The sequence below is a fragment of the Nonomuraea sp. NPDC001699 genome (genome assembly GCF_053596455.1).
The window spans coordinates 277689-332410 of record NZ_JBSFGF010000009.1 but is presented as its reverse complement, the minus strand read 5'-3'; the positions used below and the strand labels follow the sequence as shown (position 1 = coordinate 332410).

56 protein-coding genes (2 of these 56 cut by a window edge) are annotated in these 54722 nt (G+C 73.5%); 23 read left to right on the top strand and 33 right to left on the bottom strand.

Features of this window, described 5'->3' with window-relative positions:
- Positions 1-34: the beginning of a VOC family protein gene (locus ACWCSU_RS28015; protein WP_357695442.1), read on the bottom strand. 428 nt of this gene lie to the left of the window's left edge; only the first 34 of its 462 coding nucleotides appear in the window; its start codon is at positions 32-34; the stop codon falls past the left edge of the window.
- 77 nt (positions 35-111) lie between these two features.
- Complete coding sequence (locus ACWCSU_RS28010; protein WP_449938804.1) at positions 112-1014, bottom strand: LysR family transcriptional regulator; 903 nt, start codon at positions 1012-1014, stop codon at positions 112-114.
- A gap of 72 nt (positions 1015-1086) precedes the next feature.
- On the opposite strand from ACWCSU_RS28010, the gene ACWCSU_RS28005 reads away from it, so the two are divergent.
- The 4 genes from ACWCSU_RS28005 (at position 1087) to ACWCSU_RS27990 (ending at position 4864) form a co-directional block, all read left to right on the top strand.
- Positions 1087-2043 (top strand): NAD-dependent epimerase/dehydratase family protein, encoded by a 957-nt coding sequence (locus ACWCSU_RS28005; RefSeq protein WP_449938801.1) that lies wholly within the window; start codon positions 1087-1089, stop codon positions 2041-2043.
- Between the two features lie 31 nt (positions 2044-2074).
- On the top strand, positions 2075-2965 hold the full coding sequence (locus ACWCSU_RS28000) for an aldo/keto reductase (protein WP_449938800.1): 891 nt from the start codon (positions 2075-2077) through the stop codon (positions 2963-2965).
- Between the two features lie 55 nt (positions 2966-3020).
- Entirely contained in the window at positions 3021-4064 is a 1044-nt protein-coding gene (locus tag ACWCSU_RS27995; RefSeq protein ID WP_449938798.1) for a helix-turn-helix transcriptional regulator, read from the top strand.
- Positions 4065-4150: 86 nt separating this feature from the next.
- Positions 4151-4864 (top strand): hypothetical protein, encoded by a 714-nt coding sequence (locus ACWCSU_RS27990; RefSeq protein ID WP_357695452.1) that lies wholly within the window; start codon positions 4151-4153, stop codon positions 4862-4864.
- A 93-nt stretch (positions 4865-4957) separates the two neighbouring features.
- Here the strand turns inward: ACWCSU_RS27990 and ACWCSU_RS27985 are convergent, their stop codons facing one another.
- Entirely contained in the window at positions 4958-6304 is a 1347-nt protein-coding gene (locus ACWCSU_RS27985) for a S8 family peptidase (protein WP_449938796.1), read from the bottom strand.
- 91 nt (positions 6305-6395) lie between these two features.
- Positions 6396-7355, bottom strand: a complete 960-nt coding sequence (locus ACWCSU_RS27980; protein WP_449938793.1) for an EamA family transporter — start codon at positions 7353-7355, stop codon at positions 6396-6398.
- A gap of 110 nt (positions 7356-7465) precedes the next feature.
- Here ACWCSU_RS27980 and lexA point away from each other — a divergent pair, with 110 nt between their 5' ends.
- Positions 7466-8125: a transcriptional repressor LexA gene (lexA, locus tag ACWCSU_RS27975; RefSeq protein WP_449938790.1), complete on the top strand. Its 660-nt coding sequence runs from the start codon at positions 7466-7468 to the stop codon at positions 8123-8125.
- Positions 8126-8140: 15 nt separating this feature from the next.
- Here the strand turns inward: lexA and ACWCSU_RS27970 are convergent, their stop codons facing one another.
- Positions 8141-8749: a peptide deformylase gene (locus ACWCSU_RS27970; protein ID WP_357695460.1), complete on the bottom strand. Its 609-nt coding sequence runs from the start codon at positions 8747-8749 to the stop codon at positions 8141-8143.
- A 171-nt stretch (positions 8750-8920) separates the two neighbouring features.
- Between ACWCSU_RS27970 and ACWCSU_RS27965 the strand changes: the two genes are divergently transcribed.
- The 4 genes from ACWCSU_RS27965 to ACWCSU_RS27950 all read left to right on the top strand — a co-directional run bounded on the left by ACWCSU_RS27965 (position 8921) and on the right by ACWCSU_RS27950 (position 12726).
- The gene (locus ACWCSU_RS27965) at positions 8921-9874 is read left to right on the top strand and encodes a hypothetical protein (RefSeq protein ID WP_449938788.1); all 954 of its coding nucleotides are present in this window, start codon (positions 8921-8923) and stop codon (positions 9872-9874) included.
- 165 nt (positions 9875-10039) lie between these two features.
- Positions 10040-11086: a methyltransferase gene (locus ACWCSU_RS27960; protein ID WP_449938786.1), complete on the top strand. Its 1047-nt coding sequence runs from the start codon at positions 10040-10042 to the stop codon at positions 11084-11086.
- A 74-nt stretch (positions 11087-11160) separates the two neighbouring features.
- Positions 11161-12003: a GNAT family N-acetyltransferase gene (locus tag ACWCSU_RS27955; protein ID WP_449938783.1), complete on the top strand. Its 843-nt coding sequence runs from the start codon at positions 11161-11163 to the stop codon at positions 12001-12003.
- 144 nt (positions 12004-12147) lie between these two features.
- Entirely contained in the window at positions 12148-12726 is a 579-nt protein-coding gene (locus ACWCSU_RS27950) for a PepSY domain-containing protein (RefSeq protein ID WP_449938781.1), read from the top strand.
- Between the two features lie 260 nt (positions 12727-12986).
- On the opposite strand, the gene ACWCSU_RS27945 is transcribed toward ACWCSU_RS27950, so the two are convergent.
- Positions 12987-13319 (bottom strand): YnfA family protein, encoded by a 333-nt coding sequence (locus tag ACWCSU_RS27945; RefSeq protein WP_357695470.1) that lies wholly within the window; start codon positions 13317-13319, stop codon positions 12987-12989.
- A gap of 5 nt (positions 13320-13324) precedes the next feature.
- Positions 13325-13756, bottom strand: a complete 432-nt coding sequence (locus tag ACWCSU_RS27940) for a MerR family transcriptional regulator (protein ID WP_449938779.1) — start codon at positions 13754-13756, stop codon at positions 13325-13327.
- 209 nt (positions 13757-13965) lie between these two features.
- On the opposite strand from ACWCSU_RS27940, the gene ACWCSU_RS27935 reads away from it, so the two are divergent.
- Positions 13966-14112 carry a hypothetical protein gene (locus tag ACWCSU_RS27935; RefSeq protein ID WP_357695474.1) on the top strand — a complete coding sequence of 49 codons (147 nt, stop codon included), beginning with the start codon at positions 13966-13968 and terminating at the stop codon, positions 14110-14112.
- A 240-nt stretch (positions 14113-14352) separates the two neighbouring features.
- Entirely contained in the window at positions 14353-15588 is a 1236-nt protein-coding gene (gene nhaA / locus ACWCSU_RS27930; protein ID WP_449938777.1) for a Na+/H+ antiporter NhaA, read from the top strand.
- Positions 15589-15624: 36 nt separating this feature from the next.
- On the opposite strand, the gene ACWCSU_RS27925 is transcribed toward nhaA, so the two are convergent.
- Positions 15625-16590: a helix-turn-helix transcriptional regulator gene (locus tag ACWCSU_RS27925; RefSeq protein ID WP_449938774.1), complete on the bottom strand. Its 966-nt coding sequence runs from the start codon at positions 16588-16590 to the stop codon at positions 15625-15627.
- Between the two features lie 72 nt (positions 16591-16662).
- On the opposite strand from ACWCSU_RS27925, the gene ACWCSU_RS27920 reads away from it, so the two are divergent.
- Together ACWCSU_RS27920 and ACWCSU_RS27915 are read left to right on the top strand one after the other, a co-directional pair.
- Positions 16663-17421: a DinB family protein gene (locus tag ACWCSU_RS27920; protein WP_449938772.1), complete on the top strand. Its 759-nt coding sequence runs from the start codon at positions 16663-16665 to the stop codon at positions 17419-17421.
- A 1-nt stretch (position 17422) separates the two neighbouring features.
- The gene (locus tag ACWCSU_RS27915) at positions 17423-18103 is read left to right on the top strand and encodes an alpha/beta fold hydrolase (protein WP_449938769.1); all 681 of its coding nucleotides are present in this window, start codon (positions 17423-17425) and stop codon (positions 18101-18103) included.
- Positions 18104-18117: 14 nt separating this feature from the next.
- Here ACWCSU_RS27915 and ACWCSU_RS27910 read toward each other — a convergent pair whose 3' ends face one another.
- Entirely contained in the window at positions 18118-19389 is a 1272-nt protein-coding gene (locus ACWCSU_RS27910) for an alkaline phosphatase (protein ID WP_449938767.1), read from the bottom strand.
- Between the two features lie 219 nt (positions 19390-19608).
- On the opposite strand from ACWCSU_RS27910, the gene pstS reads away from it, so the two are divergent.
- Both pstS and ppk2 read left to right on the top strand, forming a co-directional pair.
- On the top strand, positions 19609-20685 hold the full coding sequence (gene pstS, locus ACWCSU_RS27905) for a phosphate ABC transporter substrate-binding protein PstS (protein WP_449938765.1): 1077 nt from the start codon (positions 19609-19611) through the stop codon (positions 20683-20685).
- Positions 20686-20798: 113 nt separating this feature from the next.
- Positions 20799-21758, top strand: coding sequence for a polyphosphate kinase 2 (gene ppk2, locus ACWCSU_RS27900; RefSeq protein ID WP_357695488.1), 960 nt, complete (start codon positions 20799-20801; stop codon positions 21756-21758).
- Positions 21759-21835: 77 nt separating this feature from the next.
- On the opposite strand, the gene ACWCSU_RS27895 is transcribed toward ppk2, so the two are convergent.
- Positions 21836-22333 (bottom strand): CAP family protein, encoded by a 498-nt coding sequence (locus ACWCSU_RS27895; protein ID WP_357695490.1) that lies wholly within the window; start codon positions 22331-22333, stop codon positions 21836-21838.
- Positions 22334-22549: 216 nt separating this feature from the next.
- Between ACWCSU_RS27895 and ACWCSU_RS27890 the strand changes: the two genes are divergently transcribed.
- Positions 22550-23698: a mandelate racemase/muconate lactonizing enzyme family protein gene (locus ACWCSU_RS27890; RefSeq protein ID WP_449938763.1), complete on the top strand. Its 1149-nt coding sequence runs from the start codon at positions 22550-22552 to the stop codon at positions 23696-23698.
- Between the two features lie 48 nt (positions 23699-23746).
- On the opposite strand, the gene ACWCSU_RS27885 is transcribed toward ACWCSU_RS27890, so the two are convergent.
- From ACWCSU_RS27885 to ACWCSU_RS27840, 10 genes are all read right to left on the bottom strand, one after another.
- On the bottom strand, positions 23747-24751 hold the full coding sequence (locus tag ACWCSU_RS27885) for a dihydrodipicolinate synthase family protein (RefSeq protein WP_449938762.1): 1005 nt from the start codon (positions 24749-24751) through the stop codon (positions 23747-23749).
- A 1-nt stretch (position 24752) separates the two neighbouring features.
- Positions 24753-25778, bottom strand: coding sequence for an NAD-dependent epimerase/dehydratase family protein (locus ACWCSU_RS27880; protein WP_397044482.1), 1026 nt, complete (start codon positions 25776-25778; stop codon positions 24753-24755).
- Positions 25765-27204, bottom strand: a complete 1440-nt coding sequence (locus ACWCSU_RS27875) for a beta-N-acetylhexosaminidase (RefSeq protein ID WP_449938760.1) — start codon at positions 27202-27204, stop codon at positions 25765-25767. The genes ACWCSU_RS27880 and ACWCSU_RS27875 overlap by 14 nt, the downstream gene beginning before the upstream one ends.
- Complete coding sequence (locus tag ACWCSU_RS27870) at positions 27201-27971, bottom strand: sugar phosphate isomerase/epimerase family protein (protein ID WP_357695500.1); 771 nt, start codon at positions 27969-27971, stop codon at positions 27201-27203. The genes ACWCSU_RS27875 and ACWCSU_RS27870 overlap by 4 nt, the downstream gene beginning before the upstream one ends.
- Positions 27968-28975: a Gfo/Idh/MocA family protein gene (locus ACWCSU_RS27865; RefSeq protein ID WP_357695502.1), complete on the bottom strand. Its 1008-nt coding sequence runs from the start codon at positions 28973-28975 to the stop codon at positions 27968-27970. The genes ACWCSU_RS27870 and ACWCSU_RS27865 overlap by 4 nt, the downstream gene beginning before the upstream one ends.
- A 34-nt stretch (positions 28976-29009) precedes the next feature.
- Positions 29010-29822 (bottom strand): carbohydrate ABC transporter permease, encoded by an 813-nt coding sequence (locus tag ACWCSU_RS27860; protein ID WP_357695505.1) that lies wholly within the window; start codon positions 29820-29822, stop codon positions 29010-29012.
- Positions 29815-30747, bottom strand: a complete 933-nt coding sequence (locus ACWCSU_RS27855; protein WP_357695507.1) for a carbohydrate ABC transporter permease — start codon at positions 30745-30747, stop codon at positions 29815-29817. The genes ACWCSU_RS27860 and ACWCSU_RS27855 overlap by 8 nt, the downstream gene beginning before the upstream one ends.
- Positions 30744-32036, bottom strand: coding sequence for an ABC transporter substrate-binding protein (locus ACWCSU_RS27850; RefSeq protein ID WP_449938758.1), 1293 nt, complete (start codon positions 32034-32036; stop codon positions 30744-30746). Before ACWCSU_RS27850 ends, ACWCSU_RS27855 begins: the two co-directional genes overlap by 4 nt.
- Before the next feature lie 55 nt (positions 32037-32091).
- Positions 32092-33207, bottom strand: a complete 1116-nt coding sequence (locus ACWCSU_RS27845) for a GntR family transcriptional regulator (RefSeq protein WP_357695511.1) — start codon at positions 33205-33207, stop codon at positions 32092-32094.
- Between the two features lie 112 nt (positions 33208-33319).
- Complete coding sequence (locus tag ACWCSU_RS27840) at positions 33320-35527, bottom strand: hypothetical protein (RefSeq protein WP_449938757.1); 2208 nt, start codon at positions 35525-35527, stop codon at positions 33320-33322.
- Between the two features lie 260 nt (positions 35528-35787).
- Here ACWCSU_RS27840 and ACWCSU_RS27835 point away from each other — a divergent pair, with 260 nt between their 5' ends.
- The gene (locus tag ACWCSU_RS27835) at positions 35788-36240 is read left to right on the top strand and encodes a hypothetical protein (RefSeq protein WP_449938756.1); all 453 of its coding nucleotides are present in this window, start codon (positions 35788-35790) and stop codon (positions 36238-36240) included.
- Between the two features lie 14 nt (positions 36241-36254).
- Here ACWCSU_RS27835 and ACWCSU_RS27830 read toward each other — a convergent pair whose 3' ends face one another.
- The 4 genes from ACWCSU_RS27830 to ACWCSU_RS27815 form a co-directional block, all read right to left on the bottom strand.
- Positions 36255-36878, bottom strand: a complete 624-nt coding sequence (locus ACWCSU_RS27830) for a cysteine hydrolase (RefSeq protein ID WP_357695517.1) — start codon at positions 36876-36878, stop codon at positions 36255-36257.
- 13 nt (positions 36879-36891) lie between these two features.
- Positions 36892-37920: an alcohol dehydrogenase catalytic domain-containing protein gene (locus tag ACWCSU_RS27825; protein ID WP_449938755.1), complete on the bottom strand. Its 1029-nt coding sequence runs from the start codon at positions 37918-37920 to the stop codon at positions 36892-36894.
- Positions 37921-38067: 147 nt separating this feature from the next.
- Entirely contained in the window at positions 38068-39759 is a 1692-nt protein-coding gene (locus ACWCSU_RS27820; RefSeq protein WP_449938753.1) for an RICIN domain-containing protein, read from the bottom strand.
- A 204-nt stretch (positions 39760-39963) separates the two neighbouring features.
- Positions 39964-41118, bottom strand: coding sequence for an ROK family transcriptional regulator (locus ACWCSU_RS27815; protein WP_357695524.1), 1155 nt, complete (start codon positions 41116-41118; stop codon positions 39964-39966).
- A gap of 172 nt (positions 41119-41290) precedes the next feature.
- On the opposite strand from ACWCSU_RS27815, the gene ACWCSU_RS27810 reads away from it, so the two are divergent.
- Together ACWCSU_RS27810 and ACWCSU_RS27805 are read left to right on the top strand one after the other, a co-directional pair.
- A complete protein-coding gene (locus tag ACWCSU_RS27810) occupies positions 41291-42907 on the top strand; it encodes a beta-N-acetylhexosaminidase (protein WP_449938750.1) in 1617 nt (538 codons plus the stop codon).
- Positions 42904-43626, top strand: coding sequence for a tyrosine-protein phosphatase (locus ACWCSU_RS27805; RefSeq protein ID WP_449938749.1), 723 nt, complete (start codon positions 42904-42906; stop codon positions 43624-43626). The genes ACWCSU_RS27810 and ACWCSU_RS27805 overlap by 4 nt, the downstream gene beginning before the upstream one ends.
- Before the next feature lie 3 nt (positions 43627-43629).
- On the opposite strand, the gene ACWCSU_RS27800 is transcribed toward ACWCSU_RS27805, so the two are convergent.
- Positions 43630-44472 carry a PHP domain-containing protein gene (locus ACWCSU_RS27800; RefSeq protein WP_357695528.1) on the bottom strand — a complete coding sequence of 281 codons (843 nt, stop codon included), beginning with the start codon at positions 44470-44472 and terminating at the stop codon, positions 43630-43632.
- 120 nt (positions 44473-44592) lie between these two features.
- Here ACWCSU_RS27800 and ACWCSU_RS27795 point away from each other — a divergent pair, with 120 nt between their 5' ends.
- Positions 44593-45222: a TetR/AcrR family transcriptional regulator gene (locus tag ACWCSU_RS27795; protein ID WP_357695531.1), complete on the top strand. Its 630-nt coding sequence runs from the start codon at positions 44593-44595 to the stop codon at positions 45220-45222.
- A 7-nt stretch (positions 45223-45229) separates the two neighbouring features.
- On the opposite strand, the gene ACWCSU_RS27790 is transcribed toward ACWCSU_RS27795, so the two are convergent.
- The 7 genes from ACWCSU_RS27790 to paaA form a co-directional block, all read right to left on the bottom strand.
- Positions 45230-46084, bottom strand: a complete 855-nt coding sequence (locus ACWCSU_RS27790; RefSeq protein ID WP_357695533.1) for a 3-hydroxyacyl-CoA dehydrogenase family protein — start codon at positions 46082-46084, stop codon at positions 45230-45232.
- Positions 46081-46821: an enoyl-CoA hydratase/isomerase family protein gene (locus tag ACWCSU_RS27785; protein ID WP_449938748.1), complete on the bottom strand. Its 741-nt coding sequence runs from the start codon at positions 46819-46821 to the stop codon at positions 46081-46083. Before ACWCSU_RS27785 ends, ACWCSU_RS27790 begins: the two co-directional genes overlap by 4 nt.
- Before the next feature lie 57 nt (positions 46822-46878).
- The gene (paaE, locus tag ACWCSU_RS27780; protein WP_449938745.1) at positions 46879-47964 is read right to left on the bottom strand and encodes a 1,2-phenylacetyl-CoA epoxidase subunit PaaE; all 1086 of its coding nucleotides are present in this window, start codon (positions 47962-47964) and stop codon (positions 46879-46881) included.
- 1 nt (position 47965) lies between these two features.
- The gene (gene paaD, locus ACWCSU_RS27775; RefSeq protein WP_449938894.1) at positions 47966-48436 is read right to left on the bottom strand and encodes a 1,2-phenylacetyl-CoA epoxidase subunit PaaD; all 471 of its coding nucleotides are present in this window, start codon (positions 48434-48436) and stop codon (positions 47966-47968) included.
- Positions 48437-48537: 101 nt separating this feature from the next.
- Positions 48538-49443 (bottom strand): 1,2-phenylacetyl-CoA epoxidase subunit PaaC, encoded by a 906-nt coding sequence (gene paaC, locus ACWCSU_RS27770; RefSeq protein WP_449938743.1) that lies wholly within the window; start codon positions 49441-49443, stop codon positions 48538-48540.
- Positions 49444-49456: 13 nt separating this feature from the next.
- The gene (paaB, locus tag ACWCSU_RS27765; RefSeq protein WP_357695543.1) at positions 49457-49750 is read right to left on the bottom strand and encodes a 1,2-phenylacetyl-CoA epoxidase subunit PaaB; all 294 of its coding nucleotides are present in this window, start codon (positions 49748-49750) and stop codon (positions 49457-49459) included.
- Entirely contained in the window at positions 49747-50712 is a 966-nt protein-coding gene (gene paaA / locus ACWCSU_RS27760) for a 1,2-phenylacetyl-CoA epoxidase subunit PaaA (protein ID WP_449938740.1), read from the bottom strand. The genes paaB and paaA overlap by 4 nt, the downstream gene beginning before the upstream one ends.
- 91 nt (positions 50713-50803) lie before the next feature.
- Between paaA and paaZ the strand changes: the two genes are divergently transcribed.
- Both paaZ and ACWCSU_RS27750 read left to right on the top strand, forming a co-directional pair.
- A complete protein-coding gene (paaZ, locus tag ACWCSU_RS27755; protein WP_357695547.1) occupies positions 50804-52843 on the top strand; it encodes a phenylacetic acid degradation bifunctional protein PaaZ in 2040 nt (679 codons plus the stop codon).
- A gap of 1 nt (position 52844) precedes the next feature.
- The gene (locus ACWCSU_RS27750; protein WP_364096681.1) at positions 52845-53636 is read left to right on the top strand and encodes an enoyl-CoA hydratase/isomerase family protein; all 792 of its coding nucleotides are present in this window, start codon (positions 52845-52847) and stop codon (positions 53634-53636) included.
- An 82-nt stretch (positions 53637-53718) separates the two neighbouring features.
- Here ACWCSU_RS27750 and ACWCSU_RS27745 read toward each other — a convergent pair whose 3' ends face one another.
- Positions 53719-54228, bottom strand: a complete 510-nt coding sequence (locus tag ACWCSU_RS27745) for an Lrp/AsnC family transcriptional regulator (protein ID WP_364096678.1) — start codon at positions 54226-54228, stop codon at positions 53719-53721.
- A gap of 120 nt (positions 54229-54348) precedes the next feature.
- Between ACWCSU_RS27745 and pdhA the strand changes: the two genes are divergently transcribed.
- Positions 54349-54722: the 5' end (the start) of a pyruvate dehydrogenase (acetyl-transferring) E1 component subunit alpha gene (gene pdhA / locus ACWCSU_RS27740; protein WP_449938738.1), read on the top strand. Its footprint extends 733 nt past the window's final position; the window shows 374 of its 1107 coding nt (coding positions 1-374); it begins with the start codon at positions 54349-54351; its stop codon lies beyond the right edge, outside the window.

The following is a 54722-nucleotide window of genomic DNA, read 5'->3' as shown; positions in this document are numbered from 1 at the left end:
GGGCGTCGAAGGTGACCTGGACGTGGCGGCTCATGTGACATCACTCCGTTCGGTGCGGCGATCTTTCCCGGGAACACTGTGCCAGCACCGACCGACAGAACCGGTCCGCTGTCAGCCCAGCGTCGCGGCCTCTTCGCGCAGCCACTCGACCAGGGTCGGCACCAGCGGGTGGTCGCGCCGCCGGGCGGTGGCGACCCCGATGTAGCGCACGGGACGCGGCGGGTTCAGCGGCACGACGGCCAGGCCGGGCGTCCCGCGCGCCAGGCAGATGGACGGCACCAGGCTGACGCCGAGCCCGGCCGCCGTGAGCGCCTGCGCCAGGTGGTAGTCGCTGGTGGAGCCGCTGACCCGCAGCTCGAACCCGGCCCCCGCCGCGTAGCCGCGCAGGAACGCCTCCGTCTTGGAGCAGCCGATCACCCACGGCTGCTCGGCCAGCTCGGTCAGGTCCAGCGACGCCCGCCCGGCCAGCGGATGGGCGGCCGGCAGCGCGACCGACAGCGGGTCCTCGGCCAGCGGCGTCCAGCTCAGCCCCGTACGGTCGCCGGGCAGCACCGGCAGCGGCCCGGCGAAGTGGTAGGCGACGGCCAGGTCCGCCTCGCCCCGCCGGACCAGCGGCAGGCTGTCCTCCGGCTCCCGCTCGACCACGTTCGTCTCGACCTGCGGATGGGCGGCGACGAACCGCGCCAGCACGCCGGGCAGCAGCGCGCGGCCCCCGCTGGTGAACGTGGCCACGGTCAGCCGTCCGCGCCCGGAGGCCAGCTCGTCGATCCGCTCCCGGGCGTGCCGCAGCTCGGCCGCGATCGTCTCGGCCGTCTCCACCAGCAGCCGGCCCGGCTCGGTGAGGGCCACGCCACGGGTGCTGCGGGTGACGACGGCGGTGCCGAGCTGCCGTTCCAGCGCGGCGATCTGCTGCGAGACGGCGGACGGCGTGAGCAGCAGCGCGGCCGCCGCCCGGTTGAAGCTGCCGTGCGCGGCCACCTCCCGCAGCACCCTGAGCCGATGGGCGTCGATCAACAGTTCTCCTTAACACGAGGCCGGAAAGTCACCACTACCACTGCTGACCCCGTCCGGGCCAGTCTTGGCGGCATGCGACAGATCTGCGTCATCGGCGGCAACCGCTACTTCGGCCGCCGCCTGATCCGCCTGCTGCTCGACGGCGGCGACCACGTGACCGTGGTCAACCGGGGCTCGGCCGCGCCGCCGTCCGGCGCCGAGCACGTCGTCGCCGACCGGGCGGACGCGGCGGCCCTCACCCGCGCCCTGGCCGGGCGGACCTTCGACGCCGTCGTGGACCAGGTCTGCTACACGCCGCTGCACGCCGACGTCGCCCGCCGCGTGTTCGCCGGGCGGGCCGCCCGGTACGTGATGACCTCCACCATGGAGGTCTACGACCCGGCCACCTCGCCGTCCCTCCGGCCGCCGGCCGTGGCGCCGGTCGGCGAGGCGGTCGTCGAGGCCGCGTCCTGGCCGGTGGACCCGGGCCTGCCGTGGGGGTCGCCGGACGAGCTGTCCCGGCTGCTCGGCGAGGCGGGCGCGTACGCGGAGGGCAAGCGGCAGGCCGAGGCGGTGTTCGCCCGGGACGCGGCCTTCCCGTTCGTCGCCGTGCGCAGCGCCCACGTCCTGGGCGGCGGGGACGCCGACTTCACCGGGCGCCTGCGCCACTACGTGGACCGCGTACGCGCCGGGCTGCCGGTCGCCGTGCACCGCGACCCGGCGCCGACGTCGTTCGTCCACCACACGGAGATCGCCGCGTTCCTGCGCTGGACGGCCACGGGGACCGACGTCACCGGCGCGCTCAACGCCGCCTCCCACGGTTCGCCGACCGTCACCGGCCTGTGCGCGGAGATCGCCGCCGTCAGCGGCTCGCCGGTCCCCGCCTACCGCGTCGTGGACGGAGGCGAACCGGCCTCGCCGTTCTCCTTCGACCGCTCCTACGCCCTCGACAACGGCCGGGCCGCCGCGCTCGGCTTCCCGTTCACCGACGTCACGACGTGGCTGCCGGACGCCGTCACCGCCCTCCTCCCGCTACCGACCTCCTCCTGAAGCCGCCCTCCTCCCGGAAAGCCGAACAACCATGATCACCCGCCGCATCGGAACCGCCGAGGTCAGCGCCGTCGGCCTCGGCGCCATGCCGCTGTCCGTCGAGGACCGCCCCGACCGCGCCCGCGCGATCGCCACCGTGCACGCCGCCCTGGACGCGGGCGTCACCCTGATCGACACGGCCGACTCCTACCACTGGCACGCCGGCGAACGCGGCCACAACGAGGAGCTCATCGCCGAGGCCCTGGCCGCCCGGCCCGGCGACGCCTCCGGCGTCCTGGTCGCCACCAAGGGCGGGCGCGGCCGTCCCGGCGACGGCGCCTGGACGGTCGACGGCCGTCCCGACCACCTCAGGGCCGCCTGCGAGGGCTCCCTGCGCCGCCTGGGCGTCGAGGCGATCGGCCTCTACCAGCTGCACAAGCCGGACCCGGCCGTCCCGTGGGCGGAGTCGGTGGGCGCGCTGCGCGACCTCCTCGACGCGGGGCTCATCCGCGCGGCCGGCGTCTCCAACGTGACCTGCGAGCAGATCCACGAGGCCAGGGCCGTCCTCGGCGACTCCCTCGTCTCGGTCCAGAACCGCTACAGCCCCCGGCACCGCGACAGCCTCCCCGAACTGCGGCTGTGCGACCGCCTCGGCATCGCCTTCCTGCCGTGGAGCCCCCTCGGCGGCATCGCCCGCAGCTCCCTGGACGGCCCCGGCGCCGCCCCGCCGCGCACCCCCTTCCACGAGGTGGCCGAGGAACGCGGCGTCACCCCGCAACAGGTCTGCCTGGCCTGGCACCTGGCCCACTCCGAGCACGTCGTCCCCATTCCGGGCGCCAGCCGTCCGGAGTCGGTCCGGGCGTCGGCGCGGGCGGCGGCCCTGACCCTGACGCGGGACGAACTGCGACGGCTCGGACCGTCCGGCGATGTGACGGATGCGTAGTCGCCTGACTACCCTGCGCTTGTGCGGCGGCGCCGTGGTGTGCTGACCTGGCCGCGTGAGCTCATGCCAGGACCGCGTGGTCCACGAGGTGCGCACCCTGATGGACCGCGGCATCGCCGCCGAGCACCTCGGCGCCGCCGTGTCCGCCGCCATCGCCCCGCTGCTCCGGCACGACGCGCTGCGCCTGGTCGGCACCAGCCCGGCGACCGGGCTCGGGCAGGGCTCGTTCAGCTTCTGGCATCAATACGAACGCGAGCTCGCCGTCTCCCTGCTCGCCCACCGCCGCGTCCACGGCGACCCCTGCCGGCCCGCGTCCCTGGCCCGGCTGCGGGTGCCGGTCGCGGTGGCAGGGGCCGAGGAGGGAACGCGGCGGGCGTTCGCGGCCTGCGGCGCCTCCTGCGAGCTGCGGCTGCTGCTGCGTGACGCGCGCGGCGGCGTCTGGGGCCTGCTCGGGCTGGTACGCGCCTGCGACGCCCCGCCGTTCACCGAGGACGACCAGCGCCGGGCGACGCTGCTCGCCCCCGCCCTGATGGCCGTGCTGCGCGGGTACGTCACCGCCGCCCCGCTCGCCCCCACCGTGCCCGCCCTGCCCGCCGGGGTGATCGTCGTCGGCCCCGACCGCGCGATCCGCGCCGTGACGCCGCAGGCCCAGGTGTGGCTCGACCGGCTGCGCCGCCCCGACCGGCACGGCGTGCACGCGTGGCTCGCCGACACGTTCGTCACCGCCCTGGCCGCCGACGCCGCCGAGCACGCGCGCGGCGCGGACGCCGCCCGGCCGATCATCTGCGCCCCCGCCGCCCGCTACGGTCGCTGGCTCGCGGTCGAGGCCCAGGCCCTGGACGCGGAGGGCGCGGGCGACGTGGCCGTGGTGATCCAGTCGGCCGTGGGCGGGTTGATGCTGCCCTCGTTCTGCGACTGGTACGCCCTCACCCCACGCGAGCGCGGCGTCCTGGACCTGCTGTGCGGGGGAGCGGCGCCGAAGCAGATCGCCCGGCTGCTCGACCTGTCCGGACACACCGTGCACGACCACCTCAAAGCGGTCTTCCGCAAGACCGGTGCGAGCGGCCGCGACGAGCTCATGGCCGCCTTCACCACCTGAACGCCATCCCCAACACTGGGGGGCTGTCCGGGCCGCCGCCCCACCCGACCATGAAGGAGTACGCAGCACTACCAGGGGAGGCACCCGTGACCCAGATCTCAACCCCCGCCCGCCGCCAGGTCGAGCGCTTCCTGGAGTTCTCCGACCACGTCGGAGGCCTGGAGGAGGCCGACGTGCTGGCGCTCCTCCGCGACCACGGCATCACCACGCTGGAGGCGCTCGTCGCCAAGGCGGTCAGGGCGCCGCGCTCGGCCCAGCCCGTGCCGATGGACCCGGCCCGGGCACTGACCCGGCCCAAGCCCGCGCCCGCGCGGCCCGTCACCCACCCCGCGCCCGCCATGGCGGTGGTCGTGGACGGCGTCGAGCACGACCCGGCCGACCTGACGCGCTTCGACGGCCGCCCGCTGACCTACCTCTACCACCCCGAGCGCCTGACCGCGCTCACCGACGACACCGCGCTCAACGGCGCCCTGTGGGCCTCGGCGCAACTGCGGGACCCGCGCCCGGCCACGCAGGGCGAGGTGCAGATGTTCGAGCACGTGGAGTACGCCGGCGACTGGCTCTGGTGCCCCGCCCGCCGGGGCCTGAACGACCTGACCGACGTCTACCACGGCCCGCTGCACCTGCACGACTGGAACGACGTCATCAGCTCCATGGGCGGCACGAACTGCACGGTCCGCTACTACGAGCACATCAACTTCGGCGGCAGCTCCATCCTCGTCGCCCCCTTCTCCGACATCCCGACCCTCGTCCCCAGCGGCTGGAACGACCGGATCTCCTCGGTCTGGAACCACGGCTGACCTCTTCCTCCACCGGTTCGTCCACCGGCCCTCCCCGGCGGACGGCGACGCCGCGCACCCGTCCCGTCGGCGGGTGCGCGGCGCCGTCGCGGGTCAGGCGGCCCGGGTGCGGTGCGAGCGGAGCGCGGCCAGGACGCCGGCGGGGTTGACGATGCCGTAGCCGTAGTCATGGTCGAAGCCGACCGTGCTGCGGTCCTCGGCGGTGCGGTTGAGCAGCGTGCGAAGCTGCGCGGGCGAGATCTTGGTCGACGGGTGGCGGGTGCGCAGGGCGGCGATGACGCCGGCGACGACTGGGCAGGAGGTGGACGTGCCGGTGTCGGGGGTGCCGGGCCCACTGGCCTCGGAGCCGGTGTAGTGGGTGTAGGCGGCCAGGTCGGGCTTGTGGTCGCCGAGCCGGGCCGGCCCCTGCGAGGAGTAGCCGACGCGCTCGCCGTGGGTGTCGACCCCGGCCACCGTGACCACCTTCGGATGGCCGTTGCCGCCCACGATGTCGGTGTATCCGCAGCTCGCCGCCGGGCAGTCGCGTCCGCAGTTGCCCGCTGCGAACACGATGTCGGCCCCGGCGTGCTCCAGGCTGGAGATCATGACGTTGAACGGGTGCGACGGGTTGTCGGAGTAGTTGCCGGGGTGGCCGGGCGGGAAGTCCTGCTCCGGGTTGTACAGGCCCCAGCTGTTGCTGACGACCAGCGAGCGCGACTCGGCCGGCATCGCCTCCAGGAGCCCGCGCAGATGGGTGTAGGCGGCCACGGCGTCGGACAGCATGCCCTCGACCGTGCCCTTCCTGCTCTGCAGGACGGCGACGTCGAGCAGCGTCGAGCGCGGGGCGGCGATCTGGGTGTTGAACGCGCACAGGCTGCCGTGCTCCACCGGGTAGCGCCCCGGCGTGGGCGTGACGCCCGGCGGGGCCCAGCTGCGCCCGGCGTCGAGGGTGACCTGACGGCCGAGCTTGGTGCTCACGTGGTCGGCGTTGACGCCGCCGTCCACGACCGCCAGGGTGACGCCGTGGCCGTCGTAGCCGGCCGCGCGCAGGTCGGAGGCGTGCAGCAGCCGTTCGACGTCGTGCCAGTCGCCGACCGGGCCGGTGTCGGCGCAGGTGAGGTTGGGATGGATGGCGGGGTCGGCGAACACGCCGACGATCTCGCGTACGGACGACGACAGCAGCGCCAGCCTGGACGTGAGGTCGTCGTCGGAGAGCTCGCCGCGCACGAGCACGCTGGCGTGCTCGGCCGACAGGGAGAAGCCCAGCGGCCGGCTGAGCGACGACAGGCCGCCTGAGGGCGAGGCGGGCAGCGGACGCGGCAGGGCCAGCGGGGCGAACGCCTGGTCCAGGACGATTCCCGGCAGGTCACCTGCCACGTCGGCGACCGTGGCGGTGACGCCGGGGTCGAGGACGGCTTCGACGGTTTCACGGGCGGGGCGGAGCTGGATCAGGACACGCAACGCTCCACCTCCTTTCCGGGGACGGGGATGGGACACTCGTTGCTTCCCCTCGTAAATACCCGCTGTAGTAGATTAACTACTTACAGTAGTGTCAGCACTTCATTGCCCCGGAGGTCACCTCTTTGTCGCCGTCCTGGGCCGTCGTCGGGGGCCGGCGGGTCGCGGTCTGGGCGAGGAGCGCGCCGGACAGCACGATCACGCCGCCGGCGATCTGGAAACCGTCCAGGCCCTCGCCGAGCAGCCCCCAGGCCGCCACCGCCCCGCCGATGACCTCCAGCGACGCCACCGTGGCGCCCACCGCGGCCGACAGCCGCCGCACCGCGTTCACTCCCAGGATGTAGGCGACCACGCTGGCGACCACCACCATCCACAGGAAGGCCAGCGGCACGGGCAGCGTCAGGGCCCCGGGCGCGGGCGTGGCCGACTCCGTGAACGCCGCCCATCGCAGGTCCCACGGGCGGGCGACCGGGACCAGCACCAGGGCCGCGCCCGCCATGCCCCAGGCGACGAGCCCGAGCGGATCGACGTCGTCCCCGAAGCTGTCGTTCATCAGGAAATATCCGGCGGAGCACGCCGCGGCCAGCAGGCCCAGGGCCAGGCCGAGCGCGTCCAGCCGGAGGTCGTGCCACACCTCGGCGACGATCCCGAGGCCGGCCAGGGCGACGAGCGCCCCGGCGTAGGCCGCCCGTGGGAGCCGGATCTTGCGTACCAGCCGCACCCAGGCCGCCACCATCACCGGGGCCACGTAGACCAGGAGCAGGGCGACCCCCACCGGCAGACGGGTGATCGCGGCGAAGTACAGCGACTGCACCCCGGCCACCGCCATGACCGCGTACAGGGCGAAGAACGGCCACCTGGACCGCGGGATGCGCAACGCGCCCGGCCTGACCACGGCCAGCACGGCCAGCAGCAGGAGCCCCGCCGCCGTCATCCGCGCCCACACGGCCTCGATCGGCGTCAGCCCCGCCGCGACGAGGTACCTGGCCATCGGCCCCGAGAACGCGAAGCACGCCGAGGACCCGAACGCGAGGGTCGGCCCCGCATATCTCATGCCGCACCACCAAGATCGTCACGACTGCCGGGAAGTCACGACCCTGACACGTCCCGCGGCGCGGGGGCAACGCGATTACCCGCCCCCCGGACGCCCTCTAGCATTCCCCTGTGACCACCTACGACGACCACGACGCGTTCGAGTACCTGAACTTCTCGGCCCTGCCGCAACGCCAGCAGCGCATCCTGGCCACGATCCGCGACTGGGTGGTCAGGCACGGATACCCGCCGAGCACCCGCGAGCTCGGCCAGGCGGTCGGGCTGCGCTCGCCCTCGTCGGTGTCCAGACACCTGAGGAGCCTGGAGGAGAAGGGCTTCCTCAGCCGCGGCACGACGATGACCCGCCCGATCGACGTGCGGCTGTTCCTGCGGCCGCCGTCGCCGGAGCCGTCCGGCGAGCTGGTGAGCGTCCCCGTGGTCGGCGACATCGCCGCGGGCGCCCCCACCCTCGCCGACGAGCACCTCGACGACACCCTGACCCTGCCCCGCGACCTCACCGGCCGCGGCACCGTGTTCGGCCTGCGGGTGCGGGGCGACTCGATGGTCGACGCGGCCATCTGCGACGGCGACATCGTCGTGGTCCGGCAGCAGCCCGAGGCGCACTCCGGGCAGATCGTCGCTGCGATGATCGACGGCGAGGCCACCGTGAAGGTCTACCGGCGGCGCGGCGGGCACGTCCGGCTCGAACCGCGCAACCCCCGCTACGACGTCATCGACGGCGACCGGGCCGTGGTGCTGGGGATCGTGGTCTCGGTGATCCGCAGCGTGTGACCCCCGCCTCGGGCGTCAGGGCCTGGGGGCCCAGAAACGCTCGTGGTTGGCGGTGGTGGAGATCGTGCGGGTGTCGGCGCGGTCGAGGTAGAGGGCGCCGTTCAGGTGGTCGGTCTCGTGCTGGGCGATGCGCGCCGGCCAGCCGGACAGCTCCGTCTCGTACGGGCGGCCGTCCCCGTCCAGGGCCGACAGCCGCACCCGCGCGTGCCGGGGGACGACGGCGGTCAGCCCCTCCACGCTGAGGCACCCCTCGTGGAACGCCCGGTAACCGGATCCGACGGGCGTGACGACCGGGTTGACCAGCTCCAGAGGCGGCTGCGGGACACGCTCGCGCTCGGCGGCGAGGTCGGGCGGCAGCTCGGCGGGGTCCTCGATGACCGCCAGCGCGAGCGGGATGCCGACCTGCGGCGCGGCCAGGCCCACGCCGACGCCCGGCAGGTGCCGGAACATCGCGTCCAGCAGCTCGCGCAGGAGGGCGTCGGAGAGCTGGCCGTCGTACGGCTCGGCCGTCCGGCGCAGCACGGGGTCGCCGACCTGGGTGACCGACCAGGGCCTGGGGGCGGCGAGGAGGGCGTGCACCCGCTCGGTCAGCTCCTCGGCGCCCACGCCGTTCAGGTGTCTCATGGGGGTCCTTCCGCTCGACGGTCGTTCGCTCAGCAGACGGTAGAGCATGGGCGGTGACCCGGTTTCGGCGGGTAAAGAGGGCTAGAAGCAATCATAGAGTAGTTGATCCACTGCTATGGGTAATGATCGTTGCGGATGATCACGTAACGTCGCCGGGAGGCACCCATGTGCATGAGAACGATCGCCGTCTTCGGCCTGACCACGGTGGGGCTGCTGACGGCGGTGGCACCGGCGACGGCCGAGGACGGCAGCGCCGCCGCCGCGCCGTGCGTCGCCGCCCGGATCGAGGTCGCCAGTGGCTCCCCGGCCGGGGCGAGCGCCCTGCTCGACACCTCGGCGGTGCGGACGTTCCTGCAAGGGCTCGTCCGTCCGGCGGACCGGCCGGGGGCGCAGCCGCTCCCGGAGGACACGTCGTTCGCCGCGGCCGCCGAGTTCCCGGGCCTCCTCGACGCGCTCCTGCTGGACGTGGACGACTACGTGTTCCTGCTGGACGCGCAGGAGGACGTCCAACCGGCCAGGACGGGCGGCGACCCGGGCGACGTCGGCCCGGCGGGGACGGGCGGCGACCCGGGCGACGTCGCGCCGGCCACGAGCGGCGCGGACAGTGACGCGCTGGCCAGGCGGATCCTGGAGGCGCTCGTCGCCGACGCCCTGAGGTGCACCCCGCCCGCCGCCCCGCCGGCCACCGACCCCGCAGCCACCTCCGCAGCCACTTCCTCGGTCGCCACCTCCTCTGCCGCGGACTCCGCCGACGTCGGCTCGTCGGACGTCGGCTTCTCGGACGTCGGCTGGTCGGCCGATCCGGAGGCGACGTCCCTCATGGACTCCGAGGGAGCCACGGCGGTGCTCGAAGCGCTGATGAACCGGCCCGAGTCCTGCGTCACCGACGGCACCTCGACCATCCGCTCCTCCGACACCGGCATGCCGATCGCGGCCGACTCGTCCCAGGTGTCGCTGCTCGATGCGCTCGGCGTCCGAAGGATGCTGGACGTCCTGGTGGGCAGGCCGTCGGCGTGCGCCACCGAGGACGTTCCCCTGTCGGCGGCGACCACCGAGCAGGACCGGCCGAAGTCGCTCCTGGACGGCTTCGGCCTCGGCGCCCTGTTCTCCAAACTCCTCGGCTGACCGCCCCCCTGAGGGCTGACCCATCACTGCGGCGGGTCGGTCCTCGGGTGGGCGTGTCGGTGACGTCCCGGGATTTTCCGGTTGTTCGCGGGAGGGGCCGGGCGGGTGATCGCGTGGTAGGTTGCGGGCGAGCCTTGATCCTTTGGGGAGAAGGGGGCTGCGGCCGTGACAGGCACCAGCGACGAGACCGTCCGACCGACGGCGTGGGAAGCGGCGTGGGAGGTGCTGGCCCCCGTCACGGACATGGTCACCCCGATGGCCGTACGCGTCGCGGCCACCCTGCGCCTGACCGATCTGATGGGCGGCGACGAGCTGCCCGTCGAGGAGCTGGCCCGCCGTACCGGCACCGACGCCGACGCGCTGGGGCGGCTGCTGCGCCACCTCGCCTGCCGCGGCGTCTACGCCGAACGAGAACCCGGCGTGTTCGCGGTCAACGAGCCCGCCGCGCTGCTGGCCTCCGGCCACCCCTCCATGATGCGGGACCGGCTCGACCTGGACGGCTTCGGCGGGCAGATGGACGTCGCGTTCACCGGCCTGCTGCACACCGTCCGCACCGGGGAACCGGCGTGGGAGACCGTGTTCGGCGTCCCGATCTGGAACCATCTCGCCGCCCATCGGGAGGTGGGCGAGTCGTTCGACGCCCTCATGGCCGCCGGGGCCGGCGACCTCACCGACGTGGCCGAGGGGTACGACTGGTCCGGCGTACGGCACGTCATCGACGTCGGCGGCGGCACCGGCGCCCTGATCGCCGAGCTCCTGAAGGCCCACTCCGGGCTCCGGGCCACGCTCGTCGACCTGCCGGACACGCTGGAACGCGGCCGGCGGTCCCTGACCGGGCTCGGCCTGGACGAGCGGTGCGCGTTCGCCCCGCAGAGCTTCTTCGAGCCGCTGCCCGAGGGCGGCGACGTCTACGTGCTCAGGCGCGTGATCCACGACTGGAGCGACGACGAGGCCGTACGCGTCCTGCGGCGCTGCGCCGACGCGGCCGGGCCGCACGGGCGGATCGTGGTGATCGAGTCCCGGGGCGGCTCCGGCGACGATCCGGCCATGTTCGCCGAGATGAACCTGCGCATGCTGGTCCTCAGCGGCGGCCGGGAACGAACGGTCGACGACTACGCCGCGCTCGCCGAGAGGGCGGGGCTCGACGTGGTGGAGGTGCGTCACACCCCGCTCGGCAACGTCATCCTCGACTGCGTCCCCGGGCCCGGCTGACCGGGTGCCCCCGGGCCCTCCGTCACCTCCGGCGCGATGGGACACTTGATCATCTGTAGGCGAAGGAGACCGCAGTGACCACCATCGAATGGGCCGAGCTGTCCGCCGCGCACCTGCCGGCGATCGCCGCCCTGGCCGGCAGGTGCGCGGCGCGCGACGGTGGGCTTCCGGCGACCGCGTCGCCGTCCTTCCTGGAACGCAGGTACACCGGCGGCCCGGCGGTGGGCGCCTTCGCGGAAGGCGAGCTGGTGGCCTGCGGGGCGGTGCGGCCGGTGGGCGAGACGACGGCGGCGACCGGCCTGGTCGACCCCGGCCACCGCGGCCGCGGGCTCGGGTCCGGCCTGCTCGACCGGCTGGCCGTGAAGCCGGGGGCCGGGCGGCTGGAGACCGAGTCGCTGACCCCGCAGGCGCACGCGCTGTTCCTGGCGCGCGGGTTCCGCCAGGCGTTCGCCGAGGACGTCTTCCGGCGCGACCTGACCGTGCCGTTGCCGTCCGTGCCGATGCCGCCGGAGGTGGCGGTCGAGGAGTGGTCCCCGGACAGCGAAGGGGCCTTCTACCAGGCGTACGCGGCGTCCTTCGCGGATCGTCCCGGCTTTCCCGGGTGGTCGCGGGAGCAGTGGGTCGACTGGCTGGTGGACGACGGGTTCCTGCCGGGGTGCTCGCTGGTGGCGCGTGAAGCGGGCGTCGCCGTCGGCTTCGTGACGTGCGCGGACGAGTTCCTGGTCCAGGTGGGCGCCGTGCCCGGGTGGCGGCGGCGCGGGCTGGCGCGGGCACTGGCCGTCGCGGCGCTCGGCCGTATGCGTGACGGCGGGGCCGTCCAGGTCTTCCTGGACGTCAACGTCAACAACCCGGCCTCTGCCGCCCTCTTCCAGGGTCTCGGGTTCGAGAAGATCGCTCGCCGCGCCCGCTACGAGTAGGCCCATCTCAGCCGGGCGTGGCGGTCGTGAGGCTCCGATGCGGGCCTTAACCGGACGTTAGGGTTCTCGCAGTTCGTCGCCATCGTGCCGGCGGCCACTGTGGGAGGCGTCAGGACGACGACCACGCAACGGAGGGTTTTCCGCATGCGCAAGCCTATGATCATCGCTGGACTGGCCACGGCCACCGTGCTCGCCGCGGGCGCCGGCACGGCCTTCGCCACCGCCTCCACCCCCACATCCGGCCCCACATCCGGCCCCACGTCCGCCGCCACGTCGGCCCCCGCCCCGGCGGTCCCCCAGGAGCAGGCCGAGAAGACGGCGCTGGAGAAGGTGCCGGGCGGCAAGGTCACCTCGGCCGAGCTGGAGAACGAGGACGAGGGCCAGGTCTGGGAGATCGACATCGACGCCGCCGACGGCATCGAGCACGAGATCACCGTGGACGCCACCAAGGGCACCGTCCTCGCCGAGGAAACGGACGACGCCGACGACCACGCCGACGACCGCACGGACGCCCAGCAGGGCGACCAGAAGAACGCCCAGACCGCCGACAGCGACGACGACGCCGAGGACGACCAGGCGGGCGACAAGGCGGAGGACCAGGCGGGCGACCAGAACGACGACCACGGTGGCGACAAGGCCGGCGCCAAGAGCGACGACCAGGGCGACGACCACGGCAGCGACCAGGGCAGCGACCACGGCGACGACCACGGCGACGACGACTGAGGGACACCCTCCTGGCGGTAGCCCCCGACCGGGGTGCCGTCAGGGGGCGCGCGAGTCTGGAGGCGGCATCGACACCGGTGCCGCCTCCAGGCGCGTCGGGGCCGGTCAGACGGTGGCGCTGACGCCGATGTCGTGAAATCGGCCCAGGAGGCCCGCACCAGCGAGCGCGGCGGCCATCACACCGGCGAACACGGGCTCTCCGGGGGCGACGGGCTGGGCTGGGCACGGTCTCGGGCGACGGCCCGGGTGCGGGACGGGGGTCAGGTGCGAGGGGCGTACATGATGACGAGGACGCCGACCAGGCAGATCAGGGCGCCGATGACGTCCCAGCGGTCGGGGCGGAAGCCGTCGGCGACCATGCCCCACACCAGGGACCCGGCGACGAAGACGCCGCCGTACGCGGCCAGGATGCGGCCGAAGTTGGCGTCCGGCTGGAGGGTGGCGACGAAGCCGTAGAGGCCGAGGGCGACGACGCCGCCGCCGATCCACAGCAGGCCGCGTTGCTCGCGCACACCCTGCCAGATCAGCCACGCGCCGCCGATCTCGGCGAGCGCGGCCAAGGCGAACAGCAGCAGTGAGCGGATCATCGTCATGACGGTCAGTACATCGCATCCGCGAGGGCGGCGGCGGGGAGGGGGCAGTCGGGGCAGGTGCAGCCGGTCAGGCTGTCGCAGCCGGCGGCGACCACCTGGGTCAGCGACTCCCGGACGGTGGTCAGGTCCGCGATCTTCGCGTCGATCTCGTCGATCTTGGCCTGGGCCTGGGCGCGCAGGTCGGGCGTGGGGTGGCGGCGGCCGGTGTCGATCAGTGCGGCGACCTCGTCCAGGGTGAAGCCGAGCCGCTGGGCGGCCTTGATCACGGTGAGCAGGGCGACGGTCGAGGGCGGGTAAGCGCGGTGCCCGCCCGGGCTGCGCCGCGGCTCGGCGAGCAGGCCGCGGCGCTCGTAGTACCGCAGGGTCTGGATGTTGACCCCGGCCTGCTCGGCGACCTGCCCGCTGCGCAGGTACGGCTCCTCCGGCTCGGGGCTCACGCGTGCCGCCCGGCGGCTCTGGGCTGGAGAGCGTCCAGGACGTCGGTGTGCCGCGTGCGGGCGGACGGTGTCCGGTCCTGGGAACCCTGGTGAAGGAGGAGGCCTGTGGTCATGTCATGACGGTAACCCCGTACCTGGGTACCGGATTCAAGGGGCGGCGGGAACTTGTAGGGTGGTAGGGGGTAGGGCCGGACAAATGGGAGGCAAGGGTGCGTGAGTTCCGCTCCTGCCTTCACCTCGCCCGCGAGTGGCACGCCCGCCCGCTGCGTCCGCTGGAGTTCCGTCCGGTCGGCACGAACGGCTATGTCAGCACGTGGGGCGTGATCCCGGGCATCCGCCCGCCGCAGGCCCACTGAGAGCCCTCCGCCAGGCGGCGGCCCGCACAGCCGGAGACCGCTGAAAGCCGCGCACCACGCAAAGGCTGCGCCCGGCGCCCTGCAAGCCCTCCATCAAGCGAAACGCCGCACAGCGGCCGGCAGTGCTGCGCCGTGCGGAGGCTTCGCCGTGCGGCTGAAGGTCGCGTGAAGGTTCCGCATGGCTGGGGGCGGTGTAGTCGTTGGCCCGAATTGTTCTTATTGTTCTGGAGTTCTTCCTTCATGTCGCGGATCATCACCGCCCTCCGCTCCGACGCGGTCGGCGGCGTGCTGCTCATCGTCGCCGCCCTGGCCGCGCTGGCCTGGGCCAACTCGCCTCTCGCCGACTCCTACGAGGCCCTGCGCACGTGGTCGTTCGGCCCGTCCGGGCTGGACCTGCGGCTGAGCGCGCAGGCGTGGGCCGCCGACGGGCTGCTGGCGGTGTTCTTCTTCATTGTCGGCAACGAGCTCAAGCAGGAGCTCGTGCACGGCGAGCTGCGCGACCCGCGCCGCGCCGCGCTGCCCGTCGTGGCCGCGCTCGGCGGTGTGGTGATCCCCGCGCTGTTGTTCCTGGCGGTGAACGTCGCCGCGCCGGGAGAGGCGGTCAACGGCTGGGGCGTGCCGATGGCCACCGACATCGCCTTCGCGCTCGCCGTCCTGGCCGTCGTGGGCCGCGGCCTGCCCACGCCGCTGCGGACGTTCCTGCTGACGCTGGCGACCGTGGACGACGTGTGCGCGGTCGTCGTCATCGCCGTCGGCTACACCTCGGGCCTCAATCTCGCCGCCCTGGCCGGGGCCGCCGCCGGGCTGTGCGTGTGGGCGTACCTGCAGCACGGGCGGGGCCGCGCGGTCACCGCCGTGCGCCGCGCGCTGCCCGCGTGGCTGCTGTACGGGCCGCTCGCCGTGCTGATCTGGGCGCTGACGCACGCCTGCGGGGTGCACGCGACCATCGCCGGCGTGGCGATGGGCCTGCTGATGCGCACCCGGCCGCGCGCCGGCGAGCAGGAGCCGCCCTCCCAGCGCGCCGAGCACGCGCTGCGGCCGTTCTGCGCCGGGGTGGTGCTGCCGGTGTTCGCGCTGCTGTCGGCCGGGATCTCCCTGTCGGGGGCGGACGGCTTCTGGGCGGGGACCGTGACCTGGGGCGTGCTGGCCGGGCTGGTGGCGGGGAAGCCGCTGGGCATCGTCGGCGCGGCGTGGCTCACCGCGCGCCTCACCAGCGCCCACCTCAACCCGCGGCTGAGCTGGAGCGACATCGCCGGTGTGGGCGTCCTGGGCGGGATCGGGTTCACCGTCTCGCTGCTGATCGCCGAGCTCTCCTATACCGGCCCGGCGCACCTGACCCAGGCCAAGGGCGCGATCCTGCTGGCCTCGGCGGCGGCGTCCGTGCTGGCCGCCCTGATCCTCGGCGCCCGCGGCCGCCGACGCCGGACGGTCGCGGGCGGGCTGACCGGACAGGCCGGAGGCGCGTTGGCCGGATAGGCCGGAGGCGGGCTGACCCGGGCAGGACGGAACGGGTTAACCGGACAGCGCGGCGGTGAGGCGGGCCGCCAGGGTGGCGACCGCCGCGCGCAGCTCGGGGCCGCCTTCGACGCGGAAGGCGAACGGCACGGCCGGCAACCACTCCTGGGCGTACATGGCCGGGTTGCCCGTGCTCCCGACCAGCACGCAGCCCTCCCCGTACGGTTCGAGCCGCCCCATGGGCGGGCGGACCCAGGGCGCGACCTCGGCCAGGGGCGCGTCGAAGACCACGCGGGTGGAGTACGCCCATCCGGTGCCCAGGTTCTCCTCCAGCGCCGCCACCGGGTCGAGGCCGTCGGGCGGCCGGAAGCCGAGAGTGCCCTGACGTACGGTTCGGACGCGGTCCACCCGGTAGGTGCGGATCGCACCGGCGTGGTGGGAGTGGCACAGCAGGTACCAGCGCCCGTACCGGACGACGACCGCCCAGGGATCGACCTCGGCCTCCCACTCCTTGCCCGACCCGCTGCGATAGGTGATGCGCACCCGCCGCCGGGCCGCGGACGCGGCGACGAGCGCGCTGGTCACGGCGACGCCGGGACGGGCCGCGTACCGGTCGGGGGCGGCGGAGGCGTGCTCGCGCAGCGCGGCGGCCTGCCGTCCGACGCCTTCCGGCAGGGCCCGGATGACCTTGGACAGGGCGGCGCCCACCAGGTCGTCGGCGTCGGCGGCGTCGGCGGCGGCCGGCTGGCCGTCGAGCACCGCCATGACCAGGCCGAGCGCCTCGGGCTCGGTGAAGGCGACCGGCGGCAGTCTGGTGCCGCGCCCGAGCCGGTAGCCGCCGTAGGGGCCTCTGGCCGACTCGACGGGGATGCCCGCCTCCCGCAGGATCCCGACGTACCGGCGGGCGGCGCGTTCGGTCACGCCCAGGGACGCGGCCAGCTCGCCGGCCGTCACGCCCGGACGCCGCTGAAGGACCTCCAGGGCGCGCAGGGCCCGCGCGGTGGGGCTGAGTTCGGCCGGCATCCGAGCAGACTAGAACGGTCAGGGCGAGATCCGGAAGTAGAACGTCCGGAACACCCCCTAACGTGGGCCGCCATGACCGACTTCCAGGAAGACGTGCACGTCGAAGGCGTGCACCTGCGGAAGGCCACGTTCGCGCGGGTGGGCCTCCATGACGCCCGCGTACGCGCGGCCGACCTGTCCGGCCTGCGGCTGAGCGGCGTCGAGCTCGTCGACGTGGAGATCAGCGGCGAGCTGCGGAACGTCGTGGTGAACGGCGTGGACATCGTCCCCCTCGTCGAGGCCGAGCTGAATCGCCGCATGCCCGAGCGCGCCCGGATGCGCCCCGAGGACCCCGAGGGGTTCGCCGAGGCGTGGGCGATCCTGCGACGGCTGTGGGCGGGCACCCTCGCCCGCGCCGCGACGTTCCCGGAGGCGCGGCTGCACCGGAGCGTCGACGGCGAATGGTCCTTCATCCAGACGCTGCGGCACCTCAACTTCGCCTCGGCCGCCTGGGTCGGCCGGATGATCGTGGGCGACGTCTCGCCGTGGCACCCGCTCGACCTGCCCTGGGACGAGGCGCCCGGCTGGGACGGCGTCCCGTGGGACCGCGAGGCGCAGCCCTCGCTGGAGGAGGTGCTGGCGGTCCGCCGCGCCCGTCAGGCGATGGTCGGCCGGGTCGTCGCCTCGCTCACGGCCGAGCGGCTCGCCGCGGACGTCACCCGCGACGAGCCCGGCTGGCCGCGGCTGACCGGCTTCCCCCTCAAGGAGTGCCTGCACATCGTCCTGCACGAGGAATGGGAACACCGGCTCTACGCGGAACGCGACCTGAACGCACTACAGAAAGAGGACTGACATGGACATCCTGCTCATCGGCGGCCTGTGGCTCGACGCCTCCGCCTGGGACGAGGTGGCGTCCGCGATCGAGGCGCTCGGCCACCGTCCCGTGCCGGTCGCGCTCCCCGGCCAGGGGGACGGAACCACCTCGGCCACGCTCGCCGACCAGGTGGCCGCGGTGCTCGCCGCCGTGGACGCGGCGCACGGCAGGCCCCTGGTGGCCGGTCATTCCGCGGCCTGCACCCTGGCCTGGCTGGCCGCCGACGCGCGGCCGGACAAGGTGGGCAAGGTCGCCTTCATCGGTGGTTTCCCCGCCGCCGACGGCGCCGCCTACGCCGACTTCTTCGAGATCGCGGACGGCGTCATGCCGTTCCCCGGGTGGGAGCCGTTCGAGGGGCCGGACGCGGCCGACCTCGACGAGGAGGCTCGGCGGAGCTTCGCCGCCGCCGCGGTCCCCGTCCCGGAGGGGGTGGCCAAGGGCGTGGTGCGGCTGACGGACGAGCGGCGGTTCGAGGTGCCGGCCGTCGTCGTGTGCCCGGAGTTCACCCCCGCCCAGGCGCGGGAGTGGATCGACGGGGGCGACGTCCCCGAGCTGGCCCGGGTCAAGCACCTCGACCTCGTCGACCTCGACTCGGGGCACTGGCCCATGATCACCGAGCCGGCCGCCCTGGCCCGGCTCCTGACCGAGGCGGCCGGCTGAACTCTCGCCGAGGGTCAGTGGCGTGAGGTGAGGATCTGGGAGAGGACCTCGTGCACGTGGGTGTTGGGGTGCTTGCCGGTGAACTGCTCGGCCAGCGGGCCCACGGCGGTCACGGGGACGTCGGCGCCGGTGTGGCCGCCGGTGGTCCAGTCCATGACGAACTGCAGCTTGCTGCCCTTGACGGGGAACGGGCCGTCCTCGGTCGAGGGGGCGGTGCCGCTCTCGTCGCCGGTGGAGGTGTCCTCGACGGTCAGGCCGCCGCACTCGTGGTCGCCGGTGATGACCAGCAGCGTGTCGGGGTTGGCGTCCACGTAGGCGCGGGCGACCTTGACGGCGTTCTCCAGCGACTCCAGCGCCTGAAGGGTGCGCGGGGCGTTGTTCTCGTGCGCGAACTCGTCGATGCCCTCCTCCTCGACCAGCAGGAAGAAGCCCTTCTTGTTGGTGGAGAGGGTGTCGAGCGCCTTCTTGGTCATGGTGGCCAGGTCGACGGCGGGGGAGTAGACGTCGCCCTCGCCCTCGGCGCGCTGCTGGAACATCTCCTCGTTGCCGAACAGGCCGAGCAGCTTGCCGCGACGGGCGGAGTCGAGCTGCTGGGCGTTGGAGACGTACTGGTAGCCGTCGGCCTTGGCCTGGTCGACGAGGTTGCCCCTGGTGCCCTTGCTGGCCTCGGTCGGGTCCTCGGCGGGCTTGTCGGGCCAGGCGCCGGGGGTGCCGGCGGGCAGCCACCAGTCCTCGCCGCCGCCCAGGATGACGTCCGGCTTGCTCACGGCCAGGTACTGGCGGGCGATCTCGTCCTGGGCCGAGCGGTTGGCGGTCTGGGCGAAGAACGCGGCGGGGCTGGCGTCGGTGACCTGGGCGGTGGTGACCAGCCCGGTGGACTTGCCGGCCTGCTTGGCCTGCTGCCCGAGGGTGGGCAGCGGCTTGCCGTCCACGTCGACGCTGATGGCGCCGTTGTAGGTCTTGATGCCGGTGGCCCAGGCGGTGGCGGCCGCGGCGGAGTCGGTGATGGCCGTCTTGGGGTCGTGCGGGCTGGTGGTGAGCTGGCCGGAGACCGGGAGCTGGTCCATGGTGAGCTGGCCGTCGAGGCCGGCCAGGTAGAGGCGGGCGGCCTCGCGGTGGGCGGCCGCCATCCCGTCGCCGTTGATGAAGATCACGCTACGGGCGCGGCCCTTGCCGCTGCTGGACGCGTCGGCGGACAGGACCGGGCTGACGGCGACGACCGCGAGAGCGGCGGCGAGCGCGGTGGTGGCCGAGGCGGTCAGGCGCCGCTTGGACGAGGAATGCATGACGCCCCCATATGGAACGAATCGGGCAGAGAACTACTTTGCGGGACACGATCCTGTACTTCTCGCCGGACATCTTTCCGTCCAAGTGATGTCCATACGGTGAACATGTCCGAGCCGTACGGGACGGCCGGCCGGCTTGGCGACACGGTAACCGTTCATGTCCGAGGGCTTGACCTCGGGATGACGCGTCCGGACGCGACCAGTTCATAGCCTGGTGCAATGGCAAGGCTGACATGGACGGCCAAGTCGGTCCTGGTCACCGTGCTCGTGCTGGTCGCCGGGGCCGCCGCCGCGGCCGGGGCCGTGTTCCTGAGCATGAGCAGCGAGGACGGTTCCGCCCCCGAGCCGGTCGTCGCGTGGCTGCGCGGCTCGGGCTCGACCGCGCAGAAGGGCGCCATGGACGCCTGGATCGGCGAGTTCCACCGCATCCACCCCGAACTGAGCGTCACCTACGAGCCCAACGGCTCCGACCGCGGCATCGAGGACTTCATCGCGGGACGCAGCGCGTTCGCCGGCTCGGACGTGCCGATGACCCCGGAGGAGCAGGCGCGCGCCGACCGGCACTGCGGCGGCCCGGCCGAGCACCTGCCGATGGTCGTCTCCCCGGTCGCGGTGGCCTACAACGTGGCCACCGTGCCCGCCCTGCGCCTGTCGCCCGCGACCCTGACCGGCATCTTCACCGGGCGCATCACCAAGTGGAACGCCCGCGAGATCGCCGCCGACAACCCCGGCAAGGGCCTGCCGGGCACCCGCATCCACGTCTTCCACCGCTCCGGCCAGTCCGGCACCACGCAGAACCTCACCGAGTTCCTGCGGGCGACCGGCGGCTGGCCGCACCAGCCGTCCAGGACGTGGACCGGCGCCGGCCAGGGCGTGACCAGCTCCAGCGGGATGACGCAGGTCCTCCAGCACACCGGGGACTCGATCGGGTACGTCGAGTACGGCTTCGCCAGCAGCGCCCTGCTGAACACCGCGGACGTGCGCAACGCCGCCGGCCAGTTCGTCACCCTGTCGCCCGAGAGCGCCAGCAAGGCCCTTCAGGGCGCCACGGTCGCGAACCTCCCGAACGGGCTGGTGCTGTCCTTCGACCACCGGCGGGCGGTCCCCGGCGCCTACCCGATCGTCCAGGTCACGTACGAGATCATCTGCGCGGGCCGGGCGGAGCCGCTGGTGCGCACCTTCCTCGACTACACCGCCGGCGACGCCGGCCAGTCCTACCTGGCCCTGTACGGCTACGCCCCCCTGCCGCACGACCTGCTCGCCCAGGTGCGCGGACGCCTGGGGGCCACGAGCTGAACGGGCCGCCGCCTCGGGGCGAATTCCAGGAGTGGCGGGCGCCGGCACGATTAGCCCGCCCGCGTCCGGTGAAGAGAGGATGCCATGAACGCGAACATCCGGTCGCGGGCCGCATGACCGGTCCGGACGACGAGCATCCCACGGTCCTCGCCCCCCTGGCGGCCGCGGAGCACAGCGAACTGCTCGACACCACCCCCGGGTTGTGGGTGGACGACAGCGACGACGACGATCCGGTGCTGGTGCGCGCCGACGGCCGTCCGGTCGACACCTGGCGGCAGCACTATCCCTACGACGAGCGCCTGTCCCGGGAGACGTACGAGCGGGACAAGCGGCTGCTGCAGATCGAGCTGCTCAAGCTCCAGTACTGGATCAAGGGCACCGGCCGCCGGCTGGTGGTGCTGTTCGAGGGGCGCGACGCGGCCGGCAAGGGCGGCACGATCAAACGTTTCATGGAGCACCTCAACCCGCGCGGGGCCACGGTGGTCGCGCTGGAGAAGCCGAGCGAGCGCGAGCGCGGCCAGTGGTACTTCCAGCGGTACATCGCCCACCTGCCGGCCAACGGGGAGATCGTGCTGTTCGACCGCTCCTGGTACAACCGGGCGGGGGTCGAGCGGGTCATGGGCTTCTGCGACGTGCACGAGTACCTGGAGTTCATGGAACAGGTGCCCCGGCTGGAGAACCTGCTGGTGGACTCGGGGCTGCACCTGGTCAAGCTCTGGTTCTCGGTCTCGCGGGCCGAGCAGCGCACCCGGTTCATCATCCGCCAGGTGGACCCCGTACGGCAGTGGAAGTTGTCGCCGATGGACCTGGCCTCCCTCCGCAAATGGGACGAGTACACCCAGGCCAAGGAGGACATGTTCCTGCACACCGACACCGAGTCGGCGCCCTGGACGGTCATCAAGAGCAACGACAAGAAACGCGCCCGGCTGGAGGCCATGCGCCACGTGCTCAGTCTCTTCGACTACGACGAGAAGGACGCCGAGGTCGTCGGCGTGCCCGACCCGCGCATCGTGATCTCGGCGGGGGACATCTTCGACGAGGACCACGTCGCCTACCAGGGCACCGACCCGTGACCGCCGGCCGCCCGCCACGGCCGGCGGCCCGTGGTCAGGGGGCCCTCGCCGCCCCCTGACCGGTTGGGGACGCGTCGTCAGGCGGGCAGGACGTTCTGGGGGAACTCGCCCTCGTAGTTGCCCGGGTTCTCGAAGACGAACACGATGTAGGTCTCGAACCCGTCGGGGCCCTGGCCCGCGACGCGGGCCGCGCCGACCCTCCTGGTGTCCTTCCAGACGAGCTGGCTGAAGTGGCCGGTCCTGGCCGGGTCGCCGGGCGGGTTGGCCCAGTTGTAGTCCGCGATCTCGTCGTACCAGGCGGTCACGGCGTCGGCGGCGGTCTTCGGCGTGGTGCCGGAGGTCATGCCCCAGAAGATGTTCTCGCCCGTGGTGTCGCGCAGGCCGTCGTGGCCGGCCGACAGCTTCGCGTACTCGGAGCGGGAGGACGCGCGCTCCTTGGCGTACGCGACGAGCTTGGCGTCCATCTCCATGGGGGGCGCGTGGTGCTTGGCGCGGTAGGCGTTGGCCTCGTTCAGTGCCTCGGCCAGGAAGCTGTCGCTGGTCGCGTCCGGAAGGGCGGGACGGGTTCCGGCCATCTCGATCACCTCGTCGTGAACGGGAGAAGTGGGGACCACCGAAGCCTGCGCCCGCGCCGGGCGCCGGTCAACGTCCGGATGCGGCCACGGGCCCGGGGGAAAGGGCCCTCGCATTTGCCGCATGAATTCCTGCCATTGATTCGTGAATCATTTCCGGCGTGCTAGATTCGGGAGGCTTAAATGCTCGGGTAAGCATGAATTCCTGCCCATTGGAGAATGATGAAATCGCTGGTCGTCGAACGTATCGATATATTCGTCGTGGAATTGCCGTCCATCCGTTCGTTCAGCATTTCAGGAGGAAACGTCACCACCGAGGGGCGGCCCGCCGAGCGGGTTCTCGTCAAGGTGACGGCGGGCGGGGTGACCGGCTGGGGCGAGGCCACCCCGACGCCCGCCTGGACGTACGAGACCGTGGAGACGATCTCGACGACGATCGCCGGCTACCTGGCCCCCGCCCTTCTCGGCCGCCCCGCCTGGGACCTGGACGGCGCCTGCGCGGCCTACGAGAAGGTGATCAACCGCGGGCTGACGATCGGGTCGCCCATCGCCAAGTCCGCGCTCGACATCGCGCTGCACGACCTGCTCGGCCGGGCCCTCGGCGTGCCCGTCGGCGTGCTGTGGGGCCAGCGCCGTCTCGACCGGATCACGCTGGGCTGGATCGTGGCCGGTCAGACGCCCGGCGAGGTGCGGCAGGCGGTCGAGGAGGGGCGGGCGGAGGGCTACCGGGCGTTCAAGGTCAAGGTCGGCCTGCACGACGAGGCGACGGACCTGGCCGTCGTCGCGGCCGTCAGGGAGGCGGCCCCCGACGCGCCTCTGTGGGTCGACGCCAACCAGGGCTACACCGTCGACGGCGCGCTGCGCATGGCACGACGGCTCGCCGACTTCGACGTGACGGCTTTCGAGCAGCCGTTGCCCGCCAACGACGTCACCGGGCTGCGCCGCCTGCGCGACCACAGCCCGCTCCCGGTCGCGCTGGACGAGAGCCTGCGCCACCCCTCCGACCTGGCCACGTTCGTCAAGCTCGACGCCGTCGACATCGCCATCGCCAAGGTGCAGCGGTCGGGCGGGCTGACGTTGTCGCGCCGGCTCTGCCAGCTCGCCGAGGACGCCGGGCTGCGCATCATGGGCTCGGGGCTGACGGACACCGACCTGGGGTTCGCCGCCTCGCTGCACCTGTTCGCGGCCTTCGGCGTGGACACCCCGGTCGACCTCAACGGCCGTCAGTTCGTGCGCTCGGCGTACGTCGGCGGCCGGACGGTGGAGGTCTCGGACGGGACGGCCCTGGTGCCCACCGGCCCCGGCCTCGGCGTCGAGGTGGACGAGGACGCCGTCCGCGCCCTGTCCACGGCCCACTGGTCCGTCTGACGCACGGAATCCGGGGCCGGGACGCGTGTCCCGGCCCCGGACGGCGTCTCAGCGCAGCCAGTCGTCCAGGTGCGCGGCGACGAACTCGTCGTCCACCAGCCACGGATAGGCCGCGCTCACCCGCGCGATCTCCGCCGCCTGCCCCGGCGACAGCCCCTCACCCGGGTCCAGGCACCAGGTCCCGGCCAGCAGGCCCTGGAGGCGCAGCACCTCGTGCACCCCGGCGATGCAGCCGTGGAACCCGCCCGCCACGTCGAACACCGCGCCGTTGGCGTCGGTGAGGTCGCCGGCGCGGGCCAGCAGGGAACGCAGGACCTCGTCGTCCCCCGCCCACGCCCGGCGGACCTCCTCGAACATGAGCACCGCCGCCCGCGTCCACACCGCCCACTGGCCGAGCAGCCCGCCGACGATCCGGCGGCCCGCGACGGGGGCGAGCAGGTCGGCCAGGACGTTGTCGTCGTTGCCGGTGTAGAGCGCGAGGTCGTCGCGGCCCGACGCCGCCACCGCCCTGACCACGTCCACCGTGCGATACCGGTCGAAGGGCGCCATCTTGATCGCCACCACCGACTCCTGCTCGCTCAGCGACCTCCAGAACGACGGGCCGAGCCGCCGCCCGCCCACCGCCTCCTGCAGGTAGAAGCCGATCACCGGCAGCACCTCGCCGACCGCCCTGGCCCGCGCCAGCAGCTCCGGCTCGCCCGCCCCGGGCACCTGGGGCGACAGCAGCACGGCGTGGTAGCCCAGCGAGGCCGCGAGCTCCGCCTCCGCCACGGCCTGGACGGTGTCGCCGCACGCGCCCGCCACCATGACGAACGGCCGCCCCGCCTCCTTGCCCACGACCTCGGCGGCGAGCTCCAGCACCGGCCGCAGCAGCCCGGCCCGGCGGATCTCGAACTGCGTGGTGTGCACCGCCACGGCGGCGCCGCCCGCACCCGAGGCCAGGTAGTAGCGGGTGAGCGCGCGCTGGCGGCGCTCGTCCAGGGCGCGCCCGGCGGTCAGCGCCAGCGGATGGGCGGGGATGACCGTCCCCTCCCGCAGCAGGCCGATCGACATCTCAGAACCTCCCGTCGCGTACCGCGAACTTGGTCGGCTTGCCCGACAGGGGCAGCCCGCGCGACAGCCAGGCGGCCTGCCACGCGATCAGGGTGTCCAGCGGCACGTCCGGGTAGCCGAACAGGCCGTGGCAGCGCGAGGCGTCGTTGAGCAGCGCGGTGCCGCTCTCGACGCCGGTGAAGGACGCCCGCGTCCCCATCGCGGCGGCCAGCCGGGCCGCCGTGCGGCGCACCGAGGCGGTCTCCGGGCCGGTCAGGTTCAGGACGAACGCCTCCGGGGCGCGCGCGTGGCGCAACGACCGCAGCGCGACCTCGTTCGCGTACCCCTGCCACACGACGTTGACGTGCCCGGTGGTGAGGTCGACCGGCTCGTCCGCCGCCACGGTGGCCGCGAGGTCGGCCAGCACGCCGTAGCGCAGGTCCACGGCATAGTTCAGGCGCAGGATCGCGACCCTGGCGCCGTACGCCGCGGCGGCGTGCTCGAAGACGCGTTCCCGGCCGAGGCAGCTCATCGCGTACTCGCCCACCGGGTCCGGCCGGTCCTCCTCCGCGCTGCCGCCGCCGGCCACGTCCACCAGCGGGTACACGTTGCCGGTGGAGAACACCGCGATCGCGGAGTCGCGGTAGCGCCGGGCCACGGCGGCCGGCAGCGCCGCGTTGACCGCCCACGCCTGGTACGGCGCCGCCGACGTGCCGAACTTGGCGCCCGCCATGAACACGACGTTGGCCGCGTCGGGCAGCCCGGCCAGGTCGCCGCCCGACATCAGGTCGTGGGCCACCACCTCGACCCCCTCGTCGGCCAGCGCGCGCGCCGCCCGGGCGTCCGACCAGCGGGACACCGCGTACACGCGGGCCGAGCCGCGGCCCGCCGCCTCCAGGGCGCGCCGGGCCAGCCGGACCAGGCTCGGCCCCATCTTGCCGCCCGCGCCGAGCACGACGAGGTCGCCGTCCAGCCCGGCGACGTCGGCGGTGAGCGCGGCCGACGGAGTGGACAGCCGGTCCTCCAGCTCCTGCTCAGAGGTGAACACGGGCGGCTCCTTCGGGTCGCCGGTAGGCCACGCCCAGCCGGTCCAGCAGAGGTAGGTGATCGGCCAGCCGCCGGGTGAAGCCGTCCAGGTCGCGGCCCGCCGACCAGGCCGCCTCGGCCACGGCGCACAGCCGCGGGAAGGCGTTGTAGTCGAAGCGTTCCCTGGTGGGCAGGTACTCGCCCCAAAGCTGGGCCTGCATGCCGAGGACGGACTCGCCGGCGTCGTAGCCGTAGACCGTCTCCAGGGGGAGCGGCCCGGCGATGCTGACCGGCTCGCCCGGGGCGTCGGACTCGGCGTAGTCGAGGTAGGTGTGCGTGTGCGGCGCGGCGACCACGTCGTGCCCGGCGCGCAGGGCCGCCTCGACCCGGTCCACGCCCCGCCAGGCCATGATCACCATGTCCTCGGGCGGGTCGTGGTCGAGCATGTCGTCCCAGGCCACCGCGCGGCGGCCGAGCCCGCGCAGGTGATCGGCGAGCAGCCGGCCCCACCAGCCGAGCAGGGCCCGCGGCCCGTCGAGCCCGGCCTCGGCGACCCGCCGCGCGGCCTCGGGGTCGGCCGCCCACTCCTCGCCGCGCACCTCGTCCCCGCCGATGTGCACGTACCTGGACGGGAACACCTCGCACAGCTCGTCGAGCACGTCGCGGGCGAACCCGGCGGCCCCGTCGCCCACGTTGAGCACGTGCGAGGAGATGCCCCACTCCGTACGCACCCGGACGGGCGTCCCGGAGGAGTGGCCCAGCCACGGGAGGGCGGCGATGGCGGCCTGCGAGTGGCCGGGGAACTCGATCTCGGGGACCACGGTCACCCCGCGCGCCGCCGCGTACTCCACCAGGTCGCGCAGCTCCCGCTGGGTGTAGAAGCCGCCGTGCGGGGTGCCGTCGGACCGGCCCTCGCGGGCGTGCCCGGCGGGCGACCCGGCGCGGCGGGACCCGACCTCGGTCAGCCGCGGGTGCCCGCGCACCTCGAACCGCCAGCCCTGGTCGTCGGTCAGGTGCAGGTGCAGCACGTTGAACTTGTGCAGCGCCAGCAGGTCGACGTACGAGCGCAGGAAGGACACCGGGCGCCACCAGCGGGCCACGTCGATCATCACGCCGCGCCAGGCGTACCTGGGCACGTCGCGCACGGTCCCGCAGGGCACGCCGTCCGGGCCGTCGAGCTGGCGCAACGTCTGCACGCCCCAGCGCAGCCCGGCGACGTCCGCCGCGGAGATCACGGCCCGTTCCGGGGTGACGGCCAGGGTGTAGCCCTCCGCGCCGAGCGACGGGTCGGACACCAGGCGCAGCTCGATCCCGCCGGAGACGCCGCCGCCCGCGGCCGGGCCGAGCAGCTCCCTGGCCAGGGCGGCGTGCGGCCCGCGTACGGGCGCGCGCACGCCCGGCTGGAACGTTCCCCCCTCCGGACGCGCCGAGGCGGCCAGGGGAATCATCGTCCCAGCACCGTTCGGAAGGCGGCCAGGGCCTCGCCGACGGGCGCCGCGTCGGGGTACCAGGCGCGCTCCCACTCCAGCGCCAGGAAGCCCGCGTACCCGATCCGGTCCAGCTCGGCCAGCACGGCGGGCACGCCCACCGCGCCCTTGCCCGGCAGCACGGGCGCGAGGTCGGCGGGCGAGGCGGCGTCCTTGATCTGCACGTGCCGCAGGTACGGCGCCAGCGCGTCCGCCGTGGCCGCGGCGCTCTCGCCCGCCCGCCACGGGTTGACCACGTCCCACAGCGCGCCGACGCGCGGCGAGCCGACCCCGGCCAGCACCCCGGCGATCGCCTCGCCCGTCAGGAACACGTCGTGCGTCTCCAGCAGCACGTCCACGCCGTTGTCGGGGAGCCGCCCGGCCACGTCCGCGAGCCTCCGAGTCGCGGTGGCGGCCGGGTCGTCCTGCCCTTCGACGCCGCCGAAGACCCGCACGTACGGCGAGCCGAGCGCCTCGGCGATCTCGACGTGGCGCAGCACCTCGGCCACCGGGTCGCCGTCCGGCCGGGCCACGCGGGTGTAGGAGCACACGGCGACGATCCCGATCCCGGCGGCGGCGAACGTCCGGGCGATCGAGCGCAGCTCGGCGTCGGGGGTGTCCGGCGCGACGATCTCACCTTCGGCGCAGCGCAGCTCGACGGCGGCGCAGCCGTACCGGGCGGCGGTGGCGACGACCTCCTCGGCCGGTGCGCCCGGCATGCCGAGCGTGCTGAACGCGAGCGGGTTCATGGCTGTCCCTTCACTGTGACGGTGGAACCCCGGCGGGCGGACTCGTAGACGGCCAGGGCGACGTCGAGGACCGACAGGGCGTACTCGGGGGTGACCTCGGGGGCGGTCCGGCCGGCGCAGGCCCGCGCGAAGTCGGCGAGCTGCGCGGCGAACGCGGTGGCCATCTCGCCGATGCCGGGCGCGGCGACCTGGGTGGCGACGCCGCCCCGGAAGGACCAGACGCCCTCGCCGCGGCTGATGCGCACCGCGCCCTCGCCGCACACGATCTCCGCCTCGTCGGTGAACGGCAGGCCGGTGCCGGTGACGGAGATCGTCGAACGGGTGCCGTCGGCGTGCCGGGCCAGGGCGACCGCCTCGGTCTCCACCGACCCGCCGGCGGGCCCGGCGACGTGCGCGGTCACCTCGACGATCGGCGAGCCGACGAGCATCTGGAGCTTGTCGATGCTGTGCGTGCCGACGTTGAGCACGATGCCGCCGCCGGCCATGTCGGCGTCGAGGAACCAGCGGGGGCGCGAGGGGTCGGCGTAGTCGGCGGTGCGCCGTTCGGCGGCCACCACGACCTGGCCGAGCTCGCCGGAGGAGAGGAAGCCGGCCGCCGCGCGCAGCATCGGCACGAAGCGCAGGACGTGCCCGACCGCGAACACGACGCCGGCCGCCCGGCACGCCTCGATCATGCGGACGGCGTCCTCGCGCGTGGTGGCGATCGGCTTCTCCACGAGCACGTGCAGCCCGGCCGCGGCGGCGTCGAGGGTGATCGGGGCGTGCAGGGCGTGCGGCACGGTGATCACGACCGCGTCGAGGCCGCCCGCGTCGAGCATCGCCCGGTGGTCGGTGAAGACGCGGGCGCCGGCTTCGGCGGCCAGCTTCTCGGCCGCCTCGGCCCGCACGTCGCACACCGCGGCGACCTTCACCTGCCCGGCGCTCTGGCGGGCGGCGGCCACGTGGAACTCCGCGATGGTGCCCGCGCCGATGACGCCCAGGCGCAGCCCGGATGTTGTGGTCACGATTTCCTTTCCGAATCGGACGAAGGGCCTGATCTCAGCCCTTGAGACCCGCGGACATGGTTCCGCGGACGAAGTAACGCTGGGCCAGCACGAACACGATCAGCATCGGCAGCAGGCTCATCATCGCCGCGGCCGTCACGAGCTGGTCGTTGCCGACGAACTGCCCTTTCAGGCTCAGCACGCCGACCGGCAGCGTGTAGTTCTCCGGCGAGGTGAGGTAGATCGTGGGCTCCAGCACGGCCTTCCACGACGTGGTGAAGGTGAAGACCGCGAGCGTGGCCAGGGCGGGCTTGGCCAGCGGCAGGTGGATGCGCCAGAACACCTGCCAGGGGTTGGCGCCGTCGAGGCCGGCCGCCTCCTCGAAGTCCTTGGGGATGCCGAGGAACGTCTGCCGCATCAGGAAGATCCCGATCGGCGTGGCCAGCCAGTACGGCACGATGAGCGGCAACATCGAGTCCAGCCAGCCCAGCGAGCGGAACAGCAGGAAGTTCGGGACGATCGTGATGACCGTCGGCAACATCATCGTGCCCAGGGCCATCGTCAGCAGCGCCTGCTTGCCCGGCAGCCGCATCCTGGCCAGCGAGTGCCCGACCATGGCGCTGGTCAGCACGTTCCCGGCGACCGCGAGCACCGCGATCACCAGGCTGTTGACCAGGTAGAGCCCGAACGGCGTGCGCCGCCACACCTCGGCGTAGTTGTCCCACTGGACCGGGTCGGGGAGCCACGCGGGCGGCACCTGGATGTACTGGGCGAAGCTCTTGAGCGAGTTGCCGAGCGCCGCGACGAACGGCAGCAACATGACCGCCGCCCCCGCCAGCACCAGCACGTACGAGACGGTCTTACGCATAGTGCACCCACCTGCGCTGGAGCCGGAACTGCACCAGGGTCAGCGCGAGCACCAGCACGAACAGCACCCACGCCACGGCCGAGGCGTAGCCCATCTGGAAGAACTGGAAACCCTGCCGGTAGAGGTAGAGCACGGTCAGCTCGCTCGCGCCGTGCGGCCCGCCGTCCGTCATCACGAAGACCTGCTCGAACGACTGCAGCGTCTCGATGGAGGTGAGCACCAGCACCAGGAACGTGGTGCCGGAGATGCCCGGCAGGGTGATGTACCGGAACCGGTTCCAGGCCGACGCGCCGTCGATCTTCGCCGCCTCGTAGCGCTCCTCGGGGATGGCCTGCAGGCCCGCCAGGAAGAGCACCGCCATGTAGCCGACGCCCTTCCAGACGGCGACCGCCGCCAGCGTGGGGATCACCAGCGCGGGGTCCTGCAACCAGTTCTCGGCCGGCAGCCCGAGGAGGCCGAGCACCTGGTTGGCGATGCCGGTCTGCGGGTTGAAGACCGCGTCGGCCACGTAGGCGACGACCACCCACGAGGAGACGACCGGGACGAAGTAGGCCGCGCGGAACAGCGCCATGCCGCGCAGCCGCTGGTTGAGCGCGACCGCCAGGGCCAGGGCCAGCGCCGTCTGCGCCGGGACGAACAGCACCGCGAAGTAGGCGGTGTTGCCCAGCGTGCGCCAGAAGACCGGGTCGCCGAACAGGCGGGTGAAGTTGCCGAACCCGACGAACCTCGGCGGGGACATCAGGTCGTACTCGGTCATGCTGAAGAACAGCGAGGCCAGCAGCGGCCAGGCGGCCAGCGCGACCAGGTGGAGCAGGTAGGGCGAGGCGAACGCGAAGGCCCAGGCCCGCTCGCCCGAGCGCCGCCGCCGGGCGGGCGGCCGCGGTCCGGCGGCCACCTGCCCGGAGCGCCTGGTGAGCACCGTCACTGCGTCTTCCCGGCGTAGAAGCGGTCGATGACCTCCTGGGCCTCCTTCTGCCCGGTCTGGAGCGCGGTGGCGACCGGCGTGGCGTTCGACAGCGCCTCGTTCATGCGCTTGGCCAGGGCCTCGGTGTACTCCGACCACACGGCGTTGGTGCCGAGGTCGGTGGCCGCGTCGAGCGACTCCAGGAAGACCGGGCTGCGGTCGGCGGGCAGGGCCGTGGAGGCGACCTTCTTGTTGATCGGGATCGCCTCGCCGAGCTCGGCCCACTTGCGCTGCGGGCCCTCGCCGGAGAAGAAGGTGATCCACTTCCACGCCGCGTCGGCCTGCGCGGGGGAGGCGGCCTTGCTGACCACCCACGAGTTGACGATCGCGACGTTGCCGCGCCCGGCCGGGCCCTTCGGCAGCGGCGCCACGCCGAAGTCGACGCCGGCGCTCACCGCGGGCAGCGTACGGGCGTAGATGCCGTACGACATGGCCACCCGGCCGGTCGCGAACAGCGTGTGCACGACGCCCTTGCCCATGGCCTCGGTGGTCACGTAGTCGGGGGCGAAGCCGTCCTTGCCCATGGCGGCCAGCATCCAGTCGAGGCCGGCCGTGGACTGCGGGCTGTCGACGACGACCTTGCGGCCCCCGTCGGTGACGACGTCCCCGCCGAACGCCTTGACGATGGGCCACCAGCTCTCGGTGAACCCCGGCGAGTACGCGCGGAAGCCGTAGGTGTCGGGCTTGCCGTCGCCGTTGGCGTCCTTGGTGAGCTTCTTGGCCGCGGCGGCCAGGTCGTCGTAGGTCCACTCGGCCGTCGGCTCGGCGACCTTGGCCTCGGCGAACATCTTCTTGTTGTAGAAGAGCACCGGGGTCTGGGCGCCCTGCGGGAAGCCGAAGACCCGGCCCTCCGCGTCGCGGTTCAGGTCGATGCCGGAGTAGTCGGCGGCGTTGACGGTCTTGACCCGGTCGCTCAGGTCGGCCAGCGCGCCGCGGGCGGCGAACTCCTGCACGAGCACGCCGTCCGAGAGCCACAGCTGGGGCGCCTGGCCGCCGGCGATCTGCGTCCTGAGCCGTTCGAAGAACTTGACGTACGGCGCGACCTCCAGCTGCACCTTGATCGACGGGTTGGCGGCCGTGAACTCCTGGACGAGCTGCCGCATGGTCGTGTCGGCCGGGTCGCCCGCGGCGGCGTAGAAGCCGAGCTTCAGGGTGACGGCGCCGGAGTCGTCGGCCGGGCCGCCGCACGACGCCGTGCCGGCCACGGTGAGGACGGCCACCGCGGCAGCGGCGAGCACGCGCACTCTCATTGGGTCCTCCAACAGGAACGAAGAGGGGGGAAGGGGGGTGAGGGGGACGCCGGCGTCACGTCGGGACGCGGACCTCGACCAGGCTGCCGGAGGCGGCTCCGCAGGAGGCGCGGACGGCCAGGCGGGGCTGCAGCACGACCCGGCAGACCGGGGCGGCGGCGCCGAGCTCGATCCGGCGCAGCAGCAGCTCGGTCGCCATGCGGCCGACCTCCGCCTTGGGCGGCGAGACCGCGGTGAGCGGCACCTCCGACAGGTCGGCGACCTCGTCGTCGTAGGCGACGACGGCGATGTCGTCGGGCACGGTCAGGCCGACCCGGCGCAGGTAGGGCAGGAGCGCGGTGGCCTCGCGGTCGCCGAGGCACACCACCGCGCGCACCTTCTCGGTGACCAGCGTGTTGGCGTAGGCCAGCATGTCGGGGCCGGTCCAGACGGGCTGCCTGGCCACGGCCTCCGGGATCTCCGGAAGCCCGAGGTCGGCGACGGCCTGGCGGTATCCCGCGAAGACCTGCTCGGAGCTGGCTGTGCCGAGCCGGCCGAGGTAGCCGATCCGGCTGCGGCCGAGCCCGCTCAGGTGCTGCACGGCGGCGTAGCCGCCGCCGTGCACGTCGGTGCAGACGTAGGAGGTCGGGTCGGCCGGGCGGGGGTCGGCCGGCCGGCGCTCCACCAGCACGTACGGCACCGGCAGCCCGCGCAGGCGGGCCAGGTGGGCGTCGGGGTCGGCGGTGAGGTGCAGGTTGGGCACCAGCAGCAGCCCGGCCACGCCGACGTCGACGAGCTGCTGGATCTGCCCGGCCTCGACGTCGGGGTCGTAGTTGGAGCAGGCCAGCACGAGCTGCACGCCGGCGGCGGTGGCCGCCCGCTCGATGCCCTGGACGACCTGCGGGAAGTAGTAGGTGTTCGACGGGACGAGCGCGCCGATGAGACGCGGCCTGGCCCCCGGGGTGACGGAGCTGGTGACGAAGGTGCCCGACCCCTGCCGGCGGCGGACGAGCCCCTCCTCGACCAGGAGGTCGACCGCGCGGCGCACGGTGTTGACCCCGACCGAGTAGGTCTGCGCCAGCTCGGACTCGGTCGGCAGCCTGCCGCCGACCGGCCAGCGGCCCTGCACGATCTCCTGCCGCAGGCGTGCCGCGAGGGTGCGGAATCGCCTTCCCCTGGGGAGGGAATTCATTCCTTCAGGTGGCTCCATAACGGGATTCTTCTCGTCATTCTGAAGTAATGTCAACCCTAAATTCACTCCGTTATCGGCGGCATATTAGGAATGAATTCCATCCTTTCGGGGGTCACCAGCGGGCCGCGGCGTCCTTGTCGCGGTCGTAGGCGGCGGCCCAGTAGTGGCCCGGGGCGGTCAGGCGGTGACCGGCGAAGCCGACCTCGCCGGTCGGCTGCTTCAGCGCCTCCGACGTCGCGGTGGCCCAGCCGTCGGCGCCCGCGGCGACCGTCACGTAGCGGCCGGCGGAGAAGGTGAACCGCCCGCGCACCGTGGCCGCCACCGGCTGCCCGCTCTCCTTGTCCACCACGCGCAGCCGTACGCGGGCCGCGCCGCCCTCCACGGTCACCGCCATCGACTCCACGACCATGGGACGCAGGGCCGTCGCGCCGGTCGTCACGGTGACCGGGGCGGAGGGCGGCCCGCGGTGCCCGGCCACGTCCACCGGGACGATCCGGTAGTGGTAGGCGGTGCCGGGCAGCAGGCCGGTGTCGGTGTGGGTGAGGCCGCGCGCCTTCCCGGCGAGCGTGCCGGGGCCGGGGGTGAAGTCCGGCTCGGTCGAGCGGTGCACCTCGTAGTGGGCGACCTCGGTGTCATCGCGCGCCCGCCCGTACGTCAGGTCCACCGTGGCGTGGTCGAACGCGACGGCCCGCGGCGGCGACGCCACGCCCGTGGGCGGCCCTGAGTCGGCGGGCGGGTCGGGCCACTCGGCCGAGGGGCCCCAGACCGTGGGCAGCTCCCGGTAGGAGTCGTAGTGGTGCAGCGCGATCCCGGCGTAGGCCGGGCTGCCCGCGAACGCCTGGGAGACCTTGGCCAGCTCGGCCTCCAGCGCGTTCCTGCCCTCCTCACGGAAGGTGATGCTGGACGGGTCGCCGCTGGTCGCGATGTCCAGCGTCTCCACGCCGACCACGACCGACAGCGGCTTGCCGATGCGCTCGGCGTAGGCCAGCTCGCCGGCCGCCTGCGCGATGATGCCGACGCCGCCGTCCGCCTGGTCGCGGTAGTCCATGATCGCGATGTAGTCGCTGAGGTCCTGGACGTGCTCGGCCAGGGTGCGGGTGTTCCCGCCGTACGTGATGTCCGTGCAGCAGGCGGAGGTGTCCAGCCAGCGCGGCACGGCCGGGCCGAACAGCAGCGGCTGGCCGGAGGCGTCCCGGCGGGCGATCATCGCGCGCAGCGTGTCCAGCCACTGGATCTGCACGTCGGGCTTGCCGCTGGTGAACCACGGCAGGCTGTACGGCTCGATGTCGACGTTGATCCCGTCGAAGCGCTCGTCCGGCTTGGAGGACAGGTTGTAGTCGAGGACCCGCTCCATCTCCCCGACGGCGCGCTCGCGGTAGCGGGCCAGCGCGCCCAGGTACGGCGGCCGGGTCCCGCCGGCCACGGTGGCGTGCACCTTCATGCCCCGGCCGTGCGCCCAGGCCACCAGGTCGCGCAGCTCCGGACGCGCGTCCTCCAGCATGTCGCGCCCGGCGTAGGTGTCCACGCCCAGGTAGAGCGCCGATCCGGCGGGCAGGACGGTCTCCAGCAGGCGGCGCGAACCCGGGTTGAGCACCAGGTTGTAGGACGCCTTCTCCCAGATCCACATCGCCCGGTCCTGCCGGTGCGGCACCGCGCCGCGTTTCCGCGCCGCGCCCAGCGCCACGTACGTGGTGGACGACCTGGACACGTGGCCGCGCGCGTCGACCGCCTCCGCCTCCAGGCTCGCCATGACGTCGCCGTACCGCGCCGGGTTCACCAGCGTGACGTAGCGCCCTGCCGCGCCGGCGGCACGCTGCCAGGGGCCGCCGTTGACGCGGACCCGGACCGTGCGCACGTCCGCGCCGGCCACGTCCACCCGGACCGGCGTGGGACGGGTGAGCCGGGCTCCGTCGGCGGGCTCGGCGATCGCCACGCGCGGGGCTCTGGCCCGCGGGTTGTCCACGCGCAGGGTCAGCGGCGGCGACCAGGCGCCGTAGCGGGTGTCGGCGGCCGTGGCCTTGGCGTAGACCTCGATCTCGCCGTCCAGGGCGCTGGTGTCGAGGTCGTAGGACCAGGTTCCGGTGTCGTCGGCGTCGGGGTCGGTGACCTTGGCCCGGTCTGTGCGTTCGCCGTCCACCACGACCGACACGTCGTAGGCGGAGGTGAAGCGGCCGGTCAGCCGTACCAGGCCGGGGGCGGACTCGGAGGAGTCGATCACCACCGACGGCGGGTCCGCCGCGCTCGCCGCGACGGAGGGCGCCACGGCCAGCGGTACGGCGAGCACGAGCGCGCCCGAGATTCTCCACAACCCTGCAGGCATGAAGCCACCTCCATAGGAATGAATTAACGCCGGAAACGGAAATGTCCGGACATTGAATCCGTGAGATGGCGAAACGATAGCCCTGAATTTCCGGAAGAAGAATGGCATGAATTCCGGCTGTCGAACCGCCGCGCCTCAGGGGACGCGTTGCAGGGGGGCCTCGACGGACGGAGCCAGGGCCCAGGAATCCCTCTGGCGGGGGAGGGAGGTCACGCGTGAAGGGGAGGGCGGTGCGGCGGGGGATGCCTAGCGTGGCGGGCATGGTTGACTCACATCGTCCGCGGCGCTGGCCGGCGTACGGGCTGGCGGCGCTGATGCTCGGGTACGCGGCGGGCAAGGCCGTCTTCGCCGTGCAGGGCAGGCTCGGGTTCCCCGGTGGGCCGCCCGTGCCGGCGGCCGAGGCCGCGCGCTACTTCCTGGACCCGTCCCTGGCGCAGGGGTTCGCGGCGGCCTCCGGGGTGCTGGGGGCGTGCCTCGTCCTGGCCACGGTCACCGCCGTGGGCCGCCGGCTGCCGAGAGGCGTGGTGCTCGCCGCCCTGGCCGTGATGCTGGCGGCCGTCGGCGGGGGCGCGGGCATCATGATCCTGGACGGGTTCGTCGGCCTCGGCGTCGGCTGGCGCTGGTACCACGGGATCGTCGGGCTCGTCGTGCTCGGCCTGGCCACCGAGATGACCCGCTCCTACTGGACGGCCACCCGCCCGGCCACCCGCTGACCCCGTAGCCCCCGTCAGCCTCGGGCGAACGCCGTGACCAGCTCCTCCGTGGTGAGGATGGCATGGGCGAAGGTGGGGCCGTTCAGCTCGTGGGCGGCGTGCAACATCTCCGGCAGGTAGGCGGCGGTCGCGTCGCGCACCAGCGTCACGTGGTAGCCCAGCTCCATGGCGAACCGCCCGGTGGACTCGACGCAGGTGTTGGCCAGCACGCCGACGGCCACCACGTGCGTGACACCGCGCTGCCGGAGCTGGAGGTCCAGGTCGGTGTTGGCGAACCCGCTCTGCGCCCAGTGCTCGTGCGCGACGACGTCGTCCTCCTGCGGCTGGAGGTCCGGATGGAACTCCCCGCCCCAGGAGCCGCGGGCGAAGGTGTGCCGCTCCTGGATGCCGTGCTGCGTCGGGTTCGGATGGGCCCAGCTCTCGTAGTCGCCCGGCTCCCAGCGGCGGTGCGGGACGAACACCACCCGCACCCCGGCCGCCCGCGCCGCGGCGATCACCGCGCGCAGGTTGTCCAGCAGGCCGATCGCCTGCGCCACCGGCTCCAGCCGCGGCCACACCTTGCCGCCCTCGGAGATGAAGTCGTTGTACGGATCGACCAGCAGCACCGCCGTGCGGCGCGGGTCGTAGGACTCGGTCATGGCTCGCCGCCGCTCAGTTGCCGGTGGTCAGGACCATGCGGAAGCGCGCCTGACCGGACAACATCCGCTGGTACGCCGTCGCGGCCTCCTCCAGCGGCACCTCCTCCGTCCAGGCCCGCACGCCGCTCAGGGCGGCGAACCTCATCGTGTCCTGGGTGTCCACGGCGATGCCGGAGGCGTGCCCGTAGACCCGGCGGGCGCCGCCGACGAGCTGGAGAGGCGTGACGGTGAGCGGTTCGGTGTCGATGCCTACGGTGATGAGCTCGCCGCGCCGGCCCAGCCCGTCGATCGTGCCGGACATCGCCGCCGAGCTGGTCACCGTCGCCAGCACCACCTTGGCCCCGCCGCGCGCCGCCAGCGCGTCGGCCGCCTTCTCGGCGGCGGCGTCGACGTAGTGGGCGGCGCCGAGCTCGCGTGCCAGCGGCTCCTTGTCGCCGCCGCGCGCGATCGCGACCGTCTCGAAGCCCATCTTGGCCGCGAACTGCACGCCCAGATGTCCCAGGCCGCCCAGCCCGAGGATCGCGACGGTGTCGCCCGGCCGCGCCGAGCTGCGCCGCAGCGCGTTGAACACGGTCACGCCCGCGCAGGCCAGGGGCGCCGCCTGCGCCGCCGTCAGCTCGCCGGGGATCGCGGCCAGGGCGACGGCCGGCACCACGACGGAGTCGGCGAACCCGCCGGGATAGGCGGCGCCCGGCACCCGCAGCTCGGGGCAGAGCACGCCGTCGCCCTCCCGGCAGGCGTCGCAGTGGCCGCAGCTCCCGCCGTACCAGCCGACCGCCACCCGGTCGCCCACGGACCAGCCCGCGACGCCGTCGCCGATCGCGTCGACGCGTCCGGCGATCTCGTGCCCCGGCGTGACGGGGAAGGCGGTGCCCGGGATCGCGCCGCCGATGATCAGCGCGTCGGAGTGGCACACCCCGCACGCCTCGACGGTGATCCGCACCTGGCCGGGGCCCGGTTCGCGGGTCGGCGCCGCGGTCTGCGCCATGGCGCCGCCGGGCTCGGCGACCTGGATGGAACGGTGCAGGGCGGAAGACGGCATGGCGTCTCCTCTTTCTTCGTACGGGAAGCGGTGGCCTCACCGGGAGGCCCTCACAAGGCCACCTTTTCCACTTCCGCCTCGTTTACCCCACCGGCACGCCGAAGGTCCGGGACCCCGCGCGAGGTCCCGGACCTGTGGGGTGGCCGGTCAGCCCGCCGGGACGACCGGGACGCCGCCGAAGGTCACCACCAGGCGGCCGTCCGCGGCGAAGGACCAGTTCAGGGCGCCGCCGTAGGCGGAGCAGCGGGACCCGTTCGAGCCGGACCAGAACTGGTCGGACGCGTCGGCGTCACCGACGATCTTGTCGTTGGCGCCGCCGCCCGAGCGGCACGAGGTGTTGTCGCGGAACACCGAGGTGCCCGCGTCGAAGGAGAAATTGCGCTCGGTGTTGTCGATGCTGACGTTCCCGGCGATCGTCATCGTGCCGGGGTTGCGGTTGTAGGTGAAGCCGTGCTTGCCGTTGCGGTAGGCGATGTTGCGCCGGACGACGTGGTCGACCTTGATGTCCTCGCCGCCCAGCTTGTAGCCGTTGCGGTCGCCGTTCCCGGCCTGGCTGCCGTCGCTGAGCGTGCCGTTGCCGTAGGACAGGGAGTCCTCGACGGTGACCGGGCCTATCGGGCCGGTGTCGGGCTTGGTGTAGAGGTCCCAGCCGTCGTCGATGTTGTTGCGGGACACCGCGTAGCGGAAGACGTTGCCGGGCCCGACGGTCAGCTTGGCGGCGAAGCCGTCGGCGTCCTCGCCGTCGGAGTCGGCGTTGTCGTGCGAGACCGTGCTCAGGACGAGGTTGCGGGACGGCCACCGGCTCTGCGGCGTGTCGGAGGCGATGCGGGAGAGCTGCAGCCCGGTGTCGCGGTTGAACCGGGTCTCCGAGCGTTCGACGATGTTGTCGCTGCCGCCGACGAAGATGCCGTTGTCGCCGGCGCGCTCGACGGTGATGCCGTACAGGTGCCAGTACGAGCCGTTGACGGCGAGCCCCCGGTTGGCCGGGTCCTCGCTCTGGGCCGCGAAGTTCAGCACCGGCGTCTCGCCGGGGTAGGCCGACAGCTTCTTGCGGGCCGAGGCGGTGCCGTCGTTGCCCGGCGCGATGGTGACCGTCTGCGAGAAGGCGTACGTGCCGCCGCGCAGGTAGATCGTGCCGCCCGCCGCGACGCGGGTGATGGCGGAGGTGAGCGTCGTCGGGTCGGACCGGGTGCCGGTCGCGCCGTCCCTGCCGTTCGGGGACACGTACAGGGCGCCGGCGGGCGGGACGGTGGGCGTGACGGTCGGGGTCGGTGTGGGGGTCGGTGTGGGGGTGGTCGTGGGGCCGCCGCCCGCGGGCTTCAGGGTCCACTGCTTGGTGGCGGCCGAGTCGCAGGAGTTCTGCTGCAGCAGCGCGCCCGGGGAGGTGGAGTCGTCCTTGACGTTGAGGCACTTTCCGCCGTTGGCGTTGACGATCCGGTACGCGCTGCCGGCGGCGGTGAGCTGCCAGGTCTGGGAGGCGGCGCCCGTACAGGTCTCCTGCTGCACGGGCTTGCCCGCGCTGGTGGAGGCGTCGCGGACGCCGGCGCACCTGCCGCTGTGCGCGGCCTTGACCTGGTAGCCGCTCCCGGCGGCGGTGAGGGTGAAGACCTGCCCGGCGGACTCGGCGCAGGCGTTCTGCGCGAGCTGCACGCCTGCGCCGGTGCTCTGACCCGGCACGGTGGCGCACAGGCCGCTGCCGCCGTTGACCAGCGTGTAGTTCCCGCCGGCGGGGGCCGCCGACGCGGGCGTGTTCAGTACGGCGACCAGGGCGACCGCGGTGAGCAGGCCGGTGATCAGCACGACCGCCGGCCTTGTCGCCGAGGGTTGGTTCTTACGCACGTCCAGCTCCGTTTCGATGGAGGAGTGGAAGGGGGGTGTGCCGCGCGAGCTGGTGCCAACCGGTTGCAGTAACAGTGGCTTCATGCCGATGAAAGGTCAACACATTCAGGTAAAACTGCAAACGCGCTCGGTGTTCTGCCTGGTGATGCCGCTGTTTCTGCAACAACCGATTGCAGAAATCGTGCAATCAGCGTGCCCCGGACGTCAGCGGGTGAGGGGGAGCGGGCCGTGTTCGGGGGTGAAGAGCCGGTCGTCGAGATGGTCGACGGCGTACTCGATCGCGCCTGTCACCACGCACTCGTCGCCCAGCGTGGACGCCCGCACCTCCGGCATGCGCATGCACCGCCGCTCCAGCCGGTCGCGCAGCGGCCCGAGCAGCACGTCCGCCGAGCGTGAGAACCCGCCGCCCAGCACCACGACCTGCGGATCGAGGACGAGCACCATGGCCGCCGTGCCCACGGCCAGGTCGTCGAGGTAGCGCCCGACGGCCTCCAGCGCGACCGGGTCGCCGTTCCTGGCGGCGGCCAGCGTGCAGCCGGCCGCGTCCTCCGGCGGCGTGCCCTCGGGGACGGCCGCGCACGAGTTGAGGTGCTCGGGCGCGTCGAACCAGCGGGACTCGGGCAGCATGGCGATCTCCCCGGCCGCCGCCCCGAACCCCCTGTGGACCTTGCCGCCGATGATCAGCCCGGCTCCCATGCGCCTGCCGACGTGCAGGAACACCACGTCCCTGGCGTCCTGGGCGACGCCCCGCCTGGTCTCGGCCATGGCCGCCAGGCGGCTGTCGTTCTCGATCAGCACCTGGCAGGGGAACATCTCGCGGATCCGGCCCGCCAGGTCGAGGTCGCGCCAGGCGGGGACGGCGGCCGAGTAGATGACCCGGCCCTCGACGTCGATCACGCCGATCGTGCCGACGGCGATCGTCCACAGGTCGGACACCGGGACGCGGCCGAGCGCCAGGCAGCCGGAGACGGCCCGCTCGATCGCGGCCAGGCGCTCCTCCAGCGGCGCGTCCGGCAGCACCGGCTGCCGGGTCTCGGCCAGGATCTCGCCGTCGAGGTCGGCCAGGGCGGCGCGCACGTTGTGGCCGCCCACGTCGACGCCCACCAGGTAGCCGCTGTCGGCGCGGAAGCGGTAGCGGCGGGCCGGCCGGCCCATCGAGCCGGGGCTCGGCGGGACCTCCTCCACCCAGCCCAGGTCCATCAGCTCGCCGGCGACCTCCTTCATGGACGGGCGCGACAACCCCGTACGCTCGGCCAGCGCCGACAGCGTGAGCGGCCCGGCCCGGCGCAGCGCCCGGATGGCGGTCAGCGAGTTGAGCTGTCGCAGCCGTGACAGGTCGCCGCCGCGTAGATCCGCCATCGCCGTCCTTAACGTAGGTCTCCTCTGTAAACACAGATTATCCCAGCGGCCGTCCCTCAGGTGAACTCCACGAAATTGGGCGTTGAACCTCAGAAATGCCGATGCTATTAATGAAGGGCTCCTTCGTAAAGTCCGGCTCGCTCCGCCATCGTCTGGCAGTGAGGAGATCCACTTGAAGATCGTTCCCAGGCCGGTCAGGCACGGGACCAGGCGCGGGAGGTTCGTCCTCGACGCGAGCACGGCGCTCACCGCCGATCCGGCGCTCGCCGGGGTGGCCGCCTGGCTGCGGGCCGAGCTCAGCCAGGTCGCCGGAGGTGAGCTGCTGCCCGGCACGCCGGGCCCGGGGACGATCACCCTGGGGCTCGGCGAGGGCCTCGGGCCGGAGGCGTACCGGCTGAGCGTGGGCGACGACGGCGTGGCCATCGACGCGGGCGGGCCCGCCGGGGCCTTCTACGGCGCGCAGACCTTCCGCCAGCTCCTGCCCGCCGCCGCCTTCCGCCGGACGCCGGGCACGGAACCCCTCGTCGCGCCGGGCACGTACATCGAGGACGAGCCGCGCTTCGGCTGGCGCGGCTGCCTCCTCGACGTCGCCCGGCATTTCATGACGAAGCACGACCTGCTGAGGTTCATCGATCTGATGGCCCTGCACAAGCTCAACGTCCTGCACCTGCACCTCACCGACGACCAGGGCTGGCGGCTGGAGATCCGCCGGTACCCCCGCCTGACCGAGGTCGGCGCGTGGCGCCGGGAGAGCCGGACCGGCTGGAACGGCGCCATGGACGGCCGCCCGCACGGCGGCTTCTACACCCAGGACGACATCAGGGAGATCGTCGCCTACGCCGCGGCCCGCCACGTCACCGTCGTGCCCGAGATCGACCTGCCCGGGCACACGCAGGCCGCCATCGCCGCCCACCCCGAGCTGGGCAACCTCGGCACGGCTCCGGAGGTCCGCACCACCTGGGGCGTCGGCCGCAACGTGCTCAACGCCGAGGACGCCACCATCGCCTTCTTCCGCGACGTCCTGGAGGAGGTGCTGGAGCTGTTCCCCAGCCCGTACGTGTGCGTGGGCGGCGACGAGTGCCGTAAGGACCAGTGGCGGGAGAGCCCGTCCGCCCAGCGCCGGATCCGGGAGCTGGGGCTGCGGGACGAGGAGGAGCTGCAGAGCTGGTTCATCCACCGGTTCGACGACTTCCTGACCGGACGCGGCCGCCGGCTGGTCGGCTGGGACGAGATCCTGGAGGGCGGCCTGGCGCCGGGGGCGGTGGTGGCGTCCTGGCGCGGCGAGCTCGGCGCGGTGGCCGCCGCCCGGCGCGGGCACGACGTCGTCAACTGCTCCAACACCCAGGTCTACCTCGACTACCGCCAAGGGGCCGGGGAGGACGAGCCGGTGCCGTTCGGGACCGTGCTCACCCTGGAGGACGTCTACGCCTTCGAGCCCGTCCCGCGGGAGCTGCGCGGCGACCCCGCTGCGGAACGGGTTCTGGGCGCGCAGTGCGGGGTCTGGACGGAGCTGATCGACTCCAACCGGCGCATCGACTACATGGTCTTCCCCCGGCTGGCGGCCTTCGCCGAGACCGTCTGGGCGACGGCCGCGCGCGACCTGGAGGACTTCCGCGCCCGGCTGGCGGCACACCTGCCGAGGCTGGAGGCGATCGGGGTGGAGTACCGGCGGGAGTCGGGGCCGCTGCCGTGGCAGACCCGGCCCGGCGTGCCGGGACGCCCGGAGGACCCGAAGGAGTGGCAGGCCACCGTCGACGCCTGGACCAGCAATCTGCGGGACCTCGCATGACGCCCCTGGAGCCGTCGGCGGGCGGGCGGGTGCTGAGCTGGCCCGGCTGCGAGAACGTGCGGGACCTCGGCGGCCTGCCGACCACGGACGGCGGCCGCGTCCGCTGGGGCGCGCTGGTGCGCGGCGACCGGCCGAGGAGCACGGCCGTCCCGGCGCTGCGGGCCCACGGCGTGCGGCTCGTCGCCGACCTCCGGCTGGCCGCCGAGTGCCGGGCCGACCCGGGCCCCGCCGTGCCGGGCCGCCGCCACCTGCCCGTCCTGCGGGACGAGGACGACGTCCTGGAGGCGCTGGACGACACCCTGCCCGGCATCTACCGGGTGATCCTCGACCGGGGAGCCCGCCGGTTCGCCGCCGTCCTGTCGGCCGTCGCCCACGCGCCGGCCGGAGGCGTCCTGCTGCACTGCCATTCCGGCAAGGACCGCACCGGGCTCGCGGTGGCGCTGGCCCTCTCGCTGGCCGGCGTCTCCCGTCAGGACATCGCCGCCGACTACGCCGTCACCGCCGTCTGCCTGCGCCTCGACGACCACCTCGCCGCCCTGGACGACGACGCCGTACGGGACAGGTCGTCGCGCCTGTTCGCCGAGGTCACCGCGGACACCATGCTCGCCGCCCTGGCCCACCTGGACGGCCGGCACGGCGGCGCGGAGGCGTACCTGCTGGCCGGCGGCCTGCCACCGGCCGACCTCGCCCTGATCAGGGCGCGCCTGGTGGAACGGTAGGGGTCACCCCGTACGGCCCCAGAAGCCGTACGGGTCCCGGCCCGGGCGGAAGCCGTGCGCCCGGGCCAGCTCCGCCGCCTCCCGGAACCGGCGCGCGACGACGGACGGCTCGTGGGCGTCGCTGCCGAACGTCACGGCCTGGCCGCCCTCCTCGCGCCACCACCGCAGCAGCGTCGCGTCCAGCGGCACGACCGTGTTGATCTCCAGCGCCCGGCCCGACCCGGCGGTCGCCCGCAGCGCGTGCCGGAACTCCTCCTCGAAGTCGGCCGGGTCGAACGGCCCGGCCGCCCGCGGCCAGTACCGCACCGGGTAGTCGACGTGGGCCAGCACGGCGAACACGTCGCTGCCCGCCACGACCTCGGGGATCTCGGCCAGGTACTCCCGGACGACCTCGGCGGCGGCCCGGCGGGCGTACAGGCCGGGCGGCTCGCGGAAGCCGTCGCCGGCGGGCAGGCAGTGCAGGGAGCCGAGCACCCGGTCGAACCGTCCGGCGGCCAGCACGCGGGCGACTCCCTCGGCGTGCCGGTGCGGCTCGCCCACCTCCAGGCCGCTCAGGATCCGCAGCCCGGGGAAGCGCCCGCGGCACCGCTCGACCGCCTCCAGGTAGCCGGCGGCGTCGAAGGCCGGGGGAGTGAGGTGCCCGTCCGGTGTGGTCAGCGCGAGCAGGTGGTCGTAGCCGTCGAGGGCGCCGGGGTCGACCGTCCAGACGGTGTGGTCGAGGTGCTCGGTGAACGCGATCGCGGGCAGGCCCAGTTCCACCGCCCGCGCGCAGGAGCGCTCCATGTCACCCCCCGCCGTGTCCCAGGACCACTCGCTGTGCACATGGCTGTCGGCAGGCAACGTCACAGGGTTCACTCCTCGGGGGTCAGGAGAAGATCAGCACGAATGTACCCCGCGAACGTCCCCGCGTCCCGGGCGTGGCCACCTCGGGGAGGACGTCTGATCTGCCGTGAGATGCTGGCTTTCGTGACGACGACCGAGCCCGCCGGGCCCGCCCCGCGCCGCGGGCGCGGCCGCCCCGGCTACGACCAGGCCGCGATCCTGCGCGCCGCGGTGGAGCTGTTCAACCGCCGGGGCTACGACGCCACCAGCATGGGAGACCTGGCCAAGGAGCTCGGCCTGACCAAGCCGGCCATCTACCACCACGTCACGAGCAAGGAGCAGCTGCTCGGCCAGGCCCTCGACGACGCGCTCGACGAGCTCACCGCCGCCCTGACCGCCGCCACCCGCGACGCCGCCGGCCGCACCGCGTACGAACGCCTGCGCGAGGTCGTGCGGCGCAGCGTCGAGGTGCTGGTCGCCCACCAGCCCAGCGTCACGCTCCTGCTGCGCGTACGCGGCAACAGCCCGGTCGAGCTGGCGGCCCTGGAACGCCGCCGCTGGCTCGACGACCGCCTCGCCGCGCTGGTCGCCGACGCCGTCGCCGAGGGCGCGCTGCGCGACGACGTGCCGCCCGCGCTGGTCAGCCGGCTGGTGTTCGGCATGGTCAACTCGCTGGTGGAGTGGTACCGCCCGGACGGCGCCTACGACCGGGCGATGGTCGCCGACGCCGTCACCGCGATCGCCTTCGACGGCCTGGCCAAGCACGCACGCTGATCAGGGTTCACCAGGTGTAGAAGCCCTTGCCCGTCTTGCGGCCGAGATGCCCGGCGGCCACCAGGTCGCGCAGGATCCGCGGCGGCTCGAACCGGGGCCCGAGCTCGCGGGCCAGGTGCTCGGCGATCGCGAGCCGCACGTCCAGGCCCACCACGTCGGTGGTGCGCAGCGGGCCCGTCGGATGGCGGTAGCCGAGGGTCATGGCCGTGTCGATGTCGGCCGCGCTCGCCACGCCCTCCTCCAGCATCCGCATCGCCTCAAGGGCCAGGCAGACGCCGAGCCGGCTGCTGGCGAAGCCCGGCGAGTCGGCCACCGTGACCGGCGTCCTGCCCAGCGCCTCGGTCCACTCCTGGGCCCGCTCGACCAGCTCGGGGTCCGTACGCGGCCCCACCACGACCTCGATGAGGTCGCTGACCGGGACGGGGTTGAAGAAGTGCAGCCCGATGAGCCGCTCCGGCGCGGTCAGGCCGGCCGCGAGCTTGCCGATCGACAGGCTGCTGGTGTTCGTGGCCAGCACGGCGCCCGGCGCCTGCCGTTCGACCAGCGCGAACACCTGGGCCTTGAGCGCCGCGTCCTCCGGCACCGCCTCGACGACCAGCTCGCACGGGCCCAGCTCGGCGGGGTCGGACGTCGTGCGCAGCCGGGACAGGACGTCCTGGAGCGGGCTGCCCAGGCGGCCCTTCTCCGCCGCCTTGGCCAGGCTGCCGGTCACCCGTTCCAGGGCCTGGGCGGCGGTCGCCGGGTCGCTCTCCACGACGATCACGTGGCTGCCGGCGGCGAGGAAGGCGTGCGCGATCCCCGACCCCATCCGCCCGCCGCCGAAGACGCCGACGATTTGTGGGAGTGTCGATGGCCGGGTCATGAGCGCGGCTCCTTCCGCCGGTCCAGGAACGCCGTCATGCGCGCGTGTTTCTCCTCGGTCTCGAACAGGACCGCCTGGGCCAGGTCGTCCACGAACGGGTGCGCGGCGCGCGGGGCGTGGAAGACGGCCTTGGTCAGCCGGGTCGCCAGCGGCGCCCGCGCCGCGATGCGGTCGGCGAGCCGGTGACCGGCGGCCAGCAGGTCCTCCGGCTCCACGACGTCGTTGAGCAGGTGGACCGCCCGCGCCTCCTCGGCCGTCAGCACCCGGCCCGCCAGCAGGATCTCCTTGGCCAGCGGCTCCCCGACCAGCTCGGCCAGCCGCCAGGCGGCCCCGGCGGCGGCCAGGATGCCGAGGTCGGTCTCCGGGTTGCCGATCCGGGTGCGCGGCGTGCCGATCCGGAAGTCGCAGGCGTAGGCCAGCTCGGCGCCGCCGCCCAGGGCGTAGCCGTCCACGAGGGCCACGGTCGGCATCGGCAGCCGGTGGATCCGGTCGAAGATCCTGGAGTTGATGCCGCGCAGCGCGTCGCCCCGGTCCCGGTCGCGGAGCTGGGCGATGTCCGCCCCGGCGGCGAAGGTCGTGCCCTCGCCGGTGAGCAGCACGACGCGCGGCTCCTCCTCGACGGCGGCGCACGCCTCGTGCAGCGCGGCGACCAGCTCCCGGTCGATGGCGTTGCGCACCTGCGGCCGGTTGAGCCGCCACACCACCCGGTCGGCGCCCTCCTCGACGATGAGGGTCATGGGCGCTCCGCCTGGGGAGCGCGGGCTTCGGTCACGGAAGGCTCCTCTGTGTGGGGATCAGGCGTCGTAGTCCACGGTGACATGGTCGCCGGCCGGGAAGGTCTGGCAGGTGAGCACGAAACCCGCCTCCACCTCGGCCGGTTCGAGGGCGTAGTTGCGGCGCATGTCCGCCGCGCCCTCGCGGACCACCGCCCGGCACGTGCCGCAGACCCCGCCCCGGCAGGCGAACGGCAGGTCGGAGCGGGTCTGCTGGGCGCCGTCGAGCAGGGTCGACTCGCGCGAGACGGTGGCGGTCGTGCGCCTGCCGTCGAGCACCGTCGTCAGCACGGTCGTCGCGCCGGCCGGCACGCCCTCCGGACGCCTCGGCCGCGGCGGGGGAGCGTCGACGTAGAAGAGCTCGACGTGCACGTTCGCGGCCGGGACGCCGAGCTCGGCCAGCACCCGGCGGGCGTCCTCGACCATGAGCAGCGGTCCGCAGAGCCAGACGTGGTCGAACGTCTCGATCGGCACCAGCTCGGTGAACATCCGCCGCAGCCGGTCGCCGTCCAGCCGGCCGGAGAACAGCTCGACGTCGCGCGGCTCCCGGGAGAGCACGTGGACGAGCTGGAAGCGGGGGCCGTACCGGTTCTTCAGGTCGCCGAGCTCCTCGGCGAACATCACGGTCCGGCTGGTCCGGTTGCCGTACAGGAGAGACACCTGCGCGCCGGGATGGGCGAGCACCGTCGAGGCGACCGACATCATCGGGGTGATGCCCGAACCGGCGGCCACGCACAGGTGCCGCTCGCCCAGGCCGGGGTCGGCCTGCCAGGAGCCGGTCGGGGTCTGCACCTCGATCCGCGTCCCCGGCCGCACCTCGCGGACCAGCCAGGAGGAGAAGAGCCCGTCCGGGATCTCCCGGACGCCGATGCGCGGCGCCTCCCCGGCCGGGGCGCAGATCGAGTACGACCGCCGTTCCTCCCGGCCGTCCACGAAGCGGCGCAGGGTGAGCGACTGGCCGGCGCGGAAGGCGTACGCCTCGCGCAGTTCGCCGGGCACGGCGAAGGTGATCGCGGCGGCGTCCTCGCACAGGTGGTCGACCGCCGCCACGGTCAGCGGGTGGAAGGCGGCGTGCGCCCGGGCCGGCGCGGGCGCGAGCGTGGTCATCTCATATCTCCTTGACATGCTCGAACGGTTCCAGGCAGTCGGCGCAGGCGTAGAGGGCCTTGCAGGCGGTGGCGCCGAACTCGGAGGTCGGCCGGGTGGCCCGCGACCCGCAGCGCGGGCAGGCCGGGGCGGGCCTGACCGGGCCGAGCGTCAGCGGCACCGGCCCGGACGTCCGGCGGGCCGGTCCCGGCGCCGACAGCCCGGACGCGCGCAGGGCGGCCCTGCCACGCTCGGAGATCCAGTCGCTCGACCACGGCGGATCGAGCACGACGCGCACCTCGACCCGCGGGAAGCCCGCCTCCCGCAGCCCGTGGACGAGGTCGTCGCGCATGGTCGCCATGGCCGGGCAGCCGGTGTACGTCGGCGTGATGAAGGCGACCACGACCTCGCCGTCCGGCCCCGGCTCCACCTCGACGCCGCGCAGCACGCCGAGGTCGGCGAGCGTGAGCATCGGCATCTCCGGATCCCGCACCCGCTCGGCGACCCGGACGGCCCGCTCGCGGGCGTCCGGGAGGACGGGGCCAGGGTGCTCGCGGGCGTCCGGGGGCGCGTGGCCGGTGTGCTCGCGGGCGTTCACCAGCGGCCTGCCGGGTGGGCGCGGGCGACCGACTGCATGTCGGCCAGCAGGACGGTCAGCGCCGGGGTGTGGCCGCCGTCCCGGCCGCCGCCCGGCTCGCCCTGGCCACCCGGACGGGGCACGCCGCTCACGGCGAACACCTGGCCGAGCACGGCGTCCACGTCGGCGCGCAGCGCGGCGGGATCGACGGCGACCCCCGACCGCGCGAGCGTCAGCTCGACGGGATGCGCGGTGACCAGCTCGGCCAGCAGCGGCCACAGCTCGCCGAGCGCGGCGTCGAGCCTGCGGCGCGACTCCTCGGTGCCCTGGGCCAGGGTGAGGAACCAGCGGCCCGCCCAGTCCCGGTGGTAGGCGACCTCCTTGACGCCCTTGGCGGCGACGGCGGCCAGCACCGTGTCCACGCTCGCGGCCAGCCGCTCCAGCAGCGCCAGCCGGGCCGTCGAGAACAGCAGCAGCCGTACGACGACGTGCGCGAAGTCGCCGTTCTCGACCTCGGCCAGCCACACGTTCCTGAACTGCCCGGCGTCGCGGAAGAACGCCAGCGCGTCCTCCGGCGGCACCGGCGAGCCCTCCGGAAGCGCGGGCGCCACGCCGGGATCGGCCGCGGCCGCCCGCGCCAGCAGCAGGCGCGCCTGCCCGAGCAGGTCGAGCGCCACGTTGGCGAGCGCGATGTCCTCCTCCAGGTCGGGCGCGCGGCTGCACCACTCCGCGAGCCGCTGCGACAGGATCAGCGCGTCGTCGCCGAGCATCAGGCAGTACGCGGCCAGCTCGGCCGAGCCGACCCCCTCGGGCACGGACGTGTCGACGCCCGCCAGCGGGTCCTCGAAGTCCGTGCCGAACGCCCACTGCGTGGAGTCCCCGCCGGCCAGGCCGTCGAAGATGCTCTCGTGGTCATCGCTCACGCTGGACCCCCTCTCACATGTGCGGGACGTCGTCGGGAATGTCGTAGAACGTCGGGTGCCGGTAGACCTTGTCGCCGCTCGGCGCGAACAGCGGGTCCTTCTCGTCCGGGCTGGAGGCCGTGATGGCGTCGGAGCGTACGACCCAGATGCTCACGCCCTCGTTGCGCCGGGTGTAGACGTCGCGGGCGTGGCGCAGGGCCATCGCGTCGTCGGGGGCGTGCAGCGACCCGACGTGGACGTGGTTGAGCCCGCGCTTGACCCGGACGAACACCTCGTAGAGCGGCCATTCCCGCCGGTCGGCGCTCATCGGGCACCCGCCCCGGCGGCCGAACGGCTCGCGAACGCCGCCGCGGCCTCGCGCACCCAGGCGCCGTCCTCGTGGGCGGCCCGGCGGTGCCGCATGCGCTGGGCGTTGCACGGCCCGTCGCCGCGGATGACGGCGGCCAGCTCCGACCAGTCGGGCTGTCCGAAGTCGTGGTGCCCGCGCTCCTCGTTCCAGCGCAGGTCGGGGTCGGGCAGCGTGACGCCGAGCGCCTTCGCCTGCGGGACCGTCATGTCGACGAACTTCTGGCGCAGCTCGTCGTTGGAGTTGCGCTTGACGCCCCAGGCCATCGAGCGCTCGCTGTTGGGCGAGTGTTCGTCGGGCGGGCCGAACATCATGAGGGAGGGCCACCAGAACCGGTTCACCGACTCCTGGACCATCTCCCGCTGGGCGTCGGTGCCGCGCATCATCGTCATCAGCAGTTCGTAGCCCTGCCGCTGGTGGAAGGACTCCTCCTTGCAGATGCGGATCATGGCGCGGCCGTACGGGCCGTAGGAGGTGCGGCACAGCGGCACCTGGTTGCAGATCGCGGCGCCGTCCACGAGCCAGCCGATGGTGCCGACGTCGGCGTAGGACAGCGTCGGGTAGTTGAAGATCGAGGAGTATTTCTGCTTCCCGGCCAAGAGGAGTTCGGTCAGCTCGGCGCGGGAGACGCCCAACGTCTCGCACGCGGAGTACAAATAGAGGCCGTGTCCGGCTTCGTCCTGCACCTTGGCCAGCAGGATCGCCTTGCGGCGCAGCGACGGGGCCCGCCCGATCCACTCGCCCTCGGGCTGCATGCCGATGATCTCGGAGTGCGCGTGCTGGGCGATCTGGCGGACGAGCGTCCTGCGGTACGCCTCCGGCATCCAGTCGCGGGGCTCAATCCGGTCGTGACCCGCGATGGTCGCGTCGAAGGCGGCCTGCAGCCGCTGCTCCAGGTCCGGCTCCGCCGGCGTGGTGGTCATCGTCCCTCCGAGGCATCGGTCTTATTTACTTATCGCTCGGTCAGTAATACGGTTGCATGAGTCGGGGCTTCCGCGCAAGAGAGGAGACAGCGTGAGCGCGCTGCTGGAGAGCTACGCCGCCGGACGATGGTTCCGCGCGGCCGACGACGGGGAACCCTTGCTCGACGCCGCGACGGGCGAGGAGGTCGCGCGGATCTCCAGCAAGGGGCTGGACGTCGCCGCCATGGTCCGGCACGCCAGGGACACCGGCGGCCCGGCGCTGCGCGCCCTGACCTTCCACGAACGGGCCGCCCTGATCAAGGCGCTGGCCAAGCACCTGATCGAGCGCAAGGACGCCCTGTACGCCCTGTCCACCCGCACCGGCGCCACCGCCCGCGACACCATGGTCGACGTCGACGGCGGCATCGGCACCCTGTTCAGCTACGCCAGCAAGGGCGTGCGCGAGCTGCCCAACGACACCGTCGTCCTCGACGGCGGCCTGGAACGCCTGGGCAAGGGCGGCACCTTCGCCGGCCAGCACATCTACACCTCGCGGCCGGGCGTCGCCGTGCAGATCAACGCCTTCAACTTCCCCGTCTGGGGCATGCTGGAGAAGCTGGCGCCGGCCTTCCTGGCCGGGCTCCCGTCCATCGTCAAGCCCGCCGCCCAGACCGCCTACCTCACCGAGCTGGCCGTCCGGCAGATCATCGAGTCGGGCATCCTGCCCGAAGGGACGCTCCAGCTCCTGTCCGGCAGCCCCGCCGGGCTGCTCGACGAGCTGACCGTCCAGGACTCCGTGGCCTTCACCGGCTCGGCCCACACCGCCGGCATCCTGCGCCGCCATCCGAACGTGCTCGACCGCGGCGTCGTCCTCGGCGTCGAGGCCGACTCGCTCAACTGCTCGATCCTCGGCCCCGACGTGCGCCCGGACGATCCGGAGTTCGACCTGTTCGTCAAGGGCGTCGTCGCCGAGATGACGGTCAAGGCCGGGCAGAAGTGCACGGCCATCCGCCGCGTGCTCGTGCCGGAGAACCTGGCCGGGCAGGTGGTCGAGGCGCTGGCCGCCCGCCTGTCGAAGATCACCGTCGGCGACCCGCGCAACCCCGACGTGCGGATGGGCCCGCTGGCCGGGCTCGGGCAGCGCGAGGAGGTGCGCAAGGCGGTCGAGGCGCTGCTGGCCGGCGCGGAGGTGGTCCACGGCGACCCGCGGGGCGCGTCCCTGCTCGACGGCGACCCCGAGCGCGGCGCGTTCATGACCCCGCTGCTGCTGCGGGCCCGTCCCGGCGCCGCCGAGCCGCACGACGTGGAGCCGTTCGGGCCGGTCGCGACCGTGCTCGCCTACGACGGCGTCGAGGAGGCGGTCGCCCTGGCCGCGCGGGGCAGGGGCAGCCTGGTCGCCTCCGTCGCCACCCACGACCCGCAGGTCGCGCGGTCCGTCGTGCTCGGGCTCGCGCCCTGGCACGGCCGGGTCCTCGTCCTCGACCGCGACGACGCCAAGGAGTCCACCGGGCACGGCTCGCCGCTGCCGGTCCTCGTCCACGGCGGCCCCGGGCGGGCCGGCGGCGGGGAGGAACTGGGCGGCGTGCGCGGCGTCCTGCACCACATGCAGCGCACCGCCGTCCAGGGCTCCCCGGACCAGCTCACCGCCATCACCGGCCGCTGGACGACCGGCTCGGCCCGCGCCGAGTCCGGCGTCCACCCCTTCCGCAAGTCGCTGGCCGAGCTGCGGGTGGGCGACACGATCGCCTCCGCGCCGCGCACGGTCTCGCTCGCCGACATCGAGCACTTCGCCGACTTCACCGGCGACACCTTCTACGCCCACACCGATCCCGAGGCCGCCGCCCGCAACCCGTTGTTCGGCGGCATCGTCGCGCACGGGTACCTGGTGGTGTCCCTGGCCGCCGGGCTGTTCGTGGACCCGGCGCCCGGCCCGGTGCTGGCCAACTTCGGCGTGGACGGGCTGCGCTTCCTCACCCCGGTCAAGGCCGGCGACGCCATCGCCGTCGCGCTGACCGTCAAGCAGATCACGCCGCGCAGCGGCGCCGACTACGGCGAGGTCCGCTGGGACGCCACCGTCACCAACCAGGACGACGTCCCGGTCGCCACGTACGACGTGCTGACCCTCGTGGCCAAGACCTGGCCGGAGGGCTGACGTGGCCGACACCCCGATCCTGCTCGAACGCGACGGCGCCGTGGCCGTCGTGACGCTCAACCGCCCCGACCGGCGCAACGCCCTGGACGACGGGCTCAAGAAGGCCCTGCGCCGGGCGCTGGAGGAGGTCGCCGCCGACGACTCGGTCAGGGCCGTGCTGCTGACCGGCGCGGGCCGCGCGTTCTGCGTCGGCCAGGACCTCGCCGAGCACGCCGAGGCCCTGCGCGCCGACCCCGGCCACGCCTTCGACACCGTCGAGGCGGACTACGCGCCGGTCGTCCGGCTCCTGGCCACGATGCCGAAGCCGGTCGTCGCCGCCGTCAACGGCACCTGCGTCGGCGCCGGGCTGGCCCTCGCGCTCGCCTGCGACCTGCGCGTCATCGCCGAGGAGGCGAAGCTCGCCACGGCGTTCGCGGGCATCGGGCTCACCTGCGACTCCGGCCTGTCGGTGACGCTGACGCGGGCGGTCGGCGAGTCCAGGGCCAAGGAGCTGGTGCTGCTGGGCGAGCCGTTCGGGGCCGCGCAGGCGGTCGCGTGGGGCGTCTCGGGGCGGGTGGTGCCGAGGGCCGAGGTGTGCATGGCGGGACGTGAGCTCGCCGCCCGGCTCGCCGCCGGGCCGACCGCCGCCTTCGCCGAGTCCAAGCGGCTCATCGCGCAGGGGTGGGAGCAGGGGCTCGGCGCGGTGCTCGCCGCCGAGGCGCGCGCACAGGCCCGTCTGGGGCTGACCGCCGACCACGCGGGCGCGGTGGAGGCGTTCCTCGCCAAACGCCGCCCCACCTTCGAGGGACGCTGACCTTCGAGGAACGCCGAGCTCCGAGGAACACCGCCCTTCGAGGAACGCTGCCCCGACCCCTCTGTGGGGCCGGGGCGGCGCCTCAGCTCTCGTGTGCCCCCCACTCCGCGCCCCGGCCGCGGGCCTCCTCGAACACCAGCCAGGTCCGGGTGGCCCGCACGCCCGGGATGTCCTGGATGCGTTCCAGCACCACGTGCCGCAGCGCCGCGTTGTCCGGCGTCCTGACCAGCACCAGGACGTCGTAGTCGCCGCCGACCATGGCGAAGTGCTCCACGTAGGGCGTCTCGCGCAGCCTGGCCGTGACCTGGCGCCAGGAGTTCTGCTCGATCGTCACCGACACGTACGCGCTGGTGCCCAGGCCCGCTCGGTGCGGCGCGAGCTCGGCGGTGAAGCCGGTGATCACGCCGTCGTCCATCAACCGGGTGAGGCGGGCGTAGACGTTGGCGCGCGAGACGTGCACGCGTTCGGCCAGCGTGCGCATCGACATCCGGCCGTCGCGCAGCAACTCGGCGATGATCGCCCGGTCCACCGCGTCCAGGTTGGCGGCCGAACGTCCCGGCCAGCCGCTCTCGATGCCCTCGTTGGCCGACAATTGGCCCTCCTGAAGTCCTCTATGAATCCATTTGTCGCTCATCATGCCTGATGTCTTGAACGTATGGCTTCGGAAGCGGACGCTTTCCCTCACAAACGTCCAGAGAAAGTGAGCGTCGCCATGTCCGTGAGGAGGAGTCCGCGGACGGTCGAGGGCCTGCTGCCCTCACCCGAGCCGGTGCGCTTCGTCGCCGAGGACGGCACCGCCGTCGAGCCGCCCGCCGGGTACGCCGAGCCCACCGGCGAGCACCTGACGGAGGCGTACCGGCGGATGGTCCTGGGCCGCCGCTTCGACCGCCAGGCGACCGCGCTGACCAAGCAGGGCCGGCTGGCCGTCTACCCCTCCAGCCGCGGCCAGGAGGCCTGCCAGATCGCCGGCGTCCTCGCGCTGCGCGAGGACGACTGGCTGTTCCCCACCTACCGCGACTCGGTCGCGCTCGTCTCCCGCGGCCTCGACCCGGTCGAGGTGCTGACGCTGCTGCGCGGCGGCTGGCA

Coding starts and splice junctions, on each gene's coding strand:
- ACWCSU_RS27910 (WP_449938767.1), bottom strand. CDS start 19,389: ATGCATTCCTCGTCCAAGCGGCGCCTGACCGCCTCGGCCACCACCGCG.
- ACWCSU_RS28005 (WP_449938801.1), top strand. CDS start 1,087: ATGCGACAGATCTGCGTCATCGGCGGCAACCGCTACTTCGGCCGCCGC.
- ACWCSU_RS27790 (WP_357695533.1), bottom strand. CDS start 46,084: ATGACCCGGCCATCGACACTCCCACAAATCGTCGGCGTCTTCGGCGGC.
- nhaA (WP_449938777.1), top strand. CDS start 14,353: ATGTCGCGGATCATCACCGCCCTCCGCTCCGACGCGGTCGGCGGCGTG.
- ACWCSU_RS27945 (WP_357695470.1), bottom strand. CDS start 13,319: ATGACGATGATCCGCTCACTGCTGCTGTTCGCCTTGGCCGCGCTCGCC.
- ACWCSU_RS27925 (WP_449938774.1), bottom strand. CDS start 16,590: ATGCCGGCCGAACTCAGCCCCACCGCGCGGGCCCTGCGCGCCCTGGAG.
- ACWCSU_RS27870 (WP_357695500.1), bottom strand. CDS start 27,971: ATGAACCCGCTCGCGTTCAGCACGCTCGGCATGCCGGGCGCACCGGCC.
- ACWCSU_RS27885 (WP_449938762.1), bottom strand. CDS start 24,751: ATGTCGATCGGCCTGCTGCGGGAGGGGACGGTCATCCCCGCCCATCCG.
- ACWCSU_RS27845 (WP_357695511.1), bottom strand. CDS start 33,207: ATGAATTCCCTCCCCAGGGGAAGGCGATTCCGCACCCTCGCGGCACGC.
- ACWCSU_RS27815 (WP_357695524.1), bottom strand. CDS start 41,118: ATGGCGGATCTACGCGGCGGCGACCTGTCACGGCTGCGACAGCTCAAC.
- pstS (WP_449938765.1), top strand. CDS start 19,609: ATGGCAAGGCTGACATGGACGGCCAAGTCGGTCCTGGTCACCGTGCTC.
- ACWCSU_RS27830 (WP_357695517.1), bottom strand. CDS start 36,878: ATGACCGAGTCCTACGACCCGCGCCGCACGGCGGTGCTGCTGGTCGAT.
- ACWCSU_RS27805 (WP_449938749.1), top strand. CDS start 42,904: ATGACGCCCCTGGAGCCGTCGGCGGGCGGGCGGGTGCTGAGCTGGCCC.
- ACWCSU_RS27840 (WP_449938757.1), bottom strand. CDS start 35,527: ATGCCTGCAGGGTTGTGGAGAATCTCGGGCGCGCTCGTGCTCGCCGTA.
- ACWCSU_RS27875 (WP_449938760.1), bottom strand. CDS start 27,204: ATGATTCCCCTGGCCGCCTCGGCGCGTCCGGAGGGGGGAACGTTCCAG.
- ACWCSU_RS27860 (WP_357695505.1), bottom strand. CDS start 29,822: ATGCGTAAGACCGTCTCGTACGTGCTGGTGCTGGCGGGGGCGGCGGTC.
- ACWCSU_RS27850 (WP_449938758.1), bottom strand. CDS start 32,036: ATGAGAGTGCGCGTGCTCGCCGCTGCCGCGGTGGCCGTCCTCACCGTG.
- ppk2 (WP_357695488.1), top strand. CDS start 20,799: ATGACCGGTCCGGACGACGAGCATCCCACGGTCCTCGCCCCCCTGGCG.
- ACWCSU_RS27920 (WP_449938772.1), top strand. CDS start 16,663: ATGACCGACTTCCAGGAAGACGTGCACGTCGAAGGCGTGCACCTGCGG.
- ACWCSU_RS27950 (WP_449938781.1), top strand. CDS start 12,148: ATGCGCAAGCCTATGATCATCGCTGGACTGGCCACGGCCACCGTGCTC.
- ACWCSU_RS27915 (WP_449938769.1), top strand. CDS start 17,423: ATGGACATCCTGCTCATCGGCGGCCTGTGGCTCGACGCCTCCGCCTGG.
- ACWCSU_RS27965 (WP_449938788.1), top strand. CDS start 8,921: ATGAGAACGATCGCCGTCTTCGGCCTGACCACGGTGGGGCTGCTGACG.
- ACWCSU_RS27980 (WP_449938793.1), bottom strand. CDS start 7,355: ATGAGATATGCGGGGCCGACCCTCGCGTTCGGGTCCTCGGCGTGCTTC.
- paaB (WP_357695543.1), bottom strand. CDS start 49,750: ATGAGCGCCGACCGGCGGGAATGGCCGCTCTACGAGGTGTTCGTCCGG.
- ACWCSU_RS27835 (WP_449938756.1), top strand. CDS start 35,788: ATGGTTGACTCACATCGTCCGCGGCGCTGGCCGGCGTACGGGCTGGCG.
- ACWCSU_RS28000 (WP_449938800.1), top strand. CDS start 2,075: ATGATCACCCGCCGCATCGGAACCGCCGAGGTCAGCGCCGTCGGCCTC.
- ACWCSU_RS27895 (WP_357695490.1), bottom strand. CDS start 22,333: ATGGCCGGAACCCGTCCCGCCCTTCCGGACGCGACCAGCGACAGCTTC.
- ACWCSU_RS27970 (WP_357695460.1), bottom strand. CDS start 8,749: ATGAGACACCTGAACGGCGTGGGCGCCGAGGAGCTGACCGAGCGGGTG.
- paaA (WP_449938740.1), bottom strand. CDS start 50,712: ATGACCACCACGCCGGCGGAGCCGGACCTGGAGCAGCGGCTGCAGGCC.
- ACWCSU_RS27785 (WP_449938748.1), bottom strand. CDS start 46,821: ATGACCCTCATCGTCGAGGAGGGCGCCGACCGGGTGGTGTGGCGGCTC.
- ACWCSU_RS27825 (WP_449938755.1), bottom strand. CDS start 37,920: ATGCCGTCTTCCGCCCTGCACCGTTCCATCCAGGTCGCCGAGCCCGGC.
- ACWCSU_RS27890 (WP_449938763.1), top strand. CDS start 22,550: ATGATGAAATCGCTGGTCGTCGAACGTATCGATATATTCGTCGTGGAA.
- paaE (WP_449938745.1), bottom strand. CDS start 47,964: ATGACCACGCTCGCGCCCGCGCCGGCCCGGGCGCACGCCGCCTTCCAC.